Here is a 57671-nt window from a genome sequence, read left to right on the forward strand (position 1 = left end):
CCGATCACGGCAAAGCCGGCTGAGACTAGAATGGGTAGTGGTAAAGGTACTCCGGAATACTGGATTGCTGTTATCAAACCCAACAGAGTCATGTTCGAACTTGCAGGTATTCCCGAGGAAGTTGCCCGTGAAGCCTTAAGACTTGCAGCTCATAAACTTCCGATTAAATGCAAGTTTGTCCGCAAAGAGGATCAGGCTGAAGAACAGGTTGGAGGTGGCGCAGATGGCGAAGAATAAGAATTTCCGTGATATGACCGATGAAGAGCTCCTGAAACAGATTGACGGACTCAAAACGGAATTATTCAATTTGCGTTTCCAATTAGCTACAGGACAACTTGATAACCCGATGCGGATCAAAGAGGTTCGTAAAGGGATCGCGAGAGGCAAAACCATTCTCCGTGAGCGCGAGCTCAAACGTGCTTAAGGTAGGAAAGGAGGCAAAAACATTGGAAAGAACAATGCGCAAAACGCAATATGGCAAAGTTGTCAGCGATAAAATGGATAAAACGATTGTTGTTGCAATTGAAACCAGAAAAAAACATCCAATCTATCATAAAACAGTAAAGGTTACCAAAAAATACAAGGCGCATGATGAGAATAACGAGGCTAGATTAGGGGATACCGTCCTGATTATGGAGACCAGACCGTTAAGCAAAGAAAAAAACTGGAGACTGGTCAAAGTTGTTGAAAAAGCGGTTATTCTCTAAGCCGAGGAAATATCAAGCAGCTAAGAAAGGAGGTTCCGCCCAATGATTCAGGCTGAATCAACCCTTAAAGTGGGAGATAATACCGGAGCAAAAAAACTTTTATGTATCCGTGTGTTGGGTGGTTCTAAACGTCGTTACGCAACAATTGGTGATGTCATCGTTGCTGCGGTTAAAGAAGCAACACCAGGCGGCGTTGTCAAAAAAGGTGATGTTGTCAAAGCTGTTGTTGTCCGTACTACCAAAGAAATTAAAAGACCAGACGGTTCATATATCCGATTTTCCGAAAATGCAGCAGTCATTATTAAAGATGACAAAAGTCCGAAAGGCACACGTATTTTTGGACCCGTTGCCCGTGAACTGAGAGAAAAGGATTACATGAAAATCGTTTCGCTGGCACCGGAAGTACTATAGAAAAAACCGGACGGAGGTGAAGTTATAATGTCCGCCGAAAGAACAAAAGTAAACGTCAGAAAAGGCGATATGGTCATGGTAATAACCGGCAAGGATGCCGGAAAAAAAGGCAAGGTTCTTGAGGTTCTTCCCCAGAAGAGCAGAGTCGTAGTCGAGAAGGTCAACATTGTAAAGAAACATCAGAAACCGACCAAAGATATGCCTCAGGGTGGAATTGTCGATAAAGAAGCTCCGATTCACAGCTCCAATGTGATGTTGTTTTGTACAGAATGTAATTCTGTCACCAGGAAAAGTATGAAGATTACTGGAGAAGGTAAAGTGAGAGTCTGCAAGAATTGCGGACACAATTTGCCGGAAGAAAATAAGAAGTAATTCTGGAAGGGAGGTACTCTGGTGGCTCGCTTAAGAGATTATTATAAAAATGAGATAACCCCGGCTCTGCAGAAGAAATTTGATTATAAAAATATTATGCAAACACCGCGTCTGGAAAAAGTGGTTATCAATATAGGCCTGGGAGAAGCCATTCAAAATCCGAAAGCCATTGATTCTGCTGTAGATGATCTCATGACGATTACGGGTCAAAAACCGGTCGTAACACGGGCGAAGAAGTCGATTGCAGCGTTTAAGCTTCGTGCAGGCATGCCAATTGGTGTGAAGGTTACTTTAAGAGGTGACCGGATGTATGAGTTTGTTGACAGGCTGCTGAATGTAGCGCTTCCTCGCGTCAGAGATTTTCAGGGAGTGTCCGCTAAGGCTTTTGACGGCAGAGGCAATTATACCCTCGGTATCAAAGAGCAGTTGATATTCCCGGAAATCAACTTTGACAAAATTGATAAAATTAGAGGAATGGATATCGTCTTTGTGACAACGGCGAACACTGATGAAGAAGCAAAGGAACTGCTTAAAGCATTCAGAATGCCGTTTAAGGACTAGATATGAAGGAGGCTTAAGATATGGCCAAGACGTCAATGATTGTTCGTCACCAACCAAAATATTCTGTACGCGTGCATAACCGCTGCAAGATCTGTGGCCGTCCGCACGCTTACATGAGAAAATTTGGAATATGCAGGATATGCTTCAGAGAACTGGCTTATAAAGGCGAGCTGCCTGGTGTAACCAAGGCTAGTTGGTAAGCATTATTGGAGAAAGGGGGAAATAAAAGTGTCAATAACATCAGATCCTATCGCCGATTTCCTGACACGGATCCGGAATGCCGGGATGGTTTACCACGATAAAGTTGAAATACCTGCTTCAAGCATTAAGAAGGCTCTGGCCGAACTATTGAAACAGGAAGGCTTTATCAAGGATTATGAATATATTGATGACAATAAACAGGGGGTCTTGAGACTATACCTTAAGTACGGCCCTAACCGGGAAAGAGTCATCACCGGCTTGAAACGTATCAGCCGCCCCGGCTTAAGAGTTTATGCGAAAAAAGACCAGATTCCTAAAGTCTTAGGAGGTCTGGGCGTTGCTGTGATATCTACCTCCAAAGGCATCATGCCTGACAGACAGGCACGCAATGAAGGTTTAGGTGGAGAAGTTATCTGCTATATTTGGTAAAGGATGGAGGTGTAGAATATGTCTCGAATTGGTAGAAAAGCAATCACCATTCCAGGTGGGGTGGAAGTTAAACAAGAAGGTCAGGTCGTTACCGTTAAAGGCCCTAAAGGAACGCTTACCAGAGAATTCCGGCCTGAAATCGGTATTCAAGTAGAAGAAAATACAATCAGCGTTACCCGTCCCAACGACGAACCTTTCTACCGTTCGCTTCACGGACTGACCCGCACCCTTCTTGCCAATATGGTGGAAGGCGTATCAAACGGGTTTAGCAAGAATTTGGATCTTGTCGGAGTAGGATATCGTGCTGCTCTTTCAGGTAAAAAACTTGTGCTTACTGTCGGCAAATCTCATCCCGTAGAAATGGAACCCTATGAAGGGATCGAAGTCGAAGTTCCCGCACCGAACAAGGTGATTATTAAAGGAATCGATAAGGAACAAGTCGGTAATTTTGCTGCAGATGTTCGTAAGCAACGTGAACCGGAACCGTATAAAGGTAAAGGGATTAAATACGAAAAAGAAGTCATCCGCCGCAAGGAAGGTAAAACCGGCGGTAAGAAATAAGGTAAGGGCAAAATCTCTTGCCGCGTAGAAAGGATGAAAAAGCTTGATTAAAAAGAGTGACCGCAGACAAATTCTGAAACAGAAGCATAAAAGTGTCCGCAAAAGAATCCAGGGCACAGTCGAAAGACCACGTATGGCGGTATTTAGAAGCTTAAATCATATTTATGCCCAGGTTGTTAACGATGACCTTGGAATTACCCTGGCCGCAGCTTCTTCTCTTGATGCTGAGTTTAAAGCAGCAGAGTTGTCCGGAGGAAACATCGAGGGAGCCAAAAAAGTTGGTGAACTCATTGCGAAAAAAGCACTGGATAAAGGAATTACCCAAGTGGTCTATGACCGCGGCGGCAGCCTATATCACGGCAGAGTTGCAGCTCTGGCCGAAGCCGCTAGAGAAGCAGGACTTGACTTCTAATCTTTAGAAAAGGAGGGAAAATCATTGTCAAATATCGATCCTAGTAAACTGGAGCTCACCGAGAAAATTGTACACATTGCCCGTGTTGCTAAAGTTGTCAAAGGCGGAAGACGTTTCAGCTTCAGTGCCCTGGTTGTCGTCGGCGACGGCAATGGTATTGTCGGCGCAGGACTCGGAAAAGCAACCGAAGTTCCGGAGGCTATTCGTAAAGGCGTAGAAGATGCTAAGAAGAATCTGATTGTTGTACCTTTAAAAGGAACAACGATCCCGCATCCGATTCTCGGCCAATTTGGTGCCGGTGAGGTTCTGCTGAAACCCGCTGCCAAAGGTACCGGAGTTATTGCCGGTGGTCCGGTGCGTGCTGTTCTTGAAGTAGCAGGGGTTAAAGATATACTTACAAAATCGCTGGGATCTTCCAATGCTCATAACGTTGTCAATGCAACGATGGCCGGCCTCAAGGCGCTGAAGCGTGATATTGACGTTGCCAAAGCCCGCGGCAAGGCAGTGGAAGAAATCATTTAACGACATGATGGCCTGATGTCGCAACGGCCATGGTGGAATGGAGCGACAAAGGCCCTGGAACGATAAACCGATATAATGTATCGCAGCACCAAGTAAGGAGGTGTCCATATTGAAACTCCATGAACTCAAACCTGCAGAAGGTTCGACCAAATCACGTAAACGTGTTGGAAGAGGCAATGGCTCGGGACTTGGGAACACGGCCGGCCGTGGCAGCAAGGGTCAGAAAGCCCGTTCTGGCGGTGGTGTCCGTCCAGGATTTGAAGGTGGCCAGATGCCCATTACCCGCAGACTTCCGAAACGCGGTTTTACAAATAATTTTGGTAAAGAATATGAGGTCATCAATGTATCCGATCTTGAAGAAAGATTTGAAAATGGTGAAGAAGTTACCATTGAAGCTTTATTTGAGACTGGACTCATCAATAAAGTCAAGGATGGTGTCAAAGTACTCGGAGACGGGGAATTGACCAAATCATTAACCGTAAAAGTTCATAAGGTAAGCAAAACAGCAGCAGAGAAAATTACTGCTGCCGGTGGAAAAGTAGAGGTGGAATAAATTGATACTTGAAACCCTGAAAGATGCCTGGAAAGTTTCAAGCATTAGGAAGAAAATAGGGTTCACCTTGCTTATGCTTCTGGTCTTTAGGATTGGGTCTCACATCCCAATTCCGTTTATGGATCGTGAAGTGCTTCAAAACATGATGGGCAGTGGAGGATTGTTTGATTTCTTCAACACATTCTCTGGTGGCTCCCTGAAACGCTTCTCTGTATTCTCGTTAAGTATCATGCCCTATATCACTGCTTCGATCATCATTCAACTCTTAACGGTCGTCATTCCTTATCTGGAAAGACTATCAAAAGAGGGCGATCAGGGCAGGAAAAAGATTGTTCAGTATACCCGCTATGGTACTGTTGTACTTGGTTTCATCAATGGTTTTGGACTAACCATCGGCTTAAGAGGCGCGCTTATGATTCCTCAGGAGTCGCTTAGGATTCCAATTTACATTATGATTGCAGTCGTACTGACCGCAGGTACAGCTTTTCTGATGTGGCTGGGCGAACAGATCACTGAAAATGGCATTGGCAATGGTATCTCACTCATTATCTTTGCCGGTATTGTAGCTGGGATTCCGGATGCAATCAAGTACTTGGTTGGGCTGCTGAAGGTTGGCGAAATTGGCTGGATATCAATCGTAGGCTTAGTGGTTATTGCAGCGCTGATTATTGCCGCTGTTGTATTTATCCAGGAAGGCCAAAGAAGAATTCCGGTTCAATACGCCAAAAGAGTTGTCGGCCGCAAGCAATACGGCGGACAGAGCTCTCATATTCCGTTAAAAGTTAATCAGGCTGGTGTTATTCCGATTATCTTTGGTATTTCCTTAATGGCCTTTCCGGCAACCATTGCGACCTGGCTCCCACAGGACTCAGCCTTTGCTCTGTTTGCTCAGAAATGGCTGCAGATGAACGGCTCAGCCTATTCAATACCGTACTTGATCATGTATGCATTGCTCATCATTTTCTTTACCTATTTCTATACAGGAATTACCTTTAATCCTGTAGATGTCGCGGATAATCTTAAAAAGTACGGTGGCTTTATTCCCGGAATTCGTCCGGGCCGTCCAACCTCAGATTATCTGTTTAAAATCCTGAGCAGAGTGACTTTGGCAGGTGGGATATTCCTGGCACTGATTGCTGTTCTCCCCAGTCTGATCATGGGGTTCACCGGAATAGATAACATTTATTTAGGTGGAACATCCCTGCTGATTGTGGTCAGCGTTGCTCTTGATACGATGAAACAGATGGAGAATCAACTGATGCAACGTCACTATCAGGGATTTTTAAAGTAGGAGGCAATCGAGATGAGAATGATACTCATGGGTCCTCCTGGAGCAGGAAAAGGAACACAAGCTGATTTGCTCATTGAGCATTATCATATACCTCACATTTCAACTGGGGACATGTTCAGAGCCGCAATCAAGGAACAGACTGCCCTGGGACTGAAGGCCAAAGAATATATGGATGCTGGAACCCTCGTCCCCGACGAAGTCACGATTGGGATTGTAGCTGACAGATTGACTCAGGCTGACTGTCAAAATGGTTTCCTTCTGGACGGGTTTCCCCGTACGGCTGCCCAGGCGGATGCTTTGGCGAAAATCTTAAGCGACATGAAAATTACTCTGGACGGAGTCATCAACATTGAACTGGGCGAAGCAGATCTCTTGGAACGGCTCACCGGAAGAAGAGTCTGCAAACAGTGCGGAGCAACCTTCCATACTGTCTTTAACGCTTCTAAAGAAAAGGATGTTTGTGACAAGTGCGGCGGTGCACTCTACCAGAGAAGCGATGACACACTAGAAACAGCACAAAACCGGCTGAAGGTGTATAACGCACAGACTGAACCCCTGATTGCATATTATAACAACCAAGGTTTGCTCAAGAGAATTCAGGGAGATAAGGATATTAAGCAGGTTTTCAGCGATGTTCTCAGTGTGTTGGAGTAAGAAACCATGATTGAATTGAAGAGTAAGGAACAGCTTGCCCGCATGCGGAAAGCTGGCCGGATCGTGGCAGAAACTCTGGAACTGATGCGGAAAATGGTTGCCCCGGGAGTAACTACGGAACAACTGGACAGAGCAGCGGAAGATTACATTGGCAAATGCAATGCAATTCCTGCCTTCAAAGGGTATAACGGCTTCCCCGCAACACTGTGTACTTCGATTAATGAAGAAGTGGTGCATGGGATCCCGGGTTTAAGGGCCCTGAAAAGTGGAGATATTATCAGTATTGATTGCGGGGCAATCATTGACGGATACGTTGGTGATTCTGCGATTACACTGCCGGTAGGAGAAATCAGTAGGGAACTTCAAAATCTGCTGGCAGTGACTGAAGAATCTCTCAGGTGTGGGATTGACCAGGCGCTGAAAGGCAACCGGCTGTTTGATATATCTTACGCTGTTCAGACGTATGTAGAAGAGAATACAATGTCGGTCGTTCGGGACTATGTAGGTCACGGAATCGGCAGAAAAATGCATGAAGAACCTCAAGTACCCAATTTTGGCAAACCCGGCAGGGGGCCGAGACTCGAGGTAGGAATGGTCCTGGCGATAGAACCCATGGTTAACTTAGGAGGCTATCAGGTTGAGACTCTTGAGAACCAATGGACTGTTGTAACAAAAGATCGCCGAGCATCGGCACATTTTGAACACACAGTGGCCATCACTGAAAATGGCCCGGAAATACTAACTCGAATTGAAGGCTGAAGACCGGTATAAAATGTCAAAGGAGGGATAGGCGCAATGTCAAAAGAAGATGTGATTGAGGTTGAAGGTAAAGTACTGGAACCACTGCCGAACGCAATGTTTACGGTAGAACTGAACAACGGTCATAAGGTGCTGGCGCATGTCTCCGGCAAGATACGGATGCATTTTATTAGAATTTTGCCTGGAGACCGGGTCACGGTGGAGCTTTCTCCCTATGACTTGACCAGAGGACGAATTGTTTACAGATTTAAGTAAGGGCGAGGGAGGGATCACAGGTGAAAGTAAGACCTTCTGTGAAACCGATTTGTGAAAAGTGTAAAATCATTAAACGGCACGGAAAAGTCATGGTTATTTGCGAAAATCCAAAGCATAAACAACGCCAAGGCTAACTTGATGTTCGAGGTTCGAAGTTCGAGGCACGATGTTAGGGTATATGATCGCGGCATCTTGTTTTCAAACAACGAACATCGAACATAGAACGGCAACGGGTGTATACCGTTGCGAGGCCGTTATCAAAAGATTAAGAACGAGAAAAACAACAATAAGCACTGATTATTCGGACTTCGAGCATCGAACTTCGAACATCGATTAAAACGGGGGTGTGAAATTTAGATGGCACGTATCGCAGGGGTGGATATACCTCGGGACAAACGTGTTGAGGTTGCTCTTACCTACATTTATGGTATCGGCATTTCTCAATCCAAAAAAATCCTGACAAAAACACAGATTAACCCTGATACCAGGGTCAAAGATCTTACAGACGACGAAATCGCCAAGATCAGAGAAACCATTGATAAAGAATTTAAGGTCGAAGGCGATCTGCGTAGGGAAGTGTCCCTTAACATTAAAAGACTGATGGAAATCGGCAGTTATCGTGGCCTTCGCCATCGTCGTGGACTGCCTGTGCGCGGACAGCGGACCAAAACCAATGCCCGTACAAGAAAAGGCCCCGCAAGAGCAATTGGCGGTAAGAAGAAAAAGTAAAGGAGGGCATTGAAACATGGCTCGTAAAGTAGTTCGTACCAGAAAAAGAGAACGTAAGAATATTGAAAGCGGCATAGCACATATCAAGTCGACTTTTAATAATACGATTGTCACGATTACCGACACGACCGGAAATGCACTTTCCTGGTCAAGCTCGGGTTCTTTAGGTTTCAAAGGTTCGCGTAAAAGCACGCCTTTTGCTGCGCAAATGGCTGCAGAGACAGCTGCCAAAGCAGCAATGGAGCATGGGCTTAAAATTGTTGAATGTTTTGTGAAAGGTCCAGGATCAGGCCGTGAAGCCGCAATCAGAGCATTGCAGGCAGCAGGTCTGGAAGTGAACCTTATTCGGGACGTAACTCCGGTACCGCATAACGGATGTCGGCCGCCCAAACGCAGAAGAGTATAGGGGGTGTAAAACATGGCTAAATATACAGAATCAGTATGTCGTCTGTGCCGGCGCGAGGGTCAGAAGTTATTCCTGAAAGGGGATCGCTGCTATACCAATAAATGTGCTGTGGACCGTCGGACGTATGCTCCGGGAATGCACGGACAGAGCAGAGGCAAGAAACCGACTGAGTATGGCATTCAGCTCAGAGAAAAGCAGAAAGTTCGGAGAATCTATGGCGTTCTGGAAAAGCAATTCCGTGGCTATTTTGATAAAGCTGCACGTCAAAAAGGTATGACCGGGGAAAACCTTCTCCGTTTATTAGAACGCCGTTTGGACAATGTAGTTTACAGACTGGGCTTTGCTTCATCCAGACCCGAAGCACGCCAGCTTGTAACGCATGGACATATTACAATCAACGGCAAACGCGTCGATATTGCATCTTATCTCGTCAGCGCTGGTGAAGCAATTTCGATTAAAGAAAGCAGCAGAGACAACAACAGAATGAAGGAAATGGCCGAATCCCTGAAGGATCGTGCTGTTCCGGCATGGTTAAGCCTGGATATCAATACTATCACCGGGACCGTCATCAACATGCCGACCCGTGAAGATATTCAGATTCCGATTGAAGAACATCTTATCGTAGAGAAATATTCTCGTTAAACTTTTCCGGGAAAGAAGGGGTGCATTCCGATGCTTGAAATCGAGAAGCCCAATATTGAATGTGTTGAGAGATCTGAAGATAATACCTATGCCAAATTTGTTATTGAACCCTTGGAGAGAGGCTATGGCATTACCTTAGGGAATTCCCTGCGTCGTATCCTGCTTTCTTCTCTACCCGGGTCCGCGGTAACTTCAGTCAAAATAGAAGGCGTATTACACGAATTCTCAACTATTCCAGGAGTCTTGGAAGACGTAACAGAGATCATCCTCAATATTAAATCCCTCGCTCTCAAAGGCCATACAGATGAACCGCGCGTTCTGCGTTTGGAATGTGAAGGGGAAAGGGTTGTTACCGCAAGAGACATTATCACCGGTCCCGATATTGAGATTCTCAATCCAGATTTAAAGATCGCCACGTTGGATAAAGACGGACGTCTTTTCATGGAAATGAACGTCGAACGTTCCCGCGGCTATGTCTCGGCTGAGAAGAATAAAAAGGCAGATCAGGTAATCGGCGTTATTCCTGTCGATTCTATCTTTACCCCAATCTATAAAGTCAACTATGCTGTAGAAGATACTCGGGTCGGTATGATGACTGACTTTGACAGGCTTACCTTGGAAGTGTGGTCTAACGGCAGTATTACCCCAAAAGAGGCAACGAGCCTCGCAGCCAAGATTTTGAGCGAACATTTGAGGCTCTTTATCGGACTGAATGATAATCTGGGTAATGTTGAAATCATGGTGGAAAAAGAAGAAGAAGCCAAAGATAAGATTCTGGAGATGACCATTGAAGAACTGGATCTTTCCGTAAGATCTTATAACTGCCTAAAACGCGCCGGCATAAACAGTGTTGAAGAACTGACCCAAAGAACAGAAGAAGATATGATCAAAGTACGCAATCTTGGACGCAAATCTCTGGAAGAAGTCGAACACAAGCTCAGAGAACTTGGGCTGGGATTCCGTACTCCGGAAGATTAAACCTAAAGGGGGGATCACAGTTGGCATACCGTAAGCTTGGAGTTAACATGAGCCAAAGAAAGGCAATGTTAAGAAATATTGTAACTTCCTTGCTGAAGCACGGAAAGATCAAGACGACAGAAGCAAGAGCAAAAGAGCTGAATTCACTGGCAGAAAAAATGATTACCTTAGGCAAAAGGGGTGACCTAGCTGCCAGACGTCAAGCAATGCAATTTCTGTTGGATGAGACGGTAGTAAAAGAGCTGTTTGAAACGATAGCTCCTAAATACGCCGATAGGCAGGGTGGCTACACCAGAATCATGAAAAACGGATACCGTCGTGGAGATGCTGCCGAAATGGTTTTAGTTGAGCTAGTGGACTAAGATGAAGGTCAGGTTACTCCAGCAAGGTAACCTGGCCCGATGCCGCTTCAACTAAAGTCAAACATTAAATCAAAGTTTCGTATTGCTGGAGAGAAAAATGCGCAACATCCTTCTGCGATTAGCCTATGATGGTACAAACTACCACGGATTCCAGCGCCAGCCAGAGGAACATGGACAAACCATCCAGGGGGAGCTGGAAAAGGTCTGGAAGAAGCTTTTTGCCGAAGAAATCAGAATCACAACGGCGGGCAGGACGGATACAGGCGTACACGCTGCCGGCCAAGTGGTTAATTTCTGTTCAGAAGCGCGTATTCCGCAGGAGAAGATTCCTAAGGCCATAAACAGTATTCTGCCGTATGATATCAGAATTCTTGAGGCCAGGGATATGCCTGAAGATTTTAGTGCCAGGAGAAGCGCCAAGTGGAAGAGATATGATTACAGAATTGACAACGGACGAATTCCTGACGTTTTCAGAAGACTGTACGCTCTCCATGAGCCGGTGCAGCTGAATGTTGACGCCATGCAAATGGCAGCTTCCCAACTTGAAGGGAAACATGACTTCAGCGCATTTGCCGCTGCCGGGTCTTCGGCTAAAAGTTTTGTCCGGACACTGTACCACTGCAAAGTATGTTGGTTGGATGAACAAATCGTAGTTACCTGTATTGGTAATGGGTTTCTTTATAACATGGTAAGAATCATTGCCGGTACCTTATTGGATGTAGGTAAAGGCAGAATACTTCCGGAAGAGATTTCAGATGTAATTATGTCCAGGGATCGGACCAAAGCAGGTGAGACTGCTCCGGCCAGAGGACTGACCCTAACCTATGTCAACTATGACGGATCCAGTCCCGGTGAAATCTTTCCGGAAATTTGAGAAACAGGAAACCATAGGTTGACGAAAGACGTTATTTTAGTTAAAATTTTTAAGTAGTCTTTTACCGAAACGTGAATGAGCCCTTCACGTCAGGTGATGATATAACGAAATCGTACATGAAAACATGATGCACGCGATTAAAAATGGAGGGAACCAACATGACCACCACGCAATTTGCGAAAGCCCATGAGGTGGACCGTAAATGGTTAGTCATTGACGCAGCCGGTGTCTCTTTGGGAAGAGTGGCAGCTGAAGCCGCCCGCTTGCTCAGGGGAAAACATAAGCCGATATTTACCCCAAATGTTGACACAGGTGACTTTGTCATTATCGTCAATGCAGATAAAACATTGATTACCGGCAATAAACTAGATAATAAAATGTATCGCTGGCACACCGGTTATCCAGGCGGACTGAAAGAAATGACCTACCGGGTGCTGATGAGCAAAGCCCCCGAAAAAGCTATGGAACATGCTGTAAAAGGAATGCTTCCTCACAACAAACTTGGTGCACAGATGTATAAGAAACTTAAGGTATACTCGGGACCGGAACATCCGCATCAGGCTCAAAAAGCAGAAGTATGGAATATGAAATAGTTGGAAGGAGGTAAAAGCATGTCAGCACAGCTTCAGTATCAAGGTACAGGCAGAAGGAAAAATGCAGTTGCCCGGGTCAGACTTCTGGCCGGTAACGGAAAATATACGATTAACGACAGAGACCTAAGTGAATACTTCGGTAAAAAAACCTTAGAGATGATTGTTCAGCAGCCCTTAGAAATAACTGAAACTTTAGGGAAATACGATTTAATTGCCAGAGTTCACGGCGGCGGTACAACCGGCCAGGCCGGTGCCCTCAGAATGGGTATTGCCAGAGCTTTGCTTAAAGCAGATGAAAGTCTTCGTCCGGCTTTAAAACGCGCAGGTTTCCTTACCCGTGACCCACGTATGAAAGAGCGCCGTAAATACGGACTCAAAAAGGCTCGCAAAGCGCCTCAATTCTCGAAACGTTAATTCAATAAATATAATAATCCCTCAACACACGTATGGTTGGGGGATTTTTTATTATGATAAAGACCATACTTTATAATCATTCCCTCCTGAATAATTGCCTGCCCTTCACCATAGATATAGGTGAGAGGGGGAGAACCATGGCCAAACAAATAAATTATTCACGGATCAGCGGATTGATGCACAGACAAATAATTCCGAAACCAAAGATTATACTGGCATCAAGCATTATTGTTCTTCTGGCCGTAACCGGTATTTTTTTCAGCCAGAAAACAGCATTACATACTGCTAAGGATGTTCCGGGCTGGAGTTGGATACTCGGGGGGGTAACCGTAACGATCGATGCCGGTCATGGCGGGGTTGACCCTGGGGCTGTTGGCGTCAATAAAACCCTGGAGAAGGATGTGAACCTGCAGGTTTCTAAAAGGCTGCAGGTACTGTTCATCCAGGCCGGAAGCAAAGTTGTGATGCTAAGGGAGCAGGACCGGGATTTTGGGACTTCTTTAAGCTTGCTTCAACGCAAAAGAGAGGACTTGGCCTACCGGATTCAAACCGCTATGGAATCCCAGGCTAAAATATATCTGAGTATTCATGCCAATAGTTTTTCCGATCAAAGACAGCATGGCCCGCAAGTGTTTTACCATCCGGAATCCGAGGGAGGAAAACTGCTGGCTGAAAGTATCCAGCAAAGTTTGAATAAAGTCGGAACAAAAAAACGGGAAGCAAAGGCAAACCAAAGCTATTTTATCCTCAAGAATACGAATATGGTGGCCGTGACGATTGAAGTCGGTTTCCTGTCCAATCCGGAAGAAGAAAAAAAATTAAACCAAAGTGCTTATCAGCAACAGCTGGCCATGGCTATTTTCGAAGGAGTGGGCAATTATCTGGCCAAGGAACAGCCGGTGGCGGCAGACGATTAATTTATAAAAAAATTAATTATAAAAGGTCACAAAAGGAAATTCACCGTGCTGGCAATAAATAAAGGAAGATGCACAATTAATCCCGAATATATCAGATAATCAGCCGTAGAAGCTGTAACGGACCTGAGCTTTTTAGGCTGGTGCTTGGCACTATTTTAAATCTATTTAAAAGGTTAAAAACCGAAATAAGAGTTGTTCCTTCTGCCCAGAAGCATTGTTTATAAATTGTTTAGATTCTGTTTACAGATATTCAAGATATTGGGAGTAAAATAAGATCAGAAAGCTTTCCAATATTTGAAAAGGAGTAAGTGAAGATGAGAATATCTAAAAAAGCGGCGCTGCCGGTAGTCTTTACTGTCGGGATTCTGTTGTTTGCATCAACTGCACTGGCGGACATTGTCAGCAAGAGCGGCTATGATACGCTTAAGGACGGCTTAAAGCAAAGCGCCGCGAGCTGTTCAGAGAAATTTAACAACTTTACCCTGGATTATTCATTTGTCATAAAGTATAACGGTGAAATCATCAGTTCCCAGAACGATGTCAAAAAATTTGACCGGCTGAATGGTGCGACTGAAGACAGCTCCCGTAGTCTGAGTCCAGACGGAAAGGTTTCCGATTCTTATTACTATACGGATAAGAACACCTGGATCAATGGCACGGATATCGGCACCGGCAATGAAGCCTATTACTATACCGAATATACCCAGGAACGCCAAATGGATGTATTTGACAATCCTTTTAAACAGGATGAAGCGGAAGATGTTGAGAAGATTGTGGATGCGGTTGTCGGCAGTTTGAAGGACCATGTGGTTGTTCAGGAGAATGCCGATGGCAGCAAAGCGCTTTCGGGTTCCCTGTCTGAAGTACAGATTCCGGCTTTGGTCAACGCGGTGGCTTCCCTTCAGGTCAAACAGGCTTTTTCGGGACAAAACAGCTATAGTGCCAGAATCCCTGTACTAACGCAGGATATCTATGTGAAACAAATTGAAGGGTCGGCCACAGTTAATTCGGACGGTCTCTTGGATTACATTCTGGCAACAGTGATATTATCCGGAAAGGACGCACAGGAACAGGCCCATGAAATTACGATGGAAACGCTTGTTAAATTGACGGATATTAATGAAACGGTTGTTCAGAAGCCGGACCTTAGCGGCAAAAAAGTTAAGAGAACAACAGAAAGAAACAGTGCCGGACCTCAGATCTCCAATCCTGAAAAATTTATCGGGACATTTAAAAACGATATTATCATCGAGCAAGACGGGAAATTTGTCAAGATTGGCGAACGCATTCTGCAAATCGCCCATGTTGAGAGCGCAAATATTGCCGGAAAATATTCCGAGGAATACAAAGAAGGCTTTGAGACGTATGCTCAGAATGCCCTGACCTTTACGTTTGACGCCACAACTTCCAATCAGGCAAAATCGGATGCCATGTTTGAATTCAGAGATAATGATGGATTGAACCGGTCCGGAAGTATCTACCTGGATGAAGCAAATGCCAAGGTGTATTTCAACCTGAACATGTCCAATGGGCCTTACGATTCCGTCTTCTCGCCTGTTCTGGAATGAATAGACGCAATGTTAGATGACAGACAACGAATAACGTGTAACAAAACGAATAACCAATGGCAATAACTTTAAAATTGGAGCTGCCGGGATTCCCCGGCAGGCTCCTTGCATGCGCAATGGGGGCAATTAAATGGAAAAAGTAATTGAAATATGCAGCTTGACCAAACTGTATAAAAATGGCCGGGGTATTGACGATATCAATCTGGAAATTGATCAGGGAGATATTTTTGGTTTTCTTGGGCCAAACGGTGCAGGAAAAACAACGGCAATGAAGGTCATGACCGGCTTAATCCGGTCGGACCGCGGTGATGTCAAGATTTTCGGGCATAGTATTACCGAATCGTATGAGAAGGCCATGGCGGAAGTTGGCTGTATTATTGAAATTGCTGACTCTTATCCGTTCTTGACCGCTTATGAGAACTTAAGGCAGCGTGCCCGGTATTATCCGGGAGTCGATGACCACAGAATTGATGAAGTTCTGGAGCTTACCGGTATGATCAAATACAAACAGGAAAAACCCAGGAAGTTTTCCCTGGGCATGAAGCAACGTTTGGGTTTAGCTGCGGCTATTCTGGCCAGGCCTAAAGTTTTGATTCTGGATGAGCCATTGAACGGACTCGATGTCGAGGGGATGATCGATGTCCGTAATCTCATTAAGCAGATGGCTGAACAGGAAGGAACGACCTTTTTTATTTCAAGCCATTTGATCCATGATGTTGAACTTACCTGCACCAGGATTGGGGTCATCGTCAACGGAAAGATGCTCAATGTGGACAGCACGGAAAAGATTCTGCAGAATTACGCCACGTTGGAAAATTACTTTGTCAGTGAGGTGGAACGCAATGGCCGCGTATAAAGCTGCTTTGATCAATGAAATTGAAAAGCTGTACAAAAAGAAGAAAGCTCTGGTTGCGCTGATTATCTCACTGGTTGTGATTGTGCTGGGGCAGCTGGCTGTCGTTGGTGTCAGAAGCGGCTTTGGTGTAAGAGGCGCCGGCAGCGTGGAATTTCCCGTACTGGTTCTATCGGTCGTCGTTAATACAATTTTGCCACTGTTTACAGCGCTCGTCGCCATTGATTGTTTTTCCGGGGAATTTTCCCATAACTTGATGCGTGTTACGCTGACCAGGCCGGTCAGCAGGTTGAAAGTATTTATGGCTAAAGTCACGGCCATTGCGGTTTTTATTCTAGCCAACCTACTGATCCTAATGGTCTTCTCAATGCTGGCCGGTTTTCTGTTTAATGCCAATTCCGCTACTTTTGCCGCCGTAGAGCGAACGATGCTTGCTTATGTGATCAGTCTGTTTCCACTGTTTACATTGGCTTTGGGGATTGTGCTTCTGACCAATATATTTAAAAGTGGCACATCGGTATTTTTTATTGCGGTTATTGCTTTTCTGGCCATCAAGGCTTTTGGCATTTTCTTTTCCCAGTACACAAGCCTGCTGATTACTACGCAGCTTGACTGGTATAATTTGTGGCTGGCTAATTCTTTTCCGCTGGCGAAGATTGGCAGGGATTTTTGTCTGATGCTCGGCTACGCGCTGATGTTTTTTACAGCAGGGTTTTATTTATTTGATAAAAAAGAGTTCTAAATCGCAGAATTTGCTTTGCTTAAAGACGATACTAAATGACTTGAATATGATGAGGACCTGCAATGAATCTTAAGAAACGCTTAATCGCAGCAAATGCAGCTACCGTGGCAATTCCGGTACTGATTACAGTACTGGTCGCCATGGCTTATCTGTTTATATACAGCAAACTATATGGCAATATATATTCCTGGGAAAGCTACCAGCGGGCCTCTCAGGTTGAGGCAGTACTGATGGATATAGAAAGACTGATCCAGCAGGAGAGCCCCGACGCGATTGCCGATGAAAAGTTCCAGCGGCTGCTGCGCCAGAAAATAGCTGAAATCGGAGGCGAACTGATTATCCTGAAGGATGATAGCATGATCTATACCTCGCTGGATGCACCGGGAATTGGCAAAATTGAGCTGGCTAAGGCCTTGGAAGCAGGACAAAACAAGCCTGGCAAGGAAAGCATTGTGATCAGTGGTCAGTCCTTTACGGTTCAGATTATTGCGCAGGATCCCACAGATACTGCTGGGGGAACCGTGCTGTTGCTCGTTCCACCGGATCAAGCAGCTAACGGCCTGATTCAGTTTCTCATTGTGATCGGCCTGACGTTCCTTTGCTCTTTCATTGTTACGAACATCCTGATCTCCTATCAGTTTTCGCGGGCGGTTTTGCAGCCACTGAATCATCTACAACATGCTGCAGATGAGATCCGGACCGGCAACCTAGACTGCCAGATTGCCGAAGAAGGTGACCAGGAGATTGAAGCATTGTGCCGGGACCTTGAGCTTATGCGCCTTAAGCTCAAGGAATCGATCCATACCCAGCTGAAATACGAAGACAACAGAAAAATGCTGATATCCAGCATATCCCATGATTTAAAGACTCCCGTTACTTCGATTAAGGGTTATGTTGAAGGCATTTTGGACGGCGTCGCAAATACCCCGGAAAAAACGGAGAAATACTTGAAAACCATCTATGTAAAGGCTGAGCAGGTTGATAAGATGATTGATGATTTGCTGCTCTACGCCAAACTTGATCTAAACCAGATTCCGTTTAATTTTGAAAGGACCGATGTTCAGGAATTCATTAGAAACTGCTTACTGGAAAGTGAACCTGAACTCGAAAATAATAGAATACACACGGAAATGTTCAGTGACCTGACCCAAAAGCGCTGCGTTTTTCTTGATCGGGAACGAATGAAAAGAATTGTAATGAACATTCTGGACAACTCCCGCAAGTATATAGACAAAGATGAGGCGGTAATAAGGGTTCTGCTCAGGGAGACGCCTTCCAGTATTATTATGGAGTTTCAGGACAATGGGTGTGGAGTCAGTGAAAAGGATCTGCCGTATATTTTTGACCGGTTTTACCGTTCCGATCAGGCCAGAACAGGGATTGAGGGAAGCGGCCTCGGACTTGCGATTGCCAAACAGATCGTCGAGGGGCATCAGGGTATTATCTGGGCAACGTCCCACGGCAAGGAAGGAATGAGTATTTTGATTTCACTGGCCTATCTTAAAGACGAGTACCATGTCAACTCTAAATCTACATGAAGAAAACCATCCAAAAACGAGGACTGTTATGAAAAAGATTCTGATTATTGAAGACGATCTGAATATTGCGGAACTGCAACAAGATTACCTAGAAGTGGAAGGTTTTGCAGCCGATATTTGTGCGGATGGTTCTGCCGGTCTGAAGCAGTTCCAGGAAAACGGCTATGATCTCCTAATCCTTGATATCATGCTTCCGGGTCTGGATGGTTTGGAGATTCTGCGCAGTCTAAGAGATGAAAAAGAGGTTCCTGTGATTCTGGTATCCGCTAAAAAAGAGGAAATCGACAAAATCAAAGGCTTTAATCTCGGAGCGGATGACTATATCACGAAACCCTTCAGCCCGGGTGAACTCGTCGCCAGGGTCAAAGCGCATCTGCAGAATTATGAAAAACTGAAGAAGAAATTCAGCGAAAAGCAGATAAGGCACAACACTGTAGTGATCCGTGGACTCAGGATCGAGAAAGAAGCCCGCAGAGTTTATATCCATGACAAAGAAGCCAATCTGGCCCAGAAAGAATTTGAGCTGCTTTTATATCTGGCAGGGCATCCCAACCGGGTATTCGGCAGAGACGAATTATTTGAAAAGGTCTGGGGACTTGAGGCGCTCGGTGATTCTGCTACGGTCACGGTTCATATCGCCCGACTGCGTGATAAAATAGAAAGCGACCCTTCCAACCCGCAGTATATCGAAACGGTCTGGGGAGCAGGCTACCGGTTCAGGGTTTAATAAGAACATCAGAAATGAATCCATTACGCAGCAAAGGAAGAAGATCGTGTTGTAAGGTCTCATGAAAAATACTTTTCGCATAACGGAGAGTATTTTTTTTTGGAAAAAGACGGAATGTATAGTAAGATAAACTGAGAGAATAGATAGAAAAATTGATCAGAATAATTTAAAAGAAGTATCGGAGAAAAGTAAAAATTTAAGGGCTTAGGTATTGAATAATTATTCACATAAGTGTATAATTATTAAAATAAATTATTAAATAAACTAAACGCTGCATTACCGTTACAGGAGGGATATGGATGATTAAAGTTGGAATTCTTGGAGCAACCGGCTATACAGGGCAGGAATTGCTTCGTTTATTAAATAACCATCCGGAGGTCACGCTGGCGTATTTAGGCTCTTCTACATCTGCGGGAAAGCGTATTTCAGATATTTGCCCTCACCTTCAGGAAAGTCTGGAAAACGTGCTGGAGGCGGAGGAGATACCTGATGTCAACGTGATGTTTATGGCACTGCCGCATGGTATAGCAGCGGCCAGAGCTAGGGAATTGATGGAACGCGGCATAAAAATTGTGGATCTTGGAGCCGACTTCAGACTTAAAGACGCCCAGGAGTATGAAAATTGGTATAAGGTTAAGCATGCTGATCCAGCTTTGCTGCCAGAGGCTGTCTACGGACTGCCAGAACTATACAGAAATGAAATTGCAGGGAAAGCCCTTGTGGCGAATCCGGGCTGTTATCCCACAGCATCCCAGCTAGCGCTGGTGCCGCTACTCCGAGCAAGACTACTTGATCCAACCGGCATCATCATCGATGCCAAGTCGGGTGTCTCAGGAGCAGGCCGCGGGATTGTCCAGAACCTTCATTATTCCGAAGTAAATGAGAATTTTAAAGCTTACGGTGTTGGTGTGCATCGCCACACACCGGAGATCGAGCAGCAGCTAAGCGGGGCAGCGGATGCGAAAGTCGTGATTAGTTTTACCCCGCATCTCGTGCCAATGACCCGAGGCATACTGGTTACCGTTTATGCAACTGTCAAGAGTGGAATAACGGAGCAGGAACTGCGGGATTGCTGGCAGCAAGCTTACGAGAAGGAACCGTTTATTCATGTGCTGCCGGAGAAAGAGTGGCCCCAGACGAAATATACGTATGGGAGCAACCACGCATTCCTTCAGCTAAGATATGACCAGCGGACCGGCAGGGTCGTCCTGGTTTCCGTGATTGACAATTTGGTCAAAGGAGCATCCGGCCAGGCCATCCAGAATATGAACATCCTGTTTGAGCTTCCGGAAACGACGGGCCTTCAAACCACTGCGCTCTGGCCATAGGAGATAAATGGACGTTTCATTTGTCCCCAAACATCTAGAGACAGAAAAGATCGAAGGAGGAATAAAAATGACGGATAAATTATATCCTTGGCAAGAAATAAATGGCGGGATTTCCGCGCCGCTCGGATTTTATGCCTGCGGGATTCAAGCAGGCATAAAATATCAAGACAAATACGATCTAGCGCTGATCCTATCTGAGATTCCGGCCAGTGCGGCAGGGATGTTCACGCGCAATGTCGTGAAGGCCCATCCGCTGGTACTCACCGAGAAACATCTTGCAAACGGCAAAGCGCAGGCTATTGTCGTCAATAGCGGTAATGCCAATGCCTGCATGGGAGAGATTGGTGACAACGCTGCCTTGGAGATGGCCAGGGTGACCGCAGCAGAGCTCGCCTTTGCTCCGGAAGATATTCTGGTATCGTCTACAGGGGTAATCGGGCAGGAACTGCCGCTGGCTAAAGTCATCCCAGGAATCAGGCTGGCAGCAAAGGAAGTTCAGGCACTTAAGGGAAAAGTCTCCGAAAGTGAAAAAACTGAATACGCTCACCAGGCGGCGTTGGCTATTATGACCACAGACACGGTTTGCAAAGAACTTGCTTTTGAACTGCAGTGTGCCCAGGGAACGATAAAACTTGGCATCATGGCTAAAGGCTCGGGTATGATCCACCCTAATATGGGAACGATGCTGTGTTTTATCACGACGGATGCGCAGGTTGCGCAGGATAAGCTGAAAGGACTGCTGAAGGCGGCAACGGATGAAAGCTTCAATATGGTGACCGTGGATGGAGATACCAGTACGAACGATATGGTCGTGATCTTAGCCAACGGATTATCGGGAGTTGCGCCGGAAGGTCAGGAATGGGAGAACTTTTCTGCCATGGTCCGGGAAGCCTGCTGTACGATGGCCAAAGCGATTGCAAGAGACGGCGAAGGGGCCAGCAAGTTCCTGGAAGTGAAAGTCGCAGGGGCTGTATCATTGGAAGCCGCCAGAACGATCGCCCGCAGTGTCTGTTCCTCTAATTTGGTGAAATCGGCCATGTATGGTGAAGATGCCAACTGGGGAAGAATCCTGGCTGCAGCAGGATACTCCGGAGCCAGCTTTGATCCGAACAAAGCGGATATCTATCTGAACGGGCTGCAAGTCGCTGCACATGGACAGGGGCTGCCGTTTTCCGAGACGGAAGCTGCGGTTTTGTTGAAGAATACAGACATCAAGGTCGACATCGTCCTAGGTGACGGAAATGAACAGGCTGTGGCCTGGGGCTGTGATCTTACACATAAGTATATTGACATCAACGCTGATTACCGGACGTAAGAATAGAAGCTTAATTGACCGACTATCAAATATAAATGTTATTTACTGGTGATTATCTGTTTAAAACACTTAAGTTTTTTAGGGACACCTTATGAAGAGGGGTAAAGGAGGCGCTCAAAATGGAAGATTTTAGTGCAGAGACCAGCGATTTGGATAAAGCGAATATTCTGATCGAAGCCTTGCCGTATATTCAAAAATTCTCCGGGTCTACCGTTGTGATCAAATATGGCGGGCATGCGATGATCGATCAGGAGCTTAAAGAAAAGGTCATGCTCGATATCGTGCTGCTGCATACGGTTGGCATCCGCCCGGTTATTGTTCACGGCGGAGGACCGGAAATCAATACGATGCTAAAGCGTGTCGGCAAAGAAAGCACGTTTGTACAGGGATTAAGGGTTACGGATAAAGAGACCATGGAAATTGCAGCGATGGTTCTGGTCGGAAAGCTGAACACGGAGATTGTCTCGATGCTAAACAGCTTTGGCGGAAAGGCAGTAGGGCTGAACGGCCAGGACGCTAAACTGCTCGTTGCCGAGAAGAAACCGATGCAATTGGCTAATGAACAAGGAATGGTCAAGGAGATCGATCTCGGATATGTCGGTGAGATCAAGAAGGTTACGCCGGGGATCATTACCAGCCTTCTCGATCAGGGATATATTCCGGTTATTTCACCGCTGGCCGGTGGAGATGATGGCGAAAGCTATAATGTAAATGCCGATACGGCTGCCGGAACCATCGCCGGATGCTTAAAGGCTGACAAATTCCTGCTTTTGACCGATGTTAAGGGAATTATGAGAGATATCAATGATCCAGAGTCTCTTATTTCCGTTATCCCGAAGGAGGATGTACCGGCAATGATGACGGAAGGGATCTTTAAAGGCGGAATGATACCGAAAATAGAATGTGCAGTAAATGCGCTGGAACAGGGAACAGGTACCGTTCATATCCTGGACGGCAGGCAGCCGCATGCGATTTTGCTGGAATTGTTTACTGACGGCGGGATAGGGACGATGATTAAATAAACGGAGAATATTAATAAACCGTATTATAGGGAAGAAAGGTCGATGGTCGATATGAATATAGAGTTGAATACGGAACAAATGATCGCGATGGGCAAAGAAAATGTCATGAATACGTATGGCCGTTTGCCAATGGCGTTAGTCAAAGGATCTGGATCGCTGGTCTGGGACAGTGACGGCAAGCAATATCTGGATTTTGTCGCGGGGCTGGCTGTAACCTCACTTGGACATGCCAATCCGGAGATCGTGGAAACCATCTGCGAACAGGCGGGAGAGATCCTGCATACCTCCAATCTGTACTGGATCCCTGGGCAGGTCAAACTCGCGAAGATGCTGACGGACAATTCGTTTGCGGATAAAGTATTCTTCTGCAACAGCGGAGCGGAGGCCAACGAAGCTGCCATCAAGCTGGTGAGGAAGTATGCCAAGGAGCATTTTAGGGCTGAAAAAATTCAGATCGTATCCCTGAAGAATTCGTTCCATGGCAGGACGCTGGCAACGATAACAGCCACAGGCCAGGCTAAGTACCAGAAGGGATATGAGCCGCTGCCGGAAGGATTCTCCTATACCACGCTGAATGATTTGAGCGGACTGGAAGGGGTTATCAATGAGAAGACTGCGGCTGTAATGATCGAACCTGTGCAAGGGGAAGGCGGCGTGCACCCTGTTTCGCGTGAGTTTCTGCAAAAAGCCAGAGAATTATGCGACAAGTACGGGGCGCTGCTAATCTTTGACGAAGTCCAGTGTGGGCTGGGCAGGACCGGGAAACTATTTGCCTACGAGTGGTCCGGCGTAAAGCCGGATATCCTGACACTGGCCAAAGCACTGGGCAATGGTGTACCGATTGGTGCGATGCTCGCAACAGATAACGCAGCTGCTTCTTTCCAGCCGGGAGACCATGCTTCGACTTTCGGAGGTAACCATCTGGTCTCGGCTGTCGGCTGCAAAGTGATGGAGATCATGACCCGGGAAGATTTTCTGACCGGGATCGAGAACAAGGGGTATTATTTCCAGGATAAGCTGCAGAAGCTTGCTGAAAAATTTGATTTACCCGGTAAGGTCAGGGGGCTCGGGCTGATGGTCGGCCTGCCTGTTGAAGAAAACGGACCCGAGATTGTCAACAACTGCTGTGCAAATGGACTGCTAATCAACTGCGTCGGCGGCAAGACCCTACGTTTCCTACCGCCGCTTACAGTCACATTTGACGAAATTGACAAGGCGATGAAAATTCTGGAGCAGGCCTTTCAAAGGAGCTTTAACGTAAAGTAAGAACAGATAAGATAATAATAACCAACAGATAAAAATGAATAAAAAGGGAGGGCGTAACCAAACTCTATCAGAGTGCCGTTACGCCCCCCTTTTATGATTTTCAGATATCAGCGTAGAACACTAGCGTAAAATAGCTGGTTGTCTGAGTCATATCGTTTTGCAGGAGTATACCGGAATTTGTGTTGCCCAAAACGTGAAAAGCCCGAATTCCTTGTTTCTCAGCCAGCCGGAAAGATGCAGTGAGCGATGCAGGGGAATCCAGGTAATCATTGCCCAGCCTGAAGAGGGCAGGATAATCGAATTCCTGCATATATTTCAAGGTTTCGCGGTCTTTGACCTGGGCTTCGGCCCGGGTCAGATAATGTGAAAAGTCAACCGACGAGATCAGAACCGTATGTTCATTCAGAAAAGGCTCGATCCCGGCAAGCAACGTATTGACTTCCTGAAGGGTGACATCATGATGCAGAATGAGCGGTACAATTTTTGCTTTGGGAAGATAATGCTTAATAAGCGGCACTAGCGAGCCAATGGAATGTTCCGAAGAGAGGTTTTCCTCATCTCTGCTCGCCAGGCTGTTTTTAAGCAGAAGGTTGACCGTCGGCTGATCCGTTTCGACAAGGCCTTCAGGAGTCTCCCAGTTATACAGGCCTGTAATAATCCGGTTCCCTTTGTTAAGATGGTTTGGGCCTACCAGGATGATTAGGCCTGGCTCCTGCGCGGCAAGTATTTGCATCAGATCATTAATGAGGCGGGCGGCTGTCAGATGATGCGGCATCACGGCACTTACGATTCTTTTATCTGCCTTGGAAGGTACAGCAGGCTGGTCGGTCAGGATAGCATTTAATTCCTCCGTGGTGATAAAACCGGGATGGGAGGAAACGGATATCCCGTCGTCTTCGCCGGAGGACTTTTCCGTTAGGCTTGTTCCGCCGCATCCGGAAAGGAGTAAGAAAAAAAAGCATAATAATAGTAAGGCAGTCATGTTTAAGGTAGTTTTACATAAAACAAAGCAGCGAATATTCGTAATAGGTCATGCCCCCATTTTATTTGATCACAATCCTGGATTGGCTGCCGCTTGTGTAGACAATACTGTTCTTAATGTTGCTCAAAACGGGTGCTTCACAGTTGAATTCACCAGGTGAGATAACTCGTGCCAGATACGTAATCGTGCCTTTGTCCTTGCCGACCTGGAAGACCAGCTTTTGTCCATTGACTTCTGTTGGATAATCCCAGTGATTTTTGGCAGTCGGGTCTTCATTGTAATTTTCGGGACGTGGGATAAGAGCAAGACCGGCAGGAAGCACATCCACAATTTCATAAAGCCCCTGGGGCGCTTTATCGCCGATGTTATAGCTTAACACAACCTGGACGAGGTCCTGGCGATGGAAGGTATTTGTCACCATACTGCCGACGCGATAGGTACGGCTGATCTTAAGATCTGTATTTTCTGATCCTTCTCCGGCCTGAACCGGAACACTGTAGTAGCTTATCATGCCAACCTTGCCTTTAATCCTGGTAAATGATATCTTCGTTAAATCCTCAGGTAGAATGGTCAGTTTAAAGAAGTTCATATTTTTTAAGATTTTGGTCTCTTTTTTCCCGTTTAGTTCATAGGTAAAGCTTACAGGCGAAGAGGCCATATACTGAAGATTGTAGCGGAGTATTTCCAGCTGCTCGAGCGTATTCAAAATATCTTTGCCTGGATTCTCAAGCAGGTACTGGTAAAGCTTGCTTTTCTCCGGCTGGTCCAGGCGCGCTGCCAGAAGTGCCATCCGGGTTGTAGCCAGAATCATATCATCCTGATCTCTTCCTACGTTGATTCGCAGTACGGAACCGAGGTCCTGCTGATAAGTGCTGAGCAATTCCTTATAAACCTGTTTGGCGTAGGCTCCATCCCCGGTTTCCAGAAGAGCCAGAGCCAGGTTGATCTTTGCTTCCGCAGACAAATCTTCCTTCTGCATATAGCTGTCAATCTGCAGAAGAACAGGCTCTCCCAGGGAAGCGAGCCCGAGAAGAATTACACTTTCATCTTCTGCCGTAGGTGTCTGACTTCCCTGATTTCCTTGATCTCCCCCTTTTCCTGCTTCTGCGTCTTTAGCTTCCAGAATTCTGTAAAAATAGCGGATTAAGGCCTGATCATCAAAGACACCTGGGGCAGCGGAAGCGACCATTGCCGACAAGGCCGGATCACTTTCTCCATAAGAGAGGATGCTGATTCCACCGTCGGGCCGCTGATAAAGGAGCAGAGAAGCCCGATCCTCCGTATCTCCAACCAGAGAGATATTAGATTCGGGACTGTCGGAAAAGTACTTTTCCAAAAGCTTGGCGGCTTCCTGGGCGGCAAGCTTTTGCTCAAGGCGACTTCCATTATTCCAGATCAGCTGGTAAAGACCCCGGAGGTACTGGCTCTTCTCAGAATCACTGAAGATCACTGTCGTTGGTTCTTCAGAAGAACCCTTGAGTCCCTGGCCTTCCGTTAAAAGATTTTGGTCCGATACAATCCTCTGCTGAAACGATTTCACAGCGGTAAATTCCTTGGTCAGCGTGTCAGTAAGGCCATTTTGGCTGCCGGATACGGTCAGATGGTAAGTGCCTGCTTCGAGGGCCGGCAGCTTCCAATCTGCAGCAGAAAATGCTGTATCACTTTGATGCCAGGTCTGTTCCTTGCCGCTGGGACTGCTTAGTTTCATGGTATAAGAAACATTTTGGCTGTTTTTCAGTTTTTCTCCATAAGAACGTGTAAGAATAATTGGAGAATCTCCTGCGAGATAATTGCTGTTCAGTGTCACTTCGACAAAGAATGGCAGGCGTACCGGAAGCTGTGAGGTGCCACTTCCAGCCTGAAGATTCTGAGTAAAAGCCTGGTAGGTAACCCGCCAGGACGTCAGATTGTCCGGTAGGGTGAAGTCCGTTGAGGCATTCCCGCTACTGTCGGTTTGCAGCGTGGTGAAGAGTATGGTATCCCGAAAATCACTGCGTCCCGAACCGCCCTCCCCGCCAGACTCAGCAAAACCATAAAAACCAGGGTGATAATGGGACTTTCTGGTTATCAGTGTCAGATACTGATTATCGCCATAGAGGCTGTTCAGAAGGTCCACACTCTGGTTTTGCAGGCTGAATAGGGCTTCATCAACAAGATTTAGATTAATCTGAGCCCTTTTAACCGGGGCATTGTTGCCGTCGGTCACCTTAAGACTCAAGTGAACTTTATCGCCGGGCCGATATTCTGTCTTATCCGATTGTACCGCGACATTCAGTTTTTTTGTTTGGCTTGCAAACGGTATCATAACGCTGCTCGCTTCATAGTAGCTGCTCCCGTCGAAGTAGACCCCGCCTACGGTAACATTCGGAATGTACAAATCGGTAAACAAAAAGCTGTACTTAGGGGTGGTGCTTACCTGGTAGGCATCAATGACTTTTTGACCGTGGTAGAATAAAATATTTCTTCCGGCAGGATTTAAAACTTGGCTATTGACCATCATGGACACCTGAACTTGGTCCCCAGGATTATAACCGTCAATACCAGGTGTTCCCTGCAGGAAGTAATAAGCATTATCCGGCTGAGGGTCCTGCTTGCTGATGTATAATTGTCTTGTAAAGGATCGACCGTCACTGTCCTGTGCTGTAAGATAGAGATTGTAGGATTCCTTCGGATCAATTTGACCTGTATATTTCAGTGTTCCGTCAAAATCTGTCGTTAGTGTAAACTCACTGACCAGTTTTGTGGCATAGTCATAATTATAAGATCTGACTACTTTTTTACTGATGAAATCATAGTACTGACCTGTTTCGGTTCTTGTAACGACTTCCTGGTAGAGCTTAGCTTTCACCGGGGCATTGGCAACCGGCCCCTGAAGATAGTTCTCTTCAGAAGCAAATTCTCCATTGTTTAGCTTGGTCAAATCAACAGATGATAATTTGGCGGAGAGGGTATAGGTATCTTTCTGGCGGATCGCTTGGCCGTTGATGTAGACTTTGCTTTTAAAGACAAGCAGTTCAGTGTAATTGTAGATTTCCCCTGCTTCGGGAAGGGTGGCGTTGGCTGAACAAGTCTGAAAATCGTAGTCCGTATAATTCTCTGCGCGAGCCTTGCCGGTATAGGAAAGTACTGCCGTTCCTTTTGCATCGGTAGTCAAGTCACCTTCCTGATCAGATAAAAAGTAGTGCAAAGACAGACTTGGGACAGGCGTGCTTTCAAAGAAGGCGGCTGAGAACCGAAAATTCACCTTCTCTCCGGCGAAGATGGCTTTCTTATCTTGAGTCAATGTTACTTGATAGGCCGGTTTTTGGTAGTTTTCTACAGAAAAGCTTCGTGAGAGCAGTTGAACATCGCCAGATTTAACCTGCAGGTCATAGTAACCGGGTTTTAGAACGGGAAGTTTGATTTGACCCTGAAAACAATCATCTTTTACTGCGGTCTCCTGGATCAGGATCGGAGAAATCTCACCCCCCGGGTAGTAGGCACCGTCATAACCATATACTTCAATTGTGAGATTGCGAAGCGGTTCAATCCGGCTGCCCTGCGCACTGTTCCCGGACCGCGGGGCAGTGATTCCCCAGAAGTTCACCGTATCCCCAGGCTTATAAAGTCCTCGGTCTAAATAGAGATACTTCCAGTAATCCGACGGATTGATCTGGCCGGTGTTACCTTCTTCATCCCAGGCTTCTATGGGGACAAGGATCTCTTTGCCTCCCTGCCGGATCCAAGCATAACTTCTCTGCTCGCCGGACAGCTTTTGCTTGATCAAAACCGTACCGGATTTATCCGTACTGGCGATAATCTTCTTATTTTCAAGACTGACAGTGGCTTCAGCAACGGATGCTTTGGTCTGCAGGTCATTAACCCAAAAGAGGCTTTCGTCCTGTCCCTGGGCAAGGTAGACGGCAAGATCGGTTACCTGGAACCAGACTTGCCTGACGGATTCCTCTGCCTGGAATTCTGCAGAATAGTACCCTGCTTCCAGTGTTCCTGGTAGCATGATGTATTGATTGTAAGGGTCTGTCTTCAGAAATTCGGTGTCATATTCAGCCAGTATGTAGGCTGACGGTAGTTTTTCGAGATAATGGTTCCAGGTATAGTAGGACCAGTCAGGCAGAACATCCCGTTTCGTCAGAGAGGCTTGAAAGCTTTGGTGATCCGGATAGCGGTAAAGGTTGATATGAAGCGGAGGCGTATCTATGATTTGACCTTCCGAATATGTATTGTTGGTGAAATATACGGAAAATGCAGGCTGCTCACTGGTGCTGAATTCGGTCAGACTTGTGTTCAGATCAAACGTAAAAGGAGGATTGTTCTGTTCAACCGTCCCGGTCTCAAAGCTGAAACGATAGTCTTCGAACAGGGTTTCCGTCGTACCGGGGAGTACAAAGCCTTTTTTGAGCGTGACCGTATAGACGGTGGCCGATTGCAGTGCTTCCGGCGTAAATACCAGCGTTTTTTTGTGCTTTTCGAAAGCCCCCTTCACCTCGGGTGAGATACTGAAATAATCCTTCAGGCTGCTAATTTCATAGTTGTCGGAAGAGAAAGTCAATTCAATTCCTGTGTCTACCGGAACAGCGGTGCTTTTATCTCCGGGAAGGGAACGAAGCACCTGAAAGGCTGCTTTGGTCTGGAAGGCCCAGCTGAGGTTTTCCTTTCCCGATGCTTCCGGATCAAAGGCCAGACGATAAATCGTATTCGGCGCTAATTCTTCCTCGGGAATAATTTTATAGCTCTTGCCATTATTCTGTTTATCCAAGGTGTAGGAAAATTTCGGACTAAGCTTGAGTGATGCTTTCACTGTTTTTTCTGTCAGGCTTTCTTTACTGGTCAGTAAAAAAGTTGTCGTGGTATCAACTCCGAGCTGATCCAAGTCAACCGCAGTAATAGCGATATCCGAGGCCAAAACTGTTCTGTCATTCAGACGGAAAAAGTCAAATCCGTAAAAAATGCTGATAGCCATCACAAGAACTAAGGCGATGCTGATTGACTTTTTCCAACTCATCAAGTTCCTGAAATTCTTTGCCATGAATTAACCATCCTTTCGACACAATACGATGGTATTGTCAGTTTAATATCCTATTAGAAGTATCTGATAACAGATTAGAAGTGTTTAACAACATATTAGACGTAATTAATCGATAATTCTATACAGCCTGACAAATATCCTTTTTATGGATGAAGCACTTGTTTTATGGATTTGCAGCCGCCTCTGCTGCTGCACGCCATACTATGCTTATGCAAGAACGCTCTTCTTCAGACCATGTGCACTTCTTTAGACCGCGCTCGTTTAGACTTGAGAAAAAAGAATTTTGGTTGTAGACTATTAGAGATATAGGGTCGAAAGGGTTGAAACGATTCTGGAGAAAACAGATTGGGATTAGACCGGAGGAAGAAACGTGGATTATTCGGATAAAGTTATTGAACATTTTATGTGCCCGCAAAATGTGGGAAGCATGCCTGACGCGGATGCCGAGGGAATCTTCGGAGATGTGTCCTGCGGAGATTCGCTGACGATCTATCTGAAAGTAAAGGATGGTATCCTGACGGATATCAGTTACCTGGTGTTTGGCTGCGCCGCGGCTGTAGCAGCAAGCAGCATGTTTACAGTTTTAGTCAAAGGAAAAAGTATTGAGGAGGCTTTAGATATAGGCGGCAGAGACGTTTTCAACGCGCTGGATGGCCTGCCGGCAAGTAAAGTTCATTGTTCCGTGCTGGGTCCCCAGGCCCTGAAAAAAGCTATCGAAGATTATGAATCCAAAAGAAAAGATCAGAGCTAAAAGTGTCGAAAATCTTGCCAAAATGGCAGAAATATGATGAAATTTTTGATTATTTACGATATGATAATAAATAGTTTCAATAACAATGCCTGCAATCATGATGTCTGCACCATATACAGAACGCCATAGGTGAAAGGATTTGAAAGTATGAAGCTGTCCCAGCGCATTCTGGGCATGAAGCCGTCTGCTACGTTGGCTGTTGACGCCAAAGCCAAAGAATTAAAGAGCCAGGGAAAGAATGTTATTTCGTTTGGATCCGGGGAACCAGATTTCGTGTCCCCGCCGTCCGCTTTCAAGTATGCGGCGGAAGCGATGGAAAAAGGGAAAACTCATTATACATCAACACCTGGGGTTCCTGAACTTCGTCAAGAAATTTGTGCTTATTACCAAAAGGAATTTGGTCTGAAGTTTGATCCGGGACAGGTAGTCGTTGGCCCGGGAGCCAAACCTTGCATATATGAAGCGCTGGCAGCGATCGTTGATCCAGGGGATGAGATTGTCCTACTTGCGCCGGCTTGGGTAAGCTATATCGAACAGATCCATCTTGTAGATGGGAAACCGGTGATCGTGGAAACAGAAGATAGTGGTTTTATACCAAGATTGGACCGCGTAGAAGCCGCAATTACGGACAGAACCATCGCACTTTTGCTGAACTCCCCATCCAATCCGACAGGGGTCCTATTTAACGAGAAGACCGTTAGAGGCCTGGCTGAGATCGCCCAGAAGCATGATCTCTGGCTGATTTGGGATGAGATTTATGAGAAGCTGGTTTACGGTCAGAACAAACATATTAATCCGCTGCAACTTATGCCGGAGCTGGCTTCCCGGACAATTATCATTAACGGGGTGAGCAAAGCCTATGCGATGACAGGCTGGCGGATCGGTTATTCGATTGCCCCACTCGAGTTATCTTCCAAGATTAATTCGTTTCAAAGCCATCTGACCTCGAATGCCTGCTCCATTGCCCAATGGGCCGCAGTCGGGGCGATGCGGGAAAGCAGGGAAGATGTGCTGAGAATGAAGGCGGCTTTTAGTGACAGACGGGATCTGATTTGCGGACTTTTGCGTAAAATGCCGCATATCTCCTTTCCGGAACCTGAAGGCGCCTTTTATGTTTTTGTAAATATTAAGAACTGTATCGGCATGTCCTTTGAAGGACAGAAGATCAAGGATGATATCGGATTCTGCAATATGCTGTTGGACTCCGAATTGGTTGCCGTTGTACCCGGCAGCGCCTTCTTGGCATCGGGATATTTACGGATTTCTTATGCAAGTTCTCCGGAACAGATAACGGAAGGTATGAAAAGGCTGCATTGCTTTTTGGCTAAGCTGAAATAGCGAGGTTTGTCGTAAAACTGTAAGTTACAAAAAGATACCGCCAATAGTATAAAAGCTATCAGCGGTATCTTTTTGATTTGATGTTAAGCAAGAAGCATTTTCTGCCTATTCGGCAGGCGGAATAGGCAGAAAGCTGGATGTAGCGTTAATCTGAGCAAATTCCTTGAACATTTGTCCCTTGAGTCGCGGGAAAACCGCCTTAATTTCCTCTGACAGGTCCATGCCCCATTCCAGACTCTTCGGTTGAACACCATAGATCAGGGTTTGGGGAGTATTCCCCAGAATGCCCGCCAGTGCAAGAACTTCCAGAATGCCCACCTGATGAAACGATACTTGGTACTTCTCCGGGAAAACCCGGATATCTTCCGGACAGAACCGGAAGACACTGCCAGGCTCTGTCTGGGCATTGATCGCATCCACGATGATCAGGAAATCAATTTCCTTGATCAGATGAACCAGTTCCAGACCGGCTGTTCCGCCTTCCAGCAGCTCGACATTGTCAGGAAGTTCTTCAGGCTTAAATTCATTTAAAAACTGAACGCCTAAGCCTTCGTCACTTAGTAAAACGTTCCCTACGCCCATCAGCATAATTTTTGGTGGAGTCATACGTGAAGTCCTTTCCTAAAAAGTTTCGTAAAGTAAAGCTAGTAATACGATGATACTAGCTTTACTTTTAATATTATACTCAATATGATTGAATTAAATTTTTAGCCTGCAAATATCAGCTTTTTACGGCCGACTGATTTGCTTTGTTAGCGCCGCCCTTTTCTTTCTTACCGGTTTTACCGAAGAACATCAGAAAAAACTCATCCTTAGCTTCAGTAAAGACAAGGTAAACATGAACAAAGATGATCGCAATAAACAACCACATCACAACATAGTGGATCCCTCTGACTGCAGCCAGGCTGCCAAGTGCTTGAGCAGCTCCTGAGAACTTCATCGGCAGATATAGAATGATCCCGGTGATGGCCTGAAAGACTGCCAGGACTGGTAATGCAATATAGGCAAATTTCTGCAGCGGGTTGTACTTGTTGGTCTTTGGATGTTCCTTACTAATAAACAGATAATATTTAATCTGGGGGATAAAAGTCTTCAGATCCAGTTTGTTCAGGAAAAACTCCTTATAATCTTTATTTTTCCCGAAAAAGGAGACATAGAAACGTACAATCCCATTGATCACCAGAATGTACATGAAGATAAAGTGGAGATTTCTGGCGACATTCATATTGGCTCCCTGGAAAGGAGCATGGATGACAAAACCGGTCGAGATCAGGACCGCAAAGGTGATTAAGTTTATCCAGTGAGAGATTCGCTGGATAAGCGGATGATCAGATGCTTTAGCCATTTTTTGTTCCCTCTCTTTCCTTAGAAGCCAATCTGGTATTTCTTAATTTCGTTACTTTGCGGATCGATTAGGTGAATTGCACAAGCCAGACATGGGTCATAGGAACGGATGACACGGACGACATTGATCGGATTGTCCGGATCTGGTACCGGTACCCCAATCATGGATTTGTCAACCGGGCCTAAAACGCCGTTTCCATCTGTCGGTGAAAAGTTCCAAGTCGAGGGGACGACCATTTGGTAATTTGCTGTTTTATGGTCTTCAACTTTAATCCAGTGGCCAAGCGACCCGCGGGCAACTTCAATCAGGCCTGCGCCCTGACCGCTTTTAGGGATTTCCCAATGATCGGTATCATGGATCTTAAAATTTGGCTTGCCCATTTCGGCAATGAGGGAATCGACCCATTCGAGCATTTTCTTAGCCATAAGAATGGTTTCCACCGCCCGGGCGGCATGACGAGCGACAGCGCCGGGCTTGATGTTATATTTCGTAATAACGTCCATAAGCACTTTCGGCTGCATGACGAGCATACGGGCGAGCGGTCCGACTTCCATCGGTTTGCCTTCATAGCGCGGTGCTTTGACATAGGTATAGGCGTCCTTCTTATCCAAATCAATAACCGTGTCTTCCTCATAAGGAGTTCTGCCTTTGTCGCTCTTGTACCAGGCATGCGTGATATCTTCCGTGATTTTGTCGATGCTGAACGGATGAACGGTCGCCAGGTTATTGTCGAGAACGATACCCGGTGTAAATAACAAATCTTTTCCTTCTGCATCTCCGGCAAATCCACCATAAGACATGTAATTGCCATGACTACCGCCAACGCCGGCCTGGGCCAGAGGCAGAAGCGGCCCGGTTCCGAAGGTCAGGACATCCTGAAGGTAGACATTTTCAACGAAGGCGATCTGCTCCATCAGCATAGAACGGTATTGGAAGACTTGCTCCAGTGTCGGCAGTATCGTGACGCCGCCAACTACGATCGAGGACTGGTGTGGTTGTTTACCGGCAAATATCGCGGACATTTTCTTGGCTTTTGCCTGCATTTCCAAGGCTTTCAGGTAATGCGCAACAGCCAACGTAACAAGTTCAGGATCATTTACACAATATTGATCGGGGTTGTAACGCGGCGTCAGAGGCGCTGTATCGTTAGCTGCAACCAGTTTCAAAATTTTGTCCTTAACGCCGTTCAAACCGGCATCATTGCCTTTGTACTGGGCAATCGCCATGACATCTAAATAATCCAGAGCAGACAGATGATAGAAATGGAGCGGGTGGTCATGCAAAAGTGTTGCGCCGTAAATCAGATTCCGAATAAGGCGGCCGCCGTAGGGGACTTCAGCACCAAAAGCGGCGTCCAAAGCCAGCGCGGAAGCCAAGCCATGTACTGTTGAGCAAACGCCACAGGCGCGTTCCGTAACATAACTGGCATCTCTGGGATCGCGACCGACAACCAGGTTTTCAAGACCCCTGTACATGGTGCCAATGACGCGGGAGTTCGAGACGACACCGTTTTCAATTTCTACTTCAATTTTCAAGTGGCCTTCGATACGGGTAATAGGATCAATAACAATTTTTTGTGCAGACATTCCTTACTCCTCCTTATGTCCATGGTCTTTTTTGCCTAAACGGCCGGTGGTTGCCGTAGCTGCAAGGTGAACGGCAATGCCTGCTACGGCAACGCCTCCGATAATCTTGCCGGTAGCATCGGCATTGATTTGGCCGATACCGGGAAGTTCAAAGCCTTCTTGTTTGTCATAAAGAGGACTGAAGGTTTTAAAGAATCCTGCCTCTGAACAGCCGGAACACGGTGAACCGGCGTTGATACAGAAGTTGGTATTGTCGTTGTACCAAACCTGTGCGCAGTCGGTATACGTCTTCGGGCCTTTGCAGCCTTTCAGGAGCAGACAATAGTCTTTTTGGGTGGGATCATTCCAGTCTTTCAGATAGTTGCCGGCTTCAAACTGGCCACGGCGCGGGCAGTTGTCATGAAGCAGCTTACCGTAGAAAACGACCGGGCGGGCCTGATCATCCAAGGGTGGGACCGTGCCATAGGTCAGGTAGTAAACAATCGTTCCGAGCATGGTGGCCGGTTTGACTGGACAGCATGGGAGATTGATGACAGGAGTTGAAATGTTATTTTGTTTCAACAGTTCACGGACGCCGACAGCGTCAACCTCACAGGCTCCGGGGATTCCAGCGCCATCGGTTGCACAGCTGCCGACGGCAATAATGGCCTGAGCTTTCTTGGAAGCTTCCAGAACGGTTTCCCGGAAAGGTTTGCCGCCGACCATGCAATACCTGTCTTCCTTCGAGGGAATAGCTCCTTCGACGACGAGCACAAAGTTTTCTTTCAGGGCTTCCTGATAAGCTTCCTCGGCCTTATAGCCGGAAGCCGCCATAATGGTCTCATGATAACGAATTGAAAGCATATCCAGGACCACTTCGGCTGCTGACGGATTAAGTGTTGCCAAAAGTGACTCGGAACAGCCTGTGCATTCCATTCCATGCAGCCATACGACCGGCGGTTTGTCCAAGGCGGTCTCAACAGCTTGAGTGACCTTGGGAGATACTGCAGCAGGGAGACCTAAAGCTGCCGTAGTTGCAGCCATCAATTTCAAAAAGCTGCGTCGGGATACTCCTCTTGCTGCCAGAGCATCAAATGTGTTCATTCTGCAATTCCTCCTCCACATGTCCAAAAAATAACATTCTTACTTAATATAAAATAGGATAAAAATTATAAATATTTAGATAATACATTTTCGTAAAAATATATTATTGCAGTGAGCAATATACCGAAAAAAATCATCCAAATATATATAAAGTTTATCTATTTTCCAAATTAATAGATGCAAGAAGCGTACCAAAACATCAAAACATAAAACAGCCGAAAAAACATGCAAATAAGCCAACACGAAAAAGTCATAGCTAGATCAAAATTATCAAAATAGACAAAATATTTATCTTTCTGATACAGATTGTATCATCTGGAGAGACAAAAGCCTTCAAAAAAACAACTTAAGGTCAATGCAATCAGTAAAGATGTTCTTGCAGTTTAAATTCCGGGTAATTCAACGTGCCGTTATTCATTCCATAAATACCATAAAACATGATACAAATGACGATAATGATCCAAACCATCATTTTCAGAATGGAGTTCTTGCTAATCAATAGACTGACACCGGCACCGATCAACAGCAGAGGCCAGAGCTTCCTGAGTGATAGGAAAAAAGTCCCGATGATTGAAAACGAAAAAACGTCAAGATTACTAAGCAGCCAGATTACACCGATTAGAATGATCACCGCACCCAGGGTAATGTTTTTTTTCATTAATGATCTCTCCTCGCAAACAACACGTAAACACCAACGGCAATCAAACCTATGGGCAGCAGGATGTCAATGTCGAACCAGTCGAAGAGTCTGTCTGACAAAAATACGGCACCAACAATGATCAGTGCAATGCCAAATACTTTAAGGCTTTTGTCTTTATTGATAGCCTGATCATAATCATTATTCGGGATATCTGCTGAGCCGGCATAGTTTTGAGAACTGCCGAATGAGCCAAAAGGTTTTTGAGGAATCACTACCCAGCAGACGAGATAGGCAAGAATTCCAATCCCAGCAAAAAATGCGAGCAGCCAGATGATCCGTACAATCGTAGGATCTATTTCAAAATATTCCGCAATTCCAGAGCAGACCCCTGCAATCACTTTGTTTTGAGACCGATAGATTTGTTTACTCATGACCCATCCCCCTTAATCCAATTCAAAAGAACCTTCTTCGACGGTTTAGCTTCTTCGCGGAATCGAAAAGTCATTTCTTCATAAATCTATGGATTCTCATCATTTATATTCCAGCGGGTCTATTTTGAGAGCTCCATCTGTTTGGGTATTGATATCCCATGATGATCCCATAAGATTATATTAACACGAAGGACGGAAAGTGGGTAGAAAAATTTATATTATTTTTTCTAATAACTTCAGACGGTAAGGTAGACAATGAATAATAACCCCCTCAGATGGAAAAATAATTCTGCTGAATTTGTTTGAGGGGGAATGCAACCTGAATTCACATCATCAAAGAATCACTGACAAAGATAAGAATAACCTTCATGTTGGGATAGACATAGGCTCCACCACTATTAAAATAGCTGTCTTAAATAAAGAAGGCGTTCTGTTGTTCAGCCGGTATACCCGGCATTACTCGGATATCTGGAGCACGTTGCAAAGACTGGTGGAGGAAGCCGGCCAGAAATATGCCGCATTTCCGCTGACGGTAGCAGTTACAGGTTCAGGCGGACTGGCTGTGGCTGAGCATCTGGGCATTTCATTTATTCAGGAGGTCATCGCCGGAAGCAAAGCAGTGGACCGTTATCTGCCAGGAACCGATGTTGTCATTGAGCTTGGGGGAGAAGATGCCAAGATAACCTTTTTTTACAAGGGGTTTGATCAGCGGATGAATGGGATTTGTGCGGGAGGAACGGGCGCTTTTATTGATCAAATGGCTGTCCTGTTAAAGACGGATGCGGCTGGTCTAGATGCGCTGGCTGCCCAAAGCCGGGTCATCTATCCGATTGCCGCTCGTTGCGGAGTTTTTGCCAAAACCGATATTCAGCCTCTCTTAAATGAAGGAGTCCGCAAGGAGGACATTGCAGCTTCGATCTTTCAGGCGGTTGTGAATCAAACTATTGGAGGGCTCTCCTGCGGACATAAAATTAAAGGAAAAGTTGGCTTCCTTGGAGGGCCGCTTCACTTCCTGCCACAGCTAAGGGTTCGCTTTCAGGAAACATTGGGGCTCAAGGATGAAGATATGCTTGTGCCGGAAAATTCCGAAGTTTATGTGGCTATCGGAGCGGCCCTTGCCTCTGTTCAGGATAAAGATATTACATTTGAACAGCTTGGTCAAAAATTGAAAACAGATCTAAAAAAACTTCAGTATGAAACAGCTAGACTTGATCCGCTTTTTGCAGATGAAGAGGAATACCGCGCATTTGTTAGGCGGCATGCCCAAAATATTGTCAGCACAAATCAGCTAGAGACGTACCAGGGCCAATGTTTTTTTGGTCTGGATGTCGGATCCACCACGACAAAAGCTGTTTTAATCGATCCGCAAGGCACCCTTCTTTATTCCGCCTATACCAATAATGAAGGCAACCCTTTGGATTCAGCAGTCAATATTCTGAAAGAACTATACAACAGGCTTCCAGAAAATACGGAAATTGCTTATTCTGCCGTGACTGGCTACGGAGAAAAACTGGTTCAGGCAGCTCTTTTTTTTGATATGGGGGAAGTCGAGACCATTGCTCATTACACAGCCGCCAATCATTTTTTGCCTGGAGTCAACCTGATTCTGGACATTGGCGGACAGGATATGAAGTGCCTCAAAGTAAAAAACGGTGTGATTGAAAATATTATGCTAAATGAAGCCTGTTCATCCGGCTGCGGTTCGTTTATTGAAACATTTGCGAGGTCACTGGAAATGAATGTGGCGGATTTTGCCCGCAAAGGACTTTTGGCTCAAAATCCTGCTGATTTAGGATCAAGATGTACCGTTTTCATGAATTCCAAAGTTAAACAGGCCCAAAAAGAAGGCATGACGGTCGCGGATATTTCGGCAGGATTATCCTACTCCGTGATAAAAAACGCGCTCTATAAAGTAATTAAGTTAAAAAGTTCTGAGGAATTCGGTGAAAAGGTTATTGTCCAGGGAGGAACTTTCTTGAATGATGCTGTGGTTCGCAGCCTGGAACAGACCATCGGCCGAGAAGTCGTCCGTCCGGACATTGCTGGCCTCATGGGCGCTTTTGGCGCGGCCCTCCTGGCCAGGAACGCCTGGCGGGAGGGAGTGGTTACGTCGCTGCTTTCCCCAGAGCAACTCAATAACTTTTCGGTGGAAGTCAGCGCGGCCCGCTGCGGAAACTGTCAGAACCACTGTTTGCTTACGGTCAACTGTTTCGGCGACGGGCGCAGGCACATCACAGGAAACCGCTGTGAAAAAGGATCGGAACGCGATCAGACAGATGAAATTCCGGATCTCTATGCCTATAAACTGAACAGGATCTTTCATTATACGCCGCTGGCCAAAGGGAAAGCAGTCAGAGGAACCATTGGGATCCCAAGGGTTTTGAATATGTTCGAGAATTATCCTTTTTGGTTTACCTTTTTCACCCGTCTTGGTTTCCGGGTGGAGCTGTCGCCGGTTTCCACCCGGAAGATTTATGAGGCGGGCATGGAGACAATTTGTTCCGATACCGTTTGTTATCCTGCCAAACTTGTTCACGGTCATATCGTGTCATTGATTAAACAAGGCGTGAAATTCATATTTTATCCCTGCATACCGAAGGAGAGAAAAGAAATAGCCGGGGCGGACAACTGCTTTAATTGCCCGGTGATCAGCGCTTATCCGGAAGTGATCAAAGCCAATATGGATGAGTTAAAGCAAAGCGGTGTCCGATTCTGGAACCCTTTTCTGCCGTATGAAGATAAAAAAATGCTTAGTAAGAGATTATATGAAGAGCTGAAACATTTAGGTATGACCCTTGCAGAAATCATCCAGGCCGTCGACGCAGCCTGGGATGAAGATCTTAATTTCAAACGAGATATCCGCAAAAAAGGAGAAGAGGTCTTGCGGTGGCTTGCTGAAACAGGGAATCGTGGGATTGTTCTTTCCGGCAGGCCTTACCATCTCGATCAGGAAGTCAACCACGGCATACCTAAAGTCATCACGGCTCTCGGGATGGCAGTGCTTACCGAGGATTCGGTAGCCCATCTTGGAAAAGTGATCAGACCGCTCCGGGTGCTGGACCAGTGGATGTATCACTCCCGGCTTTACGAAGCAGCAGATTTTGTTGCCGGACGACCGGAGCTCGAACTTGTCCAGTTAAACTCATTTGGCTGCGGGCCAGATTCGATAGCTGCGGAACAAGCCCAGGAAATTTTACATAAAGCCGGTAAAATCTATACCATGATTAAAATAGATGAGGTCAGCAATCTGGGTGCGGTCAGAATAAGGCTCCGCTCACTTAAAGCTGCGATGGATGTCAGAATAAAGCATGATCATCTGATGGAGGATCCGGCAAAGGGGCCGAATACTGTTCAGAGACCAATCTTTACCAAGGAAATGCGTAAGACACATACCATTCTTGCTCCGCAGATGGCGCCGATCCATTTTGAATTTGCCCAGGAGGTCGCCCGTTCGGAGGGGTACCGTTTTGAAGTACTGGCTAGAGTTGATAAAGAAGATATTGAAGAAGGCTTGAAATATGTTAACAATGATTCCTGTTACCCTTCGGTCATTATTATCGGGCAGCTATTAAGAGCGTTAAAATCCGGAAAATACGATCTGAACAACACCTCGGTCATTATAACCCAGACTGGGGGACCCTGCCGGGCCAGCAATTATTTGGGGCTGTTAAAGAAAGCGCTTCAGGTCTCGGGACTGGAACACATCCCAATACTCTCACTCAATGTCTCAGGCTTAGAGAAAAATCCCGGATTTAAGCTGACGGTCTCCATGGCGGTCAAAGCAATCATGGCGATGCTTTACGGAGACCTGCTGATGAAGGTTTTCTACCGTGTAAGGCCTTATGAAATAAATACGGGAACAGCGGATCTGCTTCTTCGGAAGTGGATAAATATCTGCAAGATCAATGTTGCCAATGGAGACCGCAGCTTATTTCGTGAAAACTTGAAGGGCATTGTTCGGGATTTTGAAAATATTGAGATTGTTCAGCGGAGAAAACCCAGGGTTGGTCTAGTCGGGGAGATCCTCGTAAAATTTCACCCTGCGGCGAATAACAACATGGCCGAGTTTATTGAAAAAGAGGGCGCAGAAATGGTAGTTCCGGGACTGATGGAGTTTTTCCTTTACTGCTGCTACGGGAAGGAATTCAACTACAGATATCTTGCCGGTAAGCGATCTTCCAGAGTCATCGGAAATCTGTTAGTCAAGTATACGGAAAGCTATCGTGAAGATTTAAGGGCTGCCTTAAAGAATAGTAAAAGATTTGATATCCCGCCGACGATTCAGGAGATGGCGGAAAGTGTCAAGCCATTCCTTTCCCTGGGTAACCAGACCGGAGAGGGTTGGCTGCTGACTGCGGAAATGGTGGAACTGATCAAAAGCGGCGCCAACAATATTATCTGCATGCAGCCGTTTGCCTGTCTGCCAAATCATATTACCGGCAAAGGAATGATCAAAACCCTGAAAGAGCGGTATCCCCAGACCAATATTGTTGCTGTGGATTATGATCCCGGAGCCAGTGAAGTGAACCAGATCAATCGGATTAAGCTGATGCTGGAGAGAGCTTTTGGCTGAATCTTTTGGTCTATTCTGCCTATTGTTTTAAGTGCCTGTTTTTTATAAATTTGAGTATCTTATCCTCGGCTCTTGTGCTAAGATAGTGTGGGAAGATTTCACCAGGTCATAATAAAGGAGGAAGTAAAGACTGTGTCAAAAAAAGAAAGCGACTTTTTTGTACTTATGAAGGAAAATGCGCAGCTTATTTGCGAAAGCTCGCTGGTATTAAAAGAAGCAATTAAGGATCCCACCACTTTCCCGGTTAAGATGAAGGAACTCATTGATTTGGAACACCGTGCCGACGATATTACCAACAAGATCATTGACAACCTGAATAAGACACTGGTGACGCCAATGGACAGGGAAGACCTCTACGCGTTGGCGACAAACATGGATGATATCATTGATTTTATTCAAGGCGCCTTGGAACGGATGATCATGTATAAAGCGACGCCACCCCACTCTGGGGTTGAAGAGCTGATTCGAGTTCTGGATGACTGTATTCATATTATTAAAATATCTGTGGACAACCTTCCCAGTATTCGCACCAAATTAAATCTTATTCTTGAAAACACAGAAAAAATTCATAAACTAGAAAGCGAGGGAGATCGTTTATACCGGAGTGAAGTAGGCAAGCTGTTTGAAAATGAAAGCAATCCGATTGAAATCATTAAATGGAAAGAAATACTGGAACATCTGGAAGACGCCACGGACCGTTGTGAAGATCTTGCGCTTGTAATAAAAGGGGTCGTATTAAAATATGTCTAGTCTGCATATTGCATTATTCGTTGTCGTACTATTTGCATTGGCATTTGATTTTATCAACGGATTTCATGATACTGCCAATGCCATAGCCACTTCGGTTTCGACAAGAGCGCTTACGCCAAGAACCGCAATCATTATGGCCGCGGTACTCAATTTCATCGGTGCGATGTACAGCACGGGGGTTGCCAAGACCATTGCAAAGGACATTGTCGATGCGAACAGTGTTACTTCCGAAGTGATGATCGCCGCACTGATTGGAGCGATTTTTTGGAATCTTTTGACATGGTATTTTGGTATTCCGAGCAGTTCTTCCCACGCGATTATTGGGGGAATCCTCGGAGCCGGGATCGCTGCAGCGGGACTCGGTGTTGTCCAAGGGGCCGGCATCAAGAAAATTATCTTGGCGCTGCTGTGCTCACCGCTCGTCGGCATGGGACTCGGTTATCTGATTATGACGATTCTATATTACCTGTTCCGCAATAAAGCGCCGATGAAAACGAACAGTATCTTCCGGAGGCTGCAGATGGTTTCAGCCGCACTCCTTGCGTTTAACCATGGTTCCAATGACGCGCAGAAATCCATGGGTATTATCACGCTGGCGCTTGTCGCCGCGGGGGTACAGTCAACGATGGATGTTCAGCTCTGGGTAAAGTTCTTGTGCGGATTAGCCATTGCTTGTGGTACAGCAGTGGGCGGCTGGAGAATCATTCATACGCTTGGTGCTAAAATCTTTAAAATTGAGCCGATCAACGGCTTTGCTGCAGATTTGTCATCCTCGATCGTTATCTGGGTAGCGACGGCGTTTCCGGGTCTCCATCTGCCGGTCAGTACCACGCACGTGGTATCCGGTTCCATTATGGGGGTAGGCGCCGCCAAACGTATTTCGGCCGTGCGCTGGGGCGTTGCGCAGCAGATGCTGATGGCCTGGTGTCTGACGATTCCTTCCACGGCAATCGTCGCAGCTCTGTCTTATTATCTGATTACACTCGTGGAGAGAATTCTTTGATCTAATATTCTAACGTAAGATACTGGAATTCTGAATGTTATATCGGATAAATCCCAGCTGACGTTATAGATGTTTTCGTTTTTAATCCTCAGGAGGGTAAGGGTTACCCGTCTGGGGATAGCTTCTTTTTCATCAGGGCTATTGAATAATTATGCATGATGAAGTATAATAATACAGTATTGCGTATGATTGAGATGAAGGAGAATAATGATGGTTCAATTAAACAAAGACAAGTTTAAAGGCAGAGATTTTATTACACTGAATGCTTTCACAGCAGAAGAAATCTCATACATGGTTGACGTCGCCATGGAATTGAAGGCTGATAGAAATGCCGGAATTCCCCACCCTGTCCTGCAGGGAAAGGTTTTGGCAATGATTTTTACCAAATCTTCGACGAGAACCAGAGTGGCATTTGAGGCCGGTATTTATCAGCTCGGCGGCTCCGGAATGTTTCTGAGCGCCCGAGATATCCAACTGGGCCGCGGTGAACCGATCCAGGATACAGCAAGAGTCTTGTCCAGGATGGTTGACGGCATTATGATCAGAACGTTCAGTCATCAGGAGGTTCTTGATCTTGCCGAGCATTCGTCTGTGCCAGTGATCAATGGCCTGAGCGATTTTCTGCATCCGACACAGATTCTGGCCGACCTTTTGACTATTAAAGAAACAAAAGGCAAAATTCAGGGACTGAAATTAACCTATATTGGTGACAGCAATAATGTGGCAAATTCCCTGCTGCTTGGCGGCAGCAAGATGGGCATGAACATTGTGATTGCTTCACCTCAGGGATACCAGCCAGTACCGGAAATTATGGATCTGGCTTTGAAGAATGCATCTCTCAACAGAAGTACGGTGCAGGTCGTCGAAGATCCTGTGGCGGCTGCCAGGGGAGCAGATATTCTCTATACCGATGTCTGGGCCAGTATGGGACAAGAAGAAGAAAGCGAAATCAGAAAGAAAGTTTTTGCGCCGTATCAGATCAATGACGAGGTGCTTGGGGCAGCTCATCCTGAAGCGATCGTCATGCACTGTCTGCCTGCCCACCGCGGAGAAGAGATCACCGACAAAGTGATCGAAGGTCCTCAATCTGTGGTATTTCAGGAGGCTGAAAACCGGCTTCACGCCCATAAAGCGATTATGGCACTGGTCATGTAGTCCATATAATTACTGAGAAACTAACTGAAATAAGACAGAAATATTACAGAAGAAACTGATTAAAAAATAAAGGAGACAGCGTATGGCTAAAGTAGTACTTGCCTATTCAGGTGGACTGGATACGTCCATCATTATTCCATGGCTGAAAGAAAACTATGGCTATGAGGTTATCGCGATGGCGGCAGATTTGGGACAGGGAGAGGAACTGGAACCTCTTCATGAGAAGGCTGCAAAAACCGGAGCCACTAAATTGTATATCGAAGATTTGAGGGAAGAATTCATTACGGATTTCATTTACCCGACACTTCAGGCAGGAGCCGTGTATGAAGGCAAATATCTTCTGGGAACATCTTTTGCCCGTCCGCTTATTGCTAGACGGCTTGTGGAGATTGCCGAAGAAGAAGGCGCAGTCGCTGTTGCTCACGGCGCGACAGGGAAAGGCAACGATCAGGTTCGCTTCGAACTGGCTGTCAAAGCGCTGAATCCTGATCTGAAAATTATTGCTCCGTGGAGAGAGTGGGATATCAAATCACGGGATGATGCGATTGATTATGCCAAAGAACGCGGAATCCCTGTCCCGGTTACCAAGGACAGACCCTACAGCATGGACCGGAACCTGTGGCATTTAAGCCATGAAGGCGGTGACCTCGAGGATCCCTGGAATGAACCGAAGGATGATCTCTATCTACTCGGGGTTTCTCCGATGCAGGCGCCGGACCAGGCCGCGTATGTGCTGATTGATTTCGAAAAGGGCATACCGGTAGCTGTCGATGGAGAGAAGCTTGCACCGATTCAGCTGATCGAGAAATTGAATGCCCTGGGCGGCAAGAATGGGATCGGGATCGTCGACATGGTTGAAAACAGGCTTGTCGGGATGAAATCACGCGGTGTCTATGAGACTCCGGGCGGGACGATTCTTTATGCTGCGCATAATGCGCTGGAGCTGCTGACTCTTGACCGTCAGACCCTGCATTATAAGGAACAAATTGCACTGAAGTATGCGGAGATGGTCTACGATGGTGTCTGGTACTCGCCTCTCAGAGAAGCCCTCGATGCATTTGTGAAAGTCACCCAGAAGAATGTCACCGGAACAGTCAGGATAAGACTGTATAAAGGCAACTGTACACCAGTCGGGGTAAAATCTCCGTATTCACTTTATAATGAAGAATTTGCAACATTCGGCGAAGATGCAGTCTACAACCAAAAAGATGCAGAAGGCTTTATTAATCTTTTTGGTCTGCCTTTAAAAGTACGTGCTTTAATGGAAAGAAAATCAGGCTTACGTTAAGTCTGATAGATACGTCACGGTGCGCGAGCATAGATTTGTGGGCATAGAGCACAAGGATGTCAATGGTCTAGGCACATTGCACATCCTTGTGTTCTGTCATATTGTTGCGTTATACTATACTTAATTTTAATTCGGAAGGAGTTAAACCAATGAAACTTTGGGGAGGACGTTTTGAGAAAGACACTGATTCCCTGGTCGAAGATTTCCACTCATCGATCTCATTCGACCAGCGTCTCTATAAATTTGATATTATGGGCAGCATCGCTCATGCCGGAATGCTTGGCAGAATAGGCATCCTGTCAGCCGAAGAAACGGAGAAAATAATAGGAGGACTGGAATGCATTCTGGCGGATATTCAGGCGGGGAGGATTGAATTTGAAGTCGGAGCCGAAGACATCCATATGAACATTGAGAAATTGCTTACGGAAAGAATCGGTGATACCGGTAAAAAACTCCATACCGGCCGCAGCCGGAATGATCAGGTTGCACTGGACTTTCGGCTGTTCTTAAGAGAAGAAATTGACAACACGAAAGATCTCCTCACTGCGCTGCTGGGAACCCTGCTTGACTTGTGCTCCGAACATCTTAAGACTTGGATGCCCGGATATACCCATCTGCAAAAGGCCCAGCCAATTACCCTGAGCCATCATCTTATGGCCTATGTCCAAATGTTTTTGCGCGATCTGGGACGGCTCGGAGATACCCGCAAGAGACTGAACCTTTCCCCGCTCGGATCGGGAGCGCTGGCGGGTACGACCTTTGCTTTGCGCCGGGAAGAAGTGGCTGCTGAACTGAATTTTGACGGTGTCACGCTCAACAGTTTAGACGGCGTCAGCGATAGAGATTTTGCTTTGGAATTCCTGGCAGCGGCATCCATTATAATGATGCATTTGAGCAGGCTGTGTGAAGAACTGATCGTCTGGTCGAGCGGCGAATTCTGCTTCGTTTCGATTGATGATGCCTATGCCACCGGATCGAGCATCATGCCGCAAAAGAAGAATCCTGATGTTGCCGAACTCGTTAGAGGGAAAACCGGCAGGGTGTATGGGGATCTCATGACACTGCTCACCGTTATGAAAGGACTCCCTCTGGCCTATAACAAAGACATGCAGGAGGACAAGGAATGTGTATTTGATGCTGTGGACACCATCCAAAAATCGCTGCTGGTCATCCGGCCGATGCTAGCTACCATGAAAGTGAATGCCGATATTATGGAAAGGGAAGCTAAAAAGGGCTTTACCAATGCCACAGACCTGGCTGATTATCTGGCTAAGAAGAATGTTCCTTTCCGCGAAGCCCATGCGATTGTGGGCAGGCTGGTACTGGAGTGTTCCCGCAGGAGCTGTTCGTTGGAAGATCTGACGCTGAAAGAACTGAAAACAGTATCCGAATTCTTCGAGGAAGATCTTTATCGGGCCATTTCTCTTCAAACCTGCGTTCAGAAGAGGAGCGTTACCGGAGGTCCTGCACCGGAGGCTGTTCAGACAGCAATACGGTTAAGCAAAGAAACCTTGGATCAACTAAGGTGGTAAAACACAATTAAAAAAACAATCAAGTGTAAATTTAGCACGAATAATGGTACATTTCGCATCCTTCAGAGTATTAATCAAGAAATTTTAAGAATATGTTAAGAATATGTAATTAGAATGTAAAAATTGTGCAAATAACAAATGGCCGGTGATGCTGGAATGGCAGTACATAGCAAAGAATGCTGACAGAATCTAACGGTCATCTTGAAATTTTGTGGATAAAAATGTGGATATTGTGGATTAAGTTAAAAGAATGGGTTTTAAAAAAATATAAAAGTTTAAATTTTATGTCTAAAATTTGCTAAATATTTGAATGATCATTAAACTATTGTGAAATGAAAAAGGAGGCCGTACCGGTGTGGAGTACTGAAGAAATACTGGAACGCCAAAAGCAGGTTGTAAAATGGCTTCGCGAAAAAAACGCTGAAGCAAAGACCAAAGGTTTGGTCTGCGGAATTTCCGGAGGTGTAGATTCTGCGGTGGTGGCAGGTTTATGTAAAAAAGCATTTCCTGATAAATGCCTTGGTGTGATCATGCCATGCCAATCAAATCCTGCGGATCGCGAGGATGCCTATTTAATTGCAGAAACCCTTGGAATGGAAGTGATAGAGATTGATCTCAAAGAAGCGCATGAAGCCATTTATGGCCAGGTAAAGACCGCTTTAAAAGCTGATCAGAAGCCTAGAAATATTCTGCAGGCAGGACAAGGGAACCTTAAAGCCCGGCTACGTATGTCTACGCTGTATACGGTAGCCAATATTAGAGAGTATTTGGTTGTCGGGACAGACAACGCTCCCGAGAGCTATACCGGATACTTTACGAAATATGGGGATGGCGGCGTGGATCTTCTGCCGATCAGCTCACTTACTAAGACGGAAGTAAGAGCTTGGGCAAGCGTACTCGGCCTGCCGGAAAAAATAGCTTCCAGGACACCGACTGCAGGTCTTTGGCAGGGCCAGACCGATGAAGGAGAGATGGGTTTTTCCTATGATCTTATCGATAGATATCTTCTAGGAGAAAAGATTCCTGACGATGTTGTCGCCAAAATTGAAAGACTGCATAAAATGAGTGAGCATAAACGGCAATTGCCCCCAACCATCGAATTAGAAAAACCAGAGAGGCTGGATTAGATGAAACTACGGATTGGATTAGATATAGACGGCGTCGTCGCGGACAGTTTTCCTGTGTTTACAGAAGAACTCAACAAACAATACGGTAAAAATATTATGGAAATTGACAACGATGATATGTCGAAAGTCTACGACGTTGACTGGAATGAACTTGACACCTTTTTTAACAAAAATATGGAGATTCTTTTCTCAACGCCGGAGCCTGTCAAAGGATCGGTTGAGAGTATCGTTTCCTTAACAGAAGCAGGGCATGAAATCATTTATGTGACAGCCAGAAAGCCGGGAGCTGAGGAACTGGTCACCAAAAAGTGGCTTGAAGAAAAACAAATCCCCCCGGGTGAAAAGATATTCACTGGGGGGCTCAGCAAGACCATTGCGGTCAAGGAACACGGTATTGATGTGTTCGTCGATGACTTTATTTCCAATTCAGTGGAGATCGTTTCCATGGGCATTCCGGTGTTGCTGATGGATGCGCCTTATAACCGCGGAAATCTTCCAGAAGGCGTCACACGGTGCTATGGCTGGAATGACGTTGTATGTTATATTGAGCAATTCAGCAGGAACGATATTAACCGGTAGGAAATTATATAAGCTTATTATATCTTGAAGAACAGGTATTCTTCGTACGTTATTTGCTGTTCATAGAGTTTCGTGGCCAGGTCTTGTCCGACGTAGCGCAGATGCCAAGGTTCGTAGGTATATTCCGTCAGGTATTCTTTGCCCTTTGGGTAGCGGATGATAAAGCCGAAACGATAAGCATTATCTTTCAGCCAGACATATTCGTCCGTATCACCAAATGTCTCTTCCAGACCGAAGTTAACGCTCTGGCAGGATACATCCATTGCCAGACCGGTTTGGTGTTCACTTTCACCGGGTCTCGCACTGATTTGATTGGCTTTTTCCTCCGTTCCGTACCGCCGGGTAAAACTCGCAAATAAATCCTGCTGCGTTTGATAGGAACGGTAGCCTGATACACCATAAAGAATTACACCATTTTCTTTCGCAGTAGAAAATAATTCCTCGAGCTTCGCAGCAGCTTCCTGACGCAGCATTCTTTTCTCAGCTTTTTCCTTAAAAGTAAAAGGAATATTGACTTCAACCAGATCCGGCGGAACATAATCGGAGGGAAGCTGGTTTTGTTTATTCACCAAAACAGCAATGCTCACAACATCGTGATAATTTATCGCTTCCTTACTCGCAGCGCCGATTTTTAGCATAAAGGTATCAACCGGAACGTTTTCTGCAAATGTTTGCGAACCATCAGAATTAGACAAAGCATCAGGAATGCTCATTTGACTACAACCGCTTATGAAAAAGATCATAAATAGAATGACAAGTAAAGAAAAAATCAACTTATTTTTCATCTTTTCTCCTGTATATCGTCGAGATTCCTTAGTGGTCAGGAAATAGTGCTTAAGAGACCAAGTTTTGCCCTACTTTGTATATATCACCCGCTCCGAGCGTAATAACGAGATCGCCTTCTTCGAGCGTTTGGTCAAGATAAGAACTAATTTCGTCCAGCGTTGAAAAATAACGGGTGGTAATTCCTTTCTCTCTCATTAAGTCGGCAAGTTTTGCTGAAGAGATCGGATTGACCCCGGCTTTTTTTTCGCGAGCCGAAGAAAAAATTTCTGCCAGCAAAACCTCATCGGCATCCTGAAAGGCTTGGGAAAACTCATAAAAAAGTTTTTCAGTCCGGCTGAAGGTATGTGGCTGAAATACCGCCCGGATTCTTCTGCCAGGGTAGGAAAGCCTTGCTCCGTCCAAGGTCGTTTGGATTTCTGTCGGGTGATGGGCATAATCGTCAACAATAACTGCCCCATGTTTTGTGCCAAGACGTTCGAATCTTCTTTTAGTACCATTAAAGCCACTGAGCGCCTGAAGGACGGTATTCATCGATATTCCTAGCCTGGAAGTCAGGGCTATGGCAGCCAGGGCATCCAGAATGTTATGTTTCCCTGATACAGTCAAATGCAACTTACCCACATTTTTTTTATTCATCATCACATCGAAACAGCTTCCGTCATTATCGAAAACAACGTTTGCAGCGCTGACATCAGCATCAGCAGAGAAACCAAAAGTTGTAACCGTTGCTTTGGTCTTAATTCTATCTATATTCGGATCATCATGCCAGATAATCAGATTGCCCTCAGCAGGCAGCTTGCAGGCAAGTTCGGAAAAAGCGCAGACCACATCATCCAGATCCTTAAAATAATCGGGATGATCCAGTTCCATGTTGGTAATAATCAGGTGCTCGGGAGAGTAATTTAAGAAGTGCCTCCGGTATTCGCAGGATTCAGCTAAAAAGAGTTCTCCTTGGCCAGCATGGGCGTTGCCGCCAATACAGGGCACGTCGCTGCCTACGACAATCGTAGGGTCCAAACCTGCATCAAGCAGGATTTTTCCAGCCATAGCAGTTGTCGTAGTCTTGCCGTGAGTCCCGGTTACACAGACTCCTTTTTTCTTGGACATCAGTTTGCTCAGAAATTGAGGGTAAGTCAGTACCTGTATGTTAAGCTCTCTGGCCCGTCTAATCTCCGGGTGACTGTCACCGTAAGCGGCAGAGGTGACAACCAAATCAGCACCGACCACATTCTCTGAATCAAAGTTCAGGACTTCAATGCCTGCCTTCTCTAATACAACGTCTGTAAAAAATCTTTGCGGTACATCGGATCCGGTAATCTCGGCATCTTCTATCAAGGGTGTAATCTGGGCAAGAGCGCTCATTCCGGTTCCTTTTATGCCGACAAAATGAATATGTAATTGCAATGTGCATCTTTCCTTCCGGTATTCTATTCCTATTACATTATACCCAAATATCTTGAAAAAGGTATCTGTACAATACGTAAATCAAAGACATTCTTCCTGAAAAACAGTTAACATGAGAATTAGAGCTGTTCAGCCTTCCAACGATGCCATTAACCTTAAATCGATAGGGCAAAAGCCGCATTTAATATTATAATACAAATACGACTAAAATATAAGATTTATACGCATTTTACAGTTTGGTTTATAAACTGCAATGTATTGTCGTAAGAAGGGAGGAAAACGCAATGTCTGGATATGCAGCACTACCTGACTTTAAAATCTTAAATGGCCGGGAGCTTGACGGTCTAATCGTTAATGATAAATTTATAAGTTACTACCAAGTGGAGTCTGCTCTTTATAATTATCCCAAAGTACTTGAAGCAGGCGTCATCGTTAACATCCAGGATGGTGAAAGCGTGATCCTCAAAGTATATCTGGCGCTGGAAGATTCTTTTTCGGCGAAGAAAGAAAGAGAACAGTACTGCTCGGCTGTAGAACAGTACATCAGAAATAGCTTTTCATTTAAAATGCCCATCTGGGTATTAATTCGTGAAAAACTACCAATGACCAGATCTGGAAAAATCCTGCGCTCTGTTCTTCGTGATTATTAAGATGAATTTTATAATTAAACCAAATTTAAACCAAAAAAAGACCTTCTTATAAATTGAAGGTCAAAAAATGAGACTAAATGAGTAAAACGAAGACAATATAATAATAATCATAAAATACACAAAAATCAAATAAATAATATAACCAGATTATCCATCTTAAACCATAATACCGACAAATTATGGTTTAATTTACAACAGGGAAAAAATAATATTTTGATTTAAATAAAATAATCAAGAACCAACAAATCAAAATCAACCTGCGAATATTATTACCTAAAGCTGCAAAAGATAGTATTGGGAAAAGGGAAATACCGTAAGGTAAGTAACCTTTTTCGAAGGCTATCCGCCCTGTAGCGGAGACAGATACCCGGTCAGTTAAGCTGCCGGGTATCTTCATGATGCCACATACAGCCTAATGCTGCAGTTGATGGATAACAAGGAACAACAACCTTATGCCTGAATATTATTGACGTGGATTTTACCGCGGGCTAAAGAGAAGAAAATACCGACAGCACAAAAGCAGGCTGAGATCAGAAAAGCAAGGTGAATACTCTGTAAAAACTGCGGATAGTATTCAGGAGTAATCTGGTTTTTGCCGACAAATATAGAAATCAGCAGCGTAGCTGTAGCCATACTTAACATCTGACCGAGAACCCTCATCACAGATACTGAGGCGGAGGCAATCCCGTAATAATGCTTATCTACGGAACTCATGACTGCATTGGTATTCGGAGAAGAGAATAAGGCAAATCCAATACCTAGCACCATCAAAGCAGCTATGATCAGGAACAGAGAAGTATGCGGACCGATAAAGGAAAGAAGAAACAAGCCTGCGGCGGTTGCAGCCATTCCCAAGGAGGCAATATTGGCAGGTTCTTTTTTATCGGATATACGTCCGGCCAAAGGGGAAATTAAAGACTGGATAATAGGTTGGATGATCAGGATGATTCCGGCATGTTCTGAAGACATACCTTGGACGTACTGCAGATATAGACTCAGAAGAAAAGTTACGGAGTACGATCCAGCATAATTGATCAATGCTGCGACGTTGGAAAAGGCAAAAACTCGGTTATCCTGAAAAAGCCTGATTTCTAACACGGGATTCGGAACCTTGAGCTGGCGTTTCACAAAGAAAACAAAACAAACAATGCTGAAGAGGATCAGGATAATCCCGAGAATATCGGGTAAAATACTCGAACCATAGATAAGCGCAATCAGGGTAACGGCGAAGATCATACTGCCTGGAATATCCAGTTTATCATTTTTGGCATCGGCCCAATCGCTCTTAACATATGTAATCGTTAAAACCGTGATCAGGACCCCCAAAGGAACCAATACCAAAAAAATGCTTCTCCAGTCCCAATACTTGGTTAAGAATCCTCCTAGAAAAGGCCCGACACCAAGTCCTACATATATGGCTGAAACATTAAAGCCCAGGGCTTTGCCGCGTTCCTGCGGCGGAAAGACCGAGGTAATCAGTGCCATTCCGGCAGTCGCGATCATTGACGCACTAATTCCCTGCAAGACTCGCATCATTATTAATAGTTCAATATTCGGTACAAAACCTGAAGCTAAAGTAAATGCAGTAAACGAAATGATTCCCCATTTATAAAGCCTGGTCCGGCCAAGGATGTCGGCGAGTTTGCCGATAGGAAGAAGAAACACAGCCGAAGACAACAGGAAAGATGTCGCAATCCAGCTTAAAACGACAGCATCTGCTGCAAATTCCTTTTGAATTGCAGGCAGCGCAATATTGATCGATGAAATCATAAATGGAGTCAGAAAGGAACCTGCGGTTGCTATAAACAAAAGGGTGCGCTTAACCGTTTTGCTGTCATCGTGGATGAGGTCATGATGTTCGTTCATAAATACTCCTTTTTGGCTACATTTTTTGCCCCTTGTTCCTTTTATTAAAATAAAACACAAGTCCTAGATTATTATAAATGATTGTTTCTAAAACGTAAATTAATGTTTTGATGTATAAATTTTACATTTTAACGACATCCTATTAATAATTAACTTTTTAAGGAGGTTGTACATGAATATCTGGCAGAAGATTGCCCTTGCAATTATTATCATCGGGGCCATTAACTGGGGAATGATTGGCTTTTTCCAATTTGATCTTGTCAATGCCCTCCTCGGGGGGATCAGTCCGCTCCCACCGAGAATCGTCTATGCGCTGGTCGGACTCAGCGGCCTGTATTGCATCACACTTTTATTCGTACCGAATCGCGAATATGAGAGAGAAAGAAGGATCCAGCATAATCCTTAACGAGTCCCAAATTACTCAATAAGTCCAGCACAGCTCTAGAGCAAAGGAACCGTGATAATCGGTTCCTTTTGCCTGCTTTGCGTTGGATGATACATTTAGCATTAAAATAATAGCAAGTCGACTAAAATGTTTTTTTATTCGATGGGTTGTCGGGTAGGAATTTTTTGATATTTTTCCCTCGATTCTTTGTAATACCTGTTAAGTTTCCTGAGATTAACCGTCCACAGGTAAATGATATACGGTAAAAACAGCGTAAGCAGAATCGGAATTTCCGACATCAGAATAAAGTCAAAAAAACCGTGAAGTAGGATAGGAACATATAAGGATTTTCTGAGGTAAGTTCTCTCAAGATGAGGATGGTTGGAGAACTTCGCCAGGGAAAGGTAGTAACCCATCGTCACACCGAGCAATACGTGGGTCGGCACTGAGAATATTCCTCTGGAAAGGCCTACATACGGGTTGGCTGAAAAGTTTATAAGGACATACATGATGTTCTCGACTGTTGCGAAGCCAAGCGCGGCAAATACGGCATAGACAATTCCGTCTAGTTTTTCATCAAACGCCGGATTCCGATAGACTGTTCGCAGGACGACTGCCCTTTTGAAATATTCTTCGGTCAGTCCCGCAACGACAAAGGCATTGAAAAAAGCTGCCGCTATCCCGGTAAAGATGTTCACGGATGTCAGAAATTTTTCAAACAGCACGATCGGGATGACTGCCAGCGCTCCTAGAATAAAAACTTTTATAAGAAGATACAAAGGCTCTTTATCGAAACGGTCGGTATAATAGACTGCCAGGGCTAGAGCAATGACCGGAGTAAGTGCAATTACCAATATTCGCAGATCTAATAGCAAAAAGACCACATCCTTTTTTGTAAGTTTATCTCCTGTGAAGTACATCATCGACATGTAAGCAGCCTGAATATGTTAAGCTTTATTATTTGCAGCCGGAGCATTAAACATTCTTTATAAAATTTTCTCATTTTCCCACATTTTAATTAATTTACCCTTAACAAATTTTTTTTCTTATGTTATACTGTTAAAGCTTATGGGTTACCAAACATGCCGATGTGGCTCAGGGGTAGAGCAGCTCACTCGTAATGAGCAGGTCGTCGGTTCGATTCCGACCATCGGCTCCACGAAAAAACAAGACACCGCAAGGGTTTGCGGTGTTTTTGCTTTGTGTAAACCATTTTATTTTCACCCTTTCGTTGCAACAGCGTTGCAACACAACTTTTATCGTTGCAACACTGTCTCTTTTTCTGAAGTTGTTCTCTTTTTTTGAGGTGGCCATTGATTTTTTAGGCTGCCTTTTCTTTTGATTTTCTACGGAACGTGTTCTGATGGCTATATATTTAAATGGATATACCATTTAAATATTTTGACAACAGTAAAAATTATAACATAAGGAATAGGAAATAAACGTAGTTTTATGCAAAAAATGAAAATATATACCAAAAGGACGAAACCCCAAATATCTATCTAGGGATTCCGCCCTTAATATATGTCTACTACTATATATTGCCACGAAAATGGAAACCCTTACACTCAGCTAATTGAGATAAACTTTAACTAAAACGTTTACAGAAGGATAATTTTTGAGAATTGTTTTGCCTATATTTTGATTTCGCCAAGCATTTCGTAATTATTGATCGCTTAGTCTGCATTCTAATTCAGGTAGCTATTTTACTAATTGCTAAAATAAGCAGTAAGAGGAACATATAGATGCTTTTTTAATATACGAATTTATTCTAAATGTCATCCTTTTGGCTCCTGCTTCGGAATGCTCCTATGTCCCGATCAGTGAGCCGGTATTGTGACTTCTCAAAATTGAAGTTCAAATCGAAGGACTTTAGTTTCCCGCATCGATCTTCAATATTCTGTACAATTTTTGTAGTAGTTTCGCTCAACATAAGACATAGATCGTCTTTTGTAAATCCATTTTTTCTGATTATCATTTTGCAGCCCTTTACTAATATATTTATAGATAGAGTTTCCTGTGAAAGTGGTAATCCTTCATTTGGATAAGCATAGTATACATTAGAAACATTTTGGTTTAATGTAGTCAATGCAAAAAGGACGGAATAATGCATAGAACCATACCCTAGAACTGTCTTGACAACCTAAAAAATACGTGATAAATTTTAACTTAAATTGAATTTGCAATGTATCTGCCCTCAACTCGTTTGTCTGGAGATACAAGGCTCGTTTTTTTACCCGACCGCAAGGTATATCCGAGTGGAAAGGCGCTCATCCGGCATGTGTGTTTTCTTTTTTTGCCGTTTTGCTCCCTTTCCGTGGCTTGCGGAAAGGGAGTTTTTGATTTTAGAAGGAGGTCAAACCTATGAACAAAAGAATTGGTATTATTGGTATTGTGGTTGAAGATCTCTCTTGTGTGGAGCATATCAATGCGATTCTGCATGAATATGCCGGACTGGTCGTCGGACGGATGGGAATTCCCTACGGAGAACGGGGCGTATCGGTCATCTCACTGATTGTCGACGGCAGTAATGATGAAATCAGTGCGCTGACCGGCAAACTGGGCCGGGTCTCCGGCGCGTCCGTTAAATCCATGATTACAAAAAGCAATAAGTAATTTGAAAGGTACGCAAAATATGAATTTTCTCGATAAATATCAAAAGGAATTCGAGGAGTACGACAAGCTTGAGCATGATTTTATTGACGACGACAAGATATGGGAACAGCTGAATAAATGGCACAACCCATCTAGAGAAGACGTGCGGCGCGTGTTAAAAAAAGCGGAGCAGTGTGTACGGCTCGAGCCGGAGGAAACAGCGATTCTTATCCAAAACAAGGATGAGGATACGATACAGGAGATGTATGAACTGGCCCATCAGCTGAAAGAAGAGGTTTACGGAGACCGTATCGTGTTTTTCGCGCCGCTTTATATCAGCGATGAATGCGCGAACAACTGCAAATATTGTGGTTTCCGCGCAAGCAACACGGTGATGCACCGTAAGACGCTTAGTATGAATGAAATCGAGCAGGAAGTGCGGATCATGATAGAGGAAGGCCAGAAACGTACTGTACTCGTTTATGGCGAATCTCCCGCAACCGAAGTGGATTTCATGTGCGATACGATCAGAAAAGTCTACAGCGTAAAAACACAGCACGGTGAAATCCGCCGTGCAAACATTAACTGTGCGCCGCTCACTGTCGATGAATTGAAAAAACTAAAAGAAGTTGGCATTGGCACCTTCCAGGTTTTTCAGGAAACCTACCACCATGAAACTTATCGTAAAATACATCCGGCCGGGACCATCAAGGGGCATTACCGTTGGAGACTCTACTGTATGGACAGGGCACGGAAGGCCGGTATCGACGACAACGGGATCGGCGTTTTATTCGGCCTGTACGACTGGCGTTTTGAAGTCATGGGCCTTCTGTA

61 protein-coding genes and 1 tRNA gene (2 of these 62 only partly in view) are annotated in these 57671 nt (G+C 45.3%); 50 read left to right on the plus strand and 12 right to left on the minus strand.

Annotated elements, in window-relative coordinates:
* From rplP to A7K50_RS05900, 35 genes are all read left to right on the plus strand, one after another.
* On the plus strand, positions 1–237 hold the 3' portion of the coding sequence (rplP, locus tag A7K50_RS05730; protein ID WP_020491304.1) for a 50S ribosomal protein L16. It extends 216 nt beyond the left edge of the window; 237 of the gene's 453 nt are visible here — the last part of the coding sequence; its start codon lies off the left edge, out of view; it ends in the stop codon at positions 235–237.
* Positions 224–424 carry a 50S ribosomal protein L29 gene (gene rpmC / locus A7K50_RS05735; protein ID WP_020491303.1) on the plus strand — a complete coding sequence of 67 codons (201 nt, stop codon included), beginning with the start codon at positions 224–226 and terminating at the stop codon, positions 422–424. The genes rplP and rpmC overlap by 14 nt, the downstream gene beginning before the upstream one ends.
* A gap of 22 nt (positions 425–446) precedes the next feature.
* The gene (gene rpsQ / locus A7K50_RS05740) at positions 447–707 is read left to right on the plus strand and encodes a 30S ribosomal protein S17 (protein WP_015043933.1); all 261 of its coding nucleotides are present in this window, start codon (positions 447–449) and stop codon (positions 705–707) included.
* Between the two features lie 42 nt (positions 708–749).
* On the plus strand, positions 750–1118 hold the full coding sequence (gene rplN, locus A7K50_RS05745) for a 50S ribosomal protein L14 (protein WP_020491301.1): 369 nt from the start codon (positions 750–752) through the stop codon (positions 1116–1118).
* Positions 1119–1145: 27 nt separating this feature from the next.
* The gene (rplX, locus tag A7K50_RS05750; RefSeq protein WP_034382017.1) at positions 1146–1490 is read left to right on the plus strand and encodes a 50S ribosomal protein L24; all 345 of its coding nucleotides are present in this window, start codon (positions 1146–1148) and stop codon (positions 1488–1490) included.
* Between the two features lie 21 nt (positions 1491–1511).
* Entirely contained in the window at positions 1512–2051 is a 540-nt protein-coding gene (rplE, locus tag A7K50_RS05755; protein WP_015043930.1) for a 50S ribosomal protein L5, read from the plus strand.
* Between the two features lie 20 nt (positions 2052–2071).
* A complete protein-coding gene (locus A7K50_RS05760; protein ID WP_015043929.1) occupies positions 2072–2251 on the plus strand; it encodes a type Z 30S ribosomal protein S14 in 180 nt (59 codons plus the stop codon).
* A 28-nt stretch (positions 2252–2279) separates the two neighbouring features.
* A complete protein-coding gene (gene rpsH, locus A7K50_RS05765; protein ID WP_020491299.1) occupies positions 2280–2681 on the plus strand; it encodes a 30S ribosomal protein S8 in 402 nt (133 codons plus the stop codon).
* A gap of 18 nt (positions 2682–2699) precedes the next feature.
* Positions 2700–3242, plus strand: coding sequence for a 50S ribosomal protein L6 (rplF, locus tag A7K50_RS05770; protein WP_020491298.1), 543 nt, complete (start codon positions 2700–2702; stop codon positions 3240–3242).
* Positions 3243–3285: 43 nt separating this feature from the next.
* Positions 3286–3654 (plus strand): 50S ribosomal protein L18, encoded by a 369-nt coding sequence (gene rplR, locus A7K50_RS05775; RefSeq protein ID WP_020491297.1) that lies wholly within the window; start codon positions 3286–3288, stop codon positions 3652–3654.
* Positions 3655–3678: 24 nt separating this feature from the next.
* Positions 3679–4176, plus strand: coding sequence for a 30S ribosomal protein S5 (gene rpsE / locus A7K50_RS05780; protein ID WP_020491296.1), 498 nt, complete (start codon positions 3679–3681; stop codon positions 4174–4176).
* 109 nt (positions 4177–4285) lie between these two features.
* Complete coding sequence (gene rplO, locus A7K50_RS05785; RefSeq protein ID WP_020491295.1) at positions 4286–4729, plus strand: 50S ribosomal protein L15; 444 nt, start codon at positions 4286–4288, stop codon at positions 4727–4729.
* A gap of 1 nt (position 4730) precedes the next feature.
* Positions 4731–6020, plus strand: a complete 1290-nt coding sequence (secY, locus tag A7K50_RS05790) for a preprotein translocase subunit SecY (protein WP_020491294.1) — start codon at positions 4731–4733, stop codon at positions 6018–6020.
* Positions 6021–6032: 12 nt separating this feature from the next.
* On the plus strand, positions 6033–6674 hold the full coding sequence (locus A7K50_RS05795; protein ID WP_020491293.1) for an adenylate kinase: 642 nt from the start codon (positions 6033–6035) through the stop codon (positions 6672–6674).
* A 6-nt stretch (positions 6675–6680) separates the two neighbouring features.
* Entirely contained in the window at positions 6681–7433 is a 753-nt protein-coding gene (map, locus tag A7K50_RS05800) for a type I methionyl aminopeptidase (RefSeq protein WP_020491292.1), read from the plus strand.
* A 36-nt stretch (positions 7434–7469) separates the two neighbouring features.
* Positions 7470–7688: a translation initiation factor IF-1 gene (gene infA, locus A7K50_RS05805; RefSeq protein WP_015043920.1), complete on the plus strand. Its 219-nt coding sequence runs from the start codon at positions 7470–7472 to the stop codon at positions 7686–7688.
* 20 nt (positions 7689–7708) lie between these two features.
* The gene (gene rpmJ, locus A7K50_RS05810; protein ID WP_083916719.1) at positions 7709–7822 is read left to right on the plus strand and encodes a 50S ribosomal protein L36; all 114 of its coding nucleotides are present in this window, start codon (positions 7709–7711) and stop codon (positions 7820–7822) included.
* Between the two features lie 223 nt (positions 7823–8045).
* Entirely contained in the window at positions 8046–8417 is a 372-nt protein-coding gene (gene rpsM, locus A7K50_RS05815) for a 30S ribosomal protein S13 (RefSeq protein WP_020491291.1), read from the plus strand.
* A 16-nt stretch (positions 8418–8433) separates the two neighbouring features.
* Positions 8434–8823, plus strand: coding sequence for a 30S ribosomal protein S11 (gene rpsK / locus A7K50_RS05820; RefSeq protein WP_020491290.1), 390 nt, complete (start codon positions 8434–8436; stop codon positions 8821–8823).
* Positions 8824–8835: 12 nt separating this feature from the next.
* Positions 8836–9465, plus strand: a complete 630-nt coding sequence (rpsD, locus tag A7K50_RS05825; protein ID WP_020491289.1) for a 30S ribosomal protein S4 — start codon at positions 8836–8838, stop codon at positions 9463–9465.
* A gap of 30 nt (positions 9466–9495) precedes the next feature.
* Positions 9496–10443: a DNA-directed RNA polymerase subunit alpha gene (locus tag A7K50_RS05830; RefSeq protein WP_020491288.1), complete on the plus strand. Its 948-nt coding sequence runs from the start codon at positions 9496–9498 to the stop codon at positions 10441–10443.
* Between the two features lie 20 nt (positions 10444–10463).
* Positions 10464–10805: a 50S ribosomal protein L17 gene (gene rplQ / locus A7K50_RS05835; protein WP_026156236.1), complete on the plus strand. Its 342-nt coding sequence runs from the start codon at positions 10464–10466 to the stop codon at positions 10803–10805.
* 97 nt (positions 10806–10902) lie between these two features.
* The gene (gene truA, locus A7K50_RS05840) at positions 10903–11679 is read left to right on the plus strand and encodes a tRNA pseudouridine(38-40) synthase TruA (RefSeq protein WP_199698235.1); all 777 of its coding nucleotides are present in this window, start codon (positions 10903–10905) and stop codon (positions 11677–11679) included.
* Positions 11680–11837: 158 nt separating this feature from the next.
* Complete coding sequence (gene rplM, locus A7K50_RS05845; protein WP_020491285.1) at positions 11838–12272, plus strand: 50S ribosomal protein L13; 435 nt, start codon at positions 11838–11840, stop codon at positions 12270–12272.
* Positions 12273–12290: 18 nt separating this feature from the next.
* A complete protein-coding gene (gene rpsI, locus A7K50_RS05850; protein ID WP_020491284.1) occupies positions 12291–12686 on the plus strand; it encodes a 30S ribosomal protein S9 in 396 nt (131 codons plus the stop codon).
* Between the two features lie 137 nt (positions 12687–12823).
* Entirely contained in the window at positions 12824–13603 is a 780-nt protein-coding gene (locus A7K50_RS05855; protein ID WP_119774976.1) for an N-acetylmuramoyl-L-alanine amidase, read from the plus strand.
* Positions 13604–13917: 314 nt separating this feature from the next.
* Positions 13918–15171, plus strand: coding sequence for a hypothetical protein (locus A7K50_RS05860; RefSeq protein WP_119774977.1), 1254 nt, complete (start codon positions 13918–13920; stop codon positions 15169–15171).
* A gap of 130 nt (positions 15172–15301) precedes the next feature.
* Positions 15302–16027 (plus strand): ABC transporter ATP-binding protein, encoded by a 726-nt coding sequence (locus A7K50_RS05865; RefSeq protein ID WP_119774978.1) that lies wholly within the window; start codon positions 15302–15304, stop codon positions 16025–16027.
* Positions 16014–16766, plus strand: coding sequence for an ABC transporter permease (locus tag A7K50_RS05870; RefSeq protein WP_020491280.1), 753 nt, complete (start codon positions 16014–16016; stop codon positions 16764–16766). The genes A7K50_RS05865 and A7K50_RS05870 overlap by 14 nt, the downstream gene beginning before the upstream one ends.
* Before the next feature lie 62 nt (positions 16767–16828).
* Positions 16829–18304 (plus strand): HAMP domain-containing sensor histidine kinase, encoded by a 1476-nt coding sequence (locus A7K50_RS05875; protein ID WP_119774979.1) that lies wholly within the window; start codon positions 16829–16831, stop codon positions 18302–18304.
* Positions 18305–18332: 28 nt separating this feature from the next.
* Positions 18333–19031, plus strand: coding sequence for a response regulator transcription factor (locus tag A7K50_RS05880; protein ID WP_020491278.1), 699 nt, complete (start codon positions 18333–18335; stop codon positions 19029–19031).
* A gap of 299 nt (positions 19032–19330) precedes the next feature.
* Positions 19331–20359 (plus strand): N-acetyl-gamma-glutamyl-phosphate reductase, encoded by a 1029-nt coding sequence (gene argC / locus A7K50_RS05885; RefSeq protein WP_020491277.1) that lies wholly within the window; start codon positions 19331–19333, stop codon positions 20357–20359.
* Between the two features lie 67 nt (positions 20360–20426).
* Positions 20427–21674: a bifunctional glutamate N-acetyltransferase/amino-acid acetyltransferase ArgJ gene (gene argJ, locus A7K50_RS05890; protein ID WP_119774980.1), complete on the plus strand. Its 1248-nt coding sequence runs from the start codon at positions 20427–20429 to the stop codon at positions 21672–21674.
* Between the two features lie 119 nt (positions 21675–21793).
* Positions 21794–22696, plus strand: coding sequence for an acetylglutamate kinase (gene argB, locus A7K50_RS05895; RefSeq protein WP_119774981.1), 903 nt, complete (start codon positions 21794–21796; stop codon positions 22694–22696).
* Positions 22697–22738: 42 nt separating this feature from the next.
* Complete coding sequence (locus A7K50_RS05900) at positions 22739–23962, plus strand: aspartate aminotransferase family protein (protein ID WP_119774982.1); 1224 nt, start codon at positions 22739–22741, stop codon at positions 23960–23962.
* Positions 23963–24062: 100 nt separating this feature from the next.
* Here the strand turns inward: A7K50_RS05900 and amrB are convergent, their stop codons facing one another.
* Positions 24063–24944, minus strand: coding sequence for an AmmeMemoRadiSam system protein B (gene amrB / locus A7K50_RS05905; RefSeq protein WP_119774983.1), 882 nt, complete (start codon positions 24942–24944; stop codon positions 24063–24065).
* Between the two features lie 61 nt (positions 24945–25005).
* A complete protein-coding gene (locus A7K50_RS05910) occupies positions 25006–29970 on the minus strand; it encodes an Ig-like domain-containing protein (protein WP_119774984.1) in 4965 nt (1654 codons plus the stop codon).
* Between the two features lie 370 nt (positions 29971–30340).
* On the opposite strand from A7K50_RS05910, the gene A7K50_RS05915 reads away from it, so the two are divergent.
* A complete protein-coding gene (locus A7K50_RS05915) occupies positions 30341–30721 on the plus strand; it encodes an iron-sulfur cluster assembly scaffold protein (RefSeq protein WP_119774985.1) in 381 nt (126 codons plus the stop codon).
* 129 nt (positions 30722–30850) lie between these two features.
* Positions 30851–32059: a pyridoxal phosphate-dependent aminotransferase gene (locus tag A7K50_RS05920; protein ID WP_243103659.1), complete on the plus strand. Its 1209-nt coding sequence runs from the start codon at positions 30851–30853 to the stop codon at positions 32057–32059.
* 105 nt (positions 32060–32164) lie between these two features.
* Here the strand turns inward: A7K50_RS05920 and A7K50_RS05925 are convergent, their stop codons facing one another.
* From A7K50_RS05925 to A7K50_RS05950, 6 genes are all read right to left on the minus strand, one after another.
* On the minus strand, positions 32165–32665 hold the full coding sequence (locus A7K50_RS05925) for a HyaD/HybD family hydrogenase maturation endopeptidase (protein WP_026156230.1): 501 nt from the start codon (positions 32663–32665) through the stop codon (positions 32165–32167).
* Positions 32666–32780: 115 nt separating this feature from the next.
* Complete coding sequence (gene cybH / locus A7K50_RS05930; RefSeq protein WP_020491268.1) at positions 32781–33404, minus strand: Ni/Fe-hydrogenase, b-type cytochrome subunit; 624 nt, start codon at positions 33402–33404, stop codon at positions 32781–32783.
* A 20-nt stretch (positions 33405–33424) separates the two neighbouring features.
* Positions 33425–34990: a nickel-dependent hydrogenase large subunit gene (locus tag A7K50_RS05935; protein WP_119774987.1), complete on the minus strand. Its 1566-nt coding sequence runs from the start codon at positions 34988–34990 to the stop codon at positions 33425–33427.
* A gap of 3 nt (positions 34991–34993) precedes the next feature.
* Positions 34994–36073 carry a hydrogenase small subunit gene (locus A7K50_RS05940; RefSeq protein WP_119774988.1) on the minus strand — a complete coding sequence of 360 codons (1080 nt, stop codon included), beginning with the start codon at positions 36071–36073 and terminating at the stop codon, positions 34994–34996.
* A gap of 361 nt (positions 36074–36434) precedes the next feature.
* The gene (locus A7K50_RS05945; RefSeq protein WP_119774989.1) at positions 36435–36731 is read right to left on the minus strand and encodes a DUF5668 domain-containing protein; all 297 of its coding nucleotides are present in this window, start codon (positions 36729–36731) and stop codon (positions 36435–36437) included.
* On the minus strand, positions 36731–37144 hold the full coding sequence (locus A7K50_RS05950; RefSeq protein WP_119774990.1) for a PspC domain-containing protein: 414 nt from the start codon (positions 37142–37144) through the stop codon (positions 36731–36733). Before A7K50_RS05950 ends, A7K50_RS05945 begins: the two co-directional genes overlap by 1 nt.
* Positions 37145–37484: 340 nt before the next feature.
* Between A7K50_RS05950 and A7K50_RS05955 the strand changes: the two genes are divergently transcribed.
* The 8 genes from A7K50_RS05955 to A7K50_RS05990 all read left to right on the plus strand — a co-directional run bounded on the left by A7K50_RS05955 (position 37485) and on the right by A7K50_RS05990 (position 49151).
* A complete protein-coding gene (locus A7K50_RS05955) occupies positions 37485–41717 on the plus strand; it encodes a 2-hydroxyacyl-CoA dehydratase (RefSeq protein WP_243103664.1) in 4233 nt (1410 codons plus the stop codon).
* A 132-nt stretch (positions 41718–41849) separates the two neighbouring features.
* Complete coding sequence (locus tag A7K50_RS05960) at positions 41850–42467, plus strand: DUF47 family protein (RefSeq protein WP_119774992.1); 618 nt, start codon at positions 41850–41852, stop codon at positions 42465–42467.
* Positions 42460–43470, plus strand: coding sequence for an inorganic phosphate transporter (locus A7K50_RS05965; RefSeq protein ID WP_119774993.1), 1011 nt, complete (start codon positions 42460–42462; stop codon positions 43468–43470). Before A7K50_RS05960 ends, A7K50_RS05965 begins: the two co-directional genes overlap by 8 nt.
* 210 nt (positions 43471–43680) lie before the next feature.
* A complete protein-coding gene (gene argF, locus A7K50_RS05970) occupies positions 43681–44625 on the plus strand; it encodes an ornithine carbamoyltransferase (protein ID WP_119774994.1) in 945 nt (314 codons plus the stop codon).
* Between the two features lie 82 nt (positions 44626–44707).
* Positions 44708–45913 carry an argininosuccinate synthase gene (locus A7K50_RS05975; protein ID WP_020491259.1) on the plus strand — a complete coding sequence of 402 codons (1206 nt, stop codon included), beginning with the start codon at positions 44708–44710 and terminating at the stop codon, positions 45911–45913.
* Positions 45914–46062: 149 nt separating this feature from the next.
* On the plus strand, positions 46063–47445 hold the full coding sequence (gene argH / locus A7K50_RS05980) for an argininosuccinate lyase (protein WP_119774995.1): 1383 nt from the start codon (positions 46063–46065) through the stop codon (positions 47443–47445).
* A gap of 353 nt (positions 47446–47798) precedes the next feature.
* Positions 47799–48572 (plus strand): NAD(+) synthase, encoded by a 774-nt coding sequence (nadE, locus tag A7K50_RS05985; protein ID WP_119774996.1) that lies wholly within the window; start codon positions 47799–47801, stop codon positions 48570–48572.
* Positions 48573–49151 (plus strand): hypothetical protein, encoded by a 579-nt coding sequence (locus A7K50_RS05990; RefSeq protein WP_020491256.1) that lies wholly within the window; start codon positions 48573–48575, stop codon positions 49149–49151.
* A 17-nt stretch (positions 49152–49168) separates the two neighbouring features.
* On the opposite strand, the gene A7K50_RS05995 is transcribed toward A7K50_RS05990, so the two are convergent.
* Positions 49169–49936: a M15 family metallopeptidase gene (locus A7K50_RS05995; protein WP_119774997.1), complete on the minus strand. Its 768-nt coding sequence runs from the start codon at positions 49934–49936 to the stop codon at positions 49169–49171.
* A 49-nt stretch (positions 49937–49985) separates the two neighbouring features.
* On the minus strand, positions 49986–51341 hold the full coding sequence (murC, locus tag A7K50_RS06000; RefSeq protein WP_119774998.1) for a UDP-N-acetylmuramate--L-alanine ligase: 1356 nt from the start codon (positions 51339–51341) through the stop codon (positions 49986–49988).
* 284 nt (positions 51342–51625) lie between these two features.
* On the opposite strand from murC, the gene A7K50_RS06005 reads away from it, so the two are divergent.
* Positions 51626–51991: an acyl-CoA synthetase gene (locus A7K50_RS06005; protein WP_020491253.1), complete on the plus strand. Its 366-nt coding sequence runs from the start codon at positions 51626–51628 to the stop codon at positions 51989–51991.
* Between the two features lie 450 nt (positions 51992–52441).
* On the opposite strand, the gene A7K50_RS06015 is transcribed toward A7K50_RS06005, so the two are convergent.
* A complete protein-coding gene (locus A7K50_RS06015; protein ID WP_119774999.1) occupies positions 52442–53857 on the minus strand; it encodes an MFS transporter in 1416 nt (471 codons plus the stop codon).
* A gap of 172 nt (positions 53858–54029) precedes the next feature.
* Between A7K50_RS06015 and A7K50_RS06020 the strand changes: the two genes are divergently transcribed.
* Positions 54030–54263: a DUF378 domain-containing protein gene (locus tag A7K50_RS06020; RefSeq protein ID WP_119775000.1), complete on the plus strand. Its 234-nt coding sequence runs from the start codon at positions 54030–54032 to the stop codon at positions 54261–54263.
* Between the two features lie 134 nt (positions 54264–54397).
* Here A7K50_RS06020 and A7K50_RS06025 read toward each other — a convergent pair whose 3' ends face one another.
* The gene (locus tag A7K50_RS06025; protein WP_119775060.1) at positions 54398–55117 is read right to left on the minus strand and encodes a PrsW family glutamic-type intramembrane protease; all 720 of its coding nucleotides are present in this window, start codon (positions 55115–55117) and stop codon (positions 54398–54400) included.
* A 209-nt stretch (positions 55118–55326) separates the two neighbouring features.
* On the opposite strand from A7K50_RS06025, the gene A7K50_RS06030 reads away from it, so the two are divergent.
* From A7K50_RS06030 to hydG, 3 genes are all read left to right on the plus strand, one after another.
* A tRNA-Thr gene (locus A7K50_RS06030) sits at positions 55327–55401 on the plus strand.
* A 1205-nt stretch (positions 55402–56606) separates the two neighbouring features.
* Positions 56607–56858 carry a TM1266 family iron-only hydrogenase system putative regulator gene (locus A7K50_RS06040; protein WP_020491174.1) on the plus strand — a complete coding sequence of 84 codons (252 nt, stop codon included), beginning with the start codon at positions 56607–56609 and terminating at the stop codon, positions 56856–56858.
* A 19-nt stretch (positions 56859–56877) separates the two neighbouring features.
* Positions 56878–57671, plus strand: the 5' portion of a protein-coding gene (gene hydG / locus A7K50_RS06045; protein WP_119775061.1) for a [FeFe] hydrogenase H-cluster radical SAM maturase HydG. Its footprint extends 658 nt past the window's final position; only the first 794 of its 1452 coding nucleotides appear in the window; the start codon lies at positions 56878–56880; its stop codon lies beyond the right edge, outside the window.

Source organism: Dehalobacter sp. MCB1, assembly GCF_003590275.1.
Lineage (GTDB): Bacteria > Bacillota > Desulfitobacteriia > Desulfitobacteriales > Syntrophobotulaceae > Dehalobacter.

What these genes read in the sequence shown, in the direction of transcription:
- rpmC (WP_020491303.1), top strand. Translation starts at nt 224, where the DNA reads ATGGCGAAGAATAAGAATTTCCGTGATATGACCGATGAAGAGCTCCTG.
- rplN (WP_020491301.1), top strand. Translation starts at nt 750, where the DNA reads ATGATTCAGGCTGAATCAACCCTTAAAGTGGGAGATAATACCGGAGCA.
- rplX (WP_034382017.1), top strand. Translation starts at nt 1,146, where the DNA reads ATGTCCGCCGAAAGAACAAAAGTAAACGTCAGAAAAGGCGATATGGTC.
- A7K50_RS05760 (WP_015043929.1), top strand. Translation starts at nt 2,072, where the DNA reads ATGGCCAAGACGTCAATGATTGTTCGTCACCAACCAAAATATTCTGTA.
- rplF (WP_020491298.1), top strand. Translation starts at nt 2,700, where the DNA reads ATGTCTCGAATTGGTAGAAAAGCAATCACCATTCCAGGTGGGGTGGAA.
- A7K50_RS05795 (WP_020491293.1), top strand. Translation starts at nt 6,033, where the DNA reads ATGAGAATGATACTCATGGGTCCTCCTGGAGCAGGAAAAGGAACACAA.
- map (WP_020491292.1), top strand. Translation starts at nt 6,681, where the DNA reads ATGATTGAATTGAAGAGTAAGGAACAGCTTGCCCGCATGCGGAAAGCT.
- infA (WP_015043920.1), top strand. Translation starts at nt 7,470, where the DNA reads ATGTCAAAAGAAGATGTGATTGAGGTTGAAGGTAAAGTACTGGAACCA.
- rpsM (WP_020491291.1), top strand. Translation starts at nt 8,046, where the DNA reads ATGGCACGTATCGCAGGGGTGGATATACCTCGGGACAAACGTGTTGAG.
- rpsK (WP_020491290.1), top strand. Translation starts at nt 8,434, where the DNA reads ATGGCTCGTAAAGTAGTTCGTACCAGAAAAAGAGAACGTAAGAATATT.
- rpsD (WP_020491289.1), top strand. Translation starts at nt 8,836, where the DNA reads ATGGCTAAATATACAGAATCAGTATGTCGTCTGTGCCGGCGCGAGGGT.
- A7K50_RS05830 (WP_020491288.1), top strand. Translation starts at nt 9,496, where the DNA reads ATGCTTGAAATCGAGAAGCCCAATATTGAATGTGTTGAGAGATCTGAA.
- truA (WP_199698235.1), top strand. Translation starts at nt 10,903, where the DNA reads ATGCGCAACATCCTTCTGCGATTAGCCTATGATGGTACAAACTACCAC.
- rplM (WP_020491285.1), top strand. Translation starts at nt 11,838, where the DNA reads ATGACCACCACGCAATTTGCGAAAGCCCATGAGGTGGACCGTAAATGG.
- rpsI (WP_020491284.1), top strand. Translation starts at nt 12,291, where the DNA reads ATGTCAGCACAGCTTCAGTATCAAGGTACAGGCAGAAGGAAAAATGCA.
- A7K50_RS05855 (WP_119774976.1), top strand. Translation starts at nt 12,824, where the DNA reads ATGGCCAAACAAATAAATTATTCACGGATCAGCGGATTGATGCACAGA.
- A7K50_RS05860 (WP_119774977.1), top strand. Translation starts at nt 13,918, where the DNA reads ATGAGAATATCTAAAAAAGCGGCGCTGCCGGTAGTCTTTACTGTCGGG.
- A7K50_RS05865 (WP_119774978.1), top strand. Translation starts at nt 15,302, where the DNA reads ATGGAAAAAGTAATTGAAATATGCAGCTTGACCAAACTGTATAAAAAT.
- A7K50_RS05870 (WP_020491280.1), top strand. Translation starts at nt 16,014, where the DNA reads ATGGCCGCGTATAAAGCTGCTTTGATCAATGAAATTGAAAAGCTGTAC.
- A7K50_RS05875 (WP_119774979.1), top strand. Translation starts at nt 16,829, where the DNA reads ATGAATCTTAAGAAACGCTTAATCGCAGCAAATGCAGCTACCGTGGCA.
- A7K50_RS05880 (WP_020491278.1), top strand. Translation starts at nt 18,333, where the DNA reads ATGAAAAAGATTCTGATTATTGAAGACGATCTGAATATTGCGGAACTG.
- argC (WP_020491277.1), top strand. Translation starts at nt 19,331, where the DNA reads ATGATTAAAGTTGGAATTCTTGGAGCAACCGGCTATACAGGGCAGGAA.
- argJ (WP_119774980.1), top strand. Translation starts at nt 20,427, where the DNA reads ATGACGGATAAATTATATCCTTGGCAAGAAATAAATGGCGGGATTTCC.
- argB (WP_119774981.1), top strand. Translation starts at nt 21,794, where the DNA reads ATGGAAGATTTTAGTGCAGAGACCAGCGATTTGGATAAAGCGAATATT.
- A7K50_RS05900 (WP_119774982.1), top strand. Translation starts at nt 22,739, where the DNA reads ATGGTCGATATGAATATAGAGTTGAATACGGAACAAATGATCGCGATG.
- amrB (WP_119774983.1), bottom strand. Translation starts at nt 24,944, where the DNA reads ATGACTGCCTTACTATTATTATGCTTTTTTTTCTTACTCCTTTCCGGA.
- A7K50_RS05910 (WP_119774984.1), bottom strand. Translation starts at nt 29,970, where the DNA reads ATGGCAAAGAATTTCAGGAACTTGATGAGTTGGAAAAAGTCAATCAGC.
- A7K50_RS05925 (WP_026156230.1), bottom strand. Translation starts at nt 32,665, where the DNA reads ATGACTCCACCAAAAATTATGCTGATGGGCGTAGGGAACGTTTTACTA.
- cybH (WP_020491268.1), bottom strand. Translation starts at nt 33,404, where the DNA reads ATGGCTAAAGCATCTGATCATCCGCTTATCCAGCGAATCTCTCACTGG.
- A7K50_RS05935 (WP_119774987.1), bottom strand. Translation starts at nt 34,990, where the DNA reads ATGTCTGCACAAAAAATTGTTATTGATCCTATTACCCGTATCGAAGGC.
- A7K50_RS05940 (WP_119774988.1), bottom strand. Translation starts at nt 36,073, where the DNA reads ATGAACACATTTGATGCTCTGGCAGCAAGAGGAGTATCCCGACGCAGC.
- A7K50_RS05945 (WP_119774989.1), bottom strand. Translation starts at nt 36,731, where the DNA reads ATGAAAAAAAACATTACCCTGGGTGCGGTGATCATTCTAATCGGTGTA.
- A7K50_RS05950 (WP_119774990.1), bottom strand. Translation starts at nt 37,144, where the DNA reads ATGAGTAAACAAATCTATCGGTCTCAAAACAAAGTGATTGCAGGGGTC.
- A7K50_RS05965 (WP_119774993.1), top strand. Translation starts at nt 42,460, where the DNA reads ATGTCTAGTCTGCATATTGCATTATTCGTTGTCGTACTATTTGCATTG.
- argF (WP_119774994.1), top strand. Translation starts at nt 43,681, where the DNA reads ATGGTTCAATTAAACAAAGACAAGTTTAAAGGCAGAGATTTTATTACA.
- A7K50_RS05975 (WP_020491259.1), top strand. Translation starts at nt 44,708, where the DNA reads ATGGCTAAAGTAGTACTTGCCTATTCAGGTGGACTGGATACGTCCATC.
- argH (WP_119774995.1), top strand. Translation starts at nt 46,063, where the DNA reads ATGAAACTTTGGGGAGGACGTTTTGAGAAAGACACTGATTCCCTGGTC.
- A7K50_RS05990 (WP_020491256.1), top strand. Translation starts at nt 48,573, where the DNA reads ATGAAACTACGGATTGGATTAGATATAGACGGCGTCGTCGCGGACAGT.
- A7K50_RS05995 (WP_119774997.1), bottom strand. Translation starts at nt 49,936, where the DNA reads ATGAAAAATAAGTTGATTTTTTCTTTACTTGTCATTCTATTTATGATC.
- A7K50_RS06005 (WP_020491253.1), top strand. Translation starts at nt 51,626, where the DNA reads ATGTCTGGATATGCAGCACTACCTGACTTTAAAATCTTAAATGGCCGG.
- A7K50_RS06015 (WP_119774999.1), bottom strand. Translation starts at nt 53,857, where the DNA reads ATGAACGAACATCATGACCTCATCCACGATGACAGCAAAACGGTTAAG.
- A7K50_RS06020 (WP_119775000.1), top strand. Translation starts at nt 54,030, where the DNA reads ATGAATATCTGGCAGAAGATTGCCCTTGCAATTATTATCATCGGGGCC.
- A7K50_RS06040 (WP_020491174.1), top strand. Translation starts at nt 56,607, where the DNA reads ATGAACAAAAGAATTGGTATTATTGGTATTGTGGTTGAAGATCTCTCT.